This is a genomic window from Bordetella sp. 15P40C-2, from assembly GCF_009763235.1.
Classification (GTDB): domain Bacteria; phylum Pseudomonadota; class Gammaproteobacteria; order Burkholderiales; family Burkholderiaceae_B; genus Bordetella_A.
In genome coordinates this window covers 1-57,671 of sequence record NZ_WSJA01000004.1, presented here as the reverse complement: position 1 = coordinate 57,671, position 57,671 = coordinate 1, and the positions used below count along the sequence as shown (strand labels likewise).

Below are 57,671 nucleotides of genomic sequence, written 5' to 3'. Positions count from 1 at the left end.
GGAAGTTTCGGACGGGGCCGGTAGGTCATCTAGTCAATGTGGGATTTTCTGGGCTGCAGTCGCGCGTGAGGCAGGCCTGGGAAATGAGCGACGCTAGCCCGATTGATATTTACGATCCGCAGTCTTTCCCGCGCCCGGCCACGACGTTTACGGGCGGGGATATGGGCGATCCACATATCAGCAGCCGCACGAACCTGAGCAGTGTGGCGTTGTCTGATCAGCTGTCGTTCTGGGATGACCGGGTGTTTCTGACGCTGGGGGTGCGACGGCAGACGATTAAGGACAAGCTCTACAACACTGAGGGCGTGCACGATACGACCTATGATCGATCGGTATGGACGCCGGCCTATGGTTTGGTGATCCGACCGTGGGAACAGGTGTCGTTTTATGTGAACCATATCGAGGGGCTGACTCGAGGCGACTCGGCGCCGCTGGGCGCGGTGAATTATGGCGAGACGCTGGCGCCCTATCGCACTAAGCAGACTGAGGCGGGGGTGAAGGTCGATCTGGGAGATATCGGCGGCTATGTGGGCGTGTTTCAGATCGAGAAGCCGGAGGCTTATACGAACTCGGACGGCGTTTTTGGCGTGGCGGGATCGCAGCGTAACCGAGGCGTGGAGCTGAATGTTTATGGTGAGCCGGTCAAGGGTGTACGGCTGTTGGGCGGGGTGACACTCATGGATCCGGAGCTGCGCGGCACGGCGGGTGGACGTCAGGATGGCAATAATGCGATTGGCGTGCCGAGGTATCAGGCCGTGCTGGGCGCGGAATGGGATGTGCCGGAATTGACGGGGCTGACGCTGCAGGCTTATGTGCAGCGGCGCGGCTCGCAGTATGTCAATGCCGACAATACGGCGAAGATACCCGCATGGACGCGCTTGGATCTGGGTGCGCGGTATGCGACGAAGATCGACGGGCACGCGGTGGTCTGGCGCGCCGGGGTGGATAACGTCACGGATAAGCGTTACTGGGCGACGGTGGGCAACGATTTCGGGCAGCTCACGCAGGGTATGGGGCGCGTCTATAAGCTTTCGATGTCGGTGGATTTTTAAAACGCGACGTTGCTGCGCGCGTGTGACGGACCGGGGCGGGCAGTGGCTTGCTCGCTTTCTTGTAGGTGCGCTGCAGCGCAACAGACGCTACCAACCGCGCATACCGCTTAGAATTCGCCCATCCGCCGGATGAGGAATAGGCCATGACGCGCTGGCCGTTGGTATTGAGTTTGTTGCTGATATTGGGCGGGTGTGCAACCACCCCGCCATCGAACCCAGAAGATCTCTGCGAGATTTTTCGGGAGAAGCCGAGCTGGCGTAAGGCCGCGGTCAAGATGCGCGATAAATGGGGCGTGCCGGTGCAGGTGCCGTTCGCCATGATGTATCAGGAGTCAAGCTTTCGACATGATGCCCTCCCCCCACGCTATTACATCTTGGGTTTTATCCCGTGGGGTCGCGTCAGCACAGCTTACGGATACGCCCAGGCCAAGGATGAAACCTGGGCGGACTATAAGCGCGAAGCTGGCGGCTGGATGGCCAGCCGCGAGAATTTAGCGGATTCACTGGATTTCATGGGCTGGTATATCAGCAAGACCCAGCGCATCAATGGGGTGTCGAAGTGGGACGCGTACGGCCAGTATCTGAATTATCACGAAGGCTGGACGGGTTATCGCAATCGTAGCTACGACAAAAAAGCGTGGCTCAAGCGCGTGGCACAGCTTGTGCAGGCGCGCGCTGAACGGTTTGGCGCGCAGTATCGGAAATGTCCGGATGGCTGATCGACATCGGCGGCGGATGCTCGGGAACTTTGACGAGTGACCCAGGTCTTATATAAGATATAAGACATAAGACCGCGCCACGCCGCGCATTGTGTCAACATACCATGACAAACTCGCGAAAACGCCACAAAATGGTAGCTTTACGCGGTCCAACACCCACGGAGTTCCATCATGCCGCATAACACGTTCAATACTCTGAAGAATTTCAAGATCGGCAGTAAGACCTGTCAGCATTACTCGCTGCCCGCCCTGGGCAAGGCCCTGGGTGTGGATGTGCAGCGACTGCCGGTGTCGATCCGCATCGTGCTTGAGTCGGTGCTGCGCAACTGCGATGGCCAGAAGGTCACCGAGGAGCATATCCGGCAGCTGGCGAACTGGCAGCCGAATGCCAAGCGAGAGGATGAAATTCCCTTTGTAGTCGCGCGTGTGGTGCTGCAGGATTTCACGGGCGTGCCTTTGCTGGCCGATATCGCGGCCATGCGCTCGGTCGCCGAGAAGATGGGCAAGAATCCCAAGCAGATCGAGCCGCTAGTGCCGGTGGATCTGGTGGTGGATCACTCGGTCATGATCGACTATTTCGGCACGAAGGACGCGCTGGATCTGAACATGAAGCTGGAATTCAAGCGCAACCAGGAGCGCTACCAGTTCATGAAATGGGGCATGCAGGCCTTTGACACGTTTGGCGTGGTGCCCCCGGGCTTCGGGATCGTGCACCAGGTGAACTTGGAGTACCTGGCCCGCGGCGTGCACAAGAAGGACAATATTTACTACCCGGACTCGCTGGTCGGCACAGACAGCCATACCACCATGATCAACGGTATTGGCGTGGTGGGCTGGGGTGTTGGCGGTATCGAAGCCGAGGCCGGGATGCTGGGTCAGCCGGTCTACTTCCTGACGCCGGACGTGGTGGGTGTGGAGCTGAAGGGCCAGTTGCGCGGTGGTGTGACAGCGACCGATCTGGTGCTGACGATCACGGAAATGCTGCGCCGCGAGAAGGTTGTGGGCAAGTTCGTGGAATTCTGCGGACCGGGCACGGCGAGCCTGTCGGTGGCCGAGCGCGCCACGATCGGCAATATGGCGCCCGAATATGGCGCGACGATGGGCTTTTTCCCCGTCGACGATCGCACCATCGATTACTTCCGCGGCACGGGCCGCACGGACGAGGAAATCGCTGCGTTCCAGGCTTATTTCAAAGCGCAGAAGATGTATGGCGTGCCAGACGCGCGCGACATCAACTACACCAAGCTGCTGACGCTGGATCTGTCCACCGTGGCGCCCTCGCTCGCTGGTCCGAAACGTCCGCAGGACCGCATCGAAATCGGCTATGTGAAGAGCACGTTCAAGGATCTGTTCTCCAAGCCGACGGCGGAAAATGGCTTTAATCAGCCGGCGGAAAAACTGGATCAGACCTTTACCACCAGCGATGGCACGACGATCAAGAACGGCGACATTCTGATCGCGGCCATCACGTCTTGCACCAATACCTCTAACCCCAGCGTGTTGCTGGCTGCGGGCCTGTTGGCCAAGAAGGCAGTCGAAGCCGGGTTGACGGTGCCTAAACATATCAAGACGTCGCTGGCGCCTGGATCGCGGGTGGTGACGGAGTATCTGACCAAGACCGGTCTGCTGCCGTATCTGGAACAGCTGGGCTTTGATATCGCCGCTTATGGTTGCACGACGTGTATTGGTAACGCGGGCGATCTGGCGCCTGAGCTGAACGAAGCGATCATCAACAATGATCTGGTGTGCGCGGCGGTGTTGTCGGGCAACCGTAACTTCGAAGCGCGAATTCACCCGAATATCAAGGCGAACTTCCTGGCTTCTCCGCCGCTGGTGGTGGCTTATGCCTTGGCGGGCACGATTACGCGCGATCTGATGACCGAGCCGGTGGGTCAAGGCAAGAACGGCGACGTGTGGCTGGGTGACATCTGGCCGAGCACTGAAGAAGTCAATGCGCTGCTGAAGTTCGCGCTGGATCCGCAAGCGTTCCGCGACAACTACGGTCAGGTCAAGACGAACCCGGGCGATTTGTGGAAGAACATCAAGGGCGTGACGGGCGATACGTATAACTGGCCCGAATCCACCTACATCGCCAAGCCGCCATTCTTTGACGACTTCGGCATGGAGCCGGGTTCGATCCCGGTGATCCAGGGTGCGCGGGCGCTGGGCATTTTTGGCGACTCGGTGACAACGGACCATATTTCGCCGGCCGGCTCGATCAAGGAAACCTCGCCCGCAGGCAAATGGCTGAAGGAACACGGCGTGATGAAGGCCGATTTCAACAGCTACGGCTCGCGCCGCGGCAATCACGAGATCATGATGCGCGGCACCTTTGCCAACGTGCGCATCAAGAACCTGATGATTCCGCCGAAGGCCGATGGCAGCCGGTTCGAGGGTGGCGAAACGCTGTTCCAGCCCTCGGGCGAACAAATGTCCATCTATGACGCCGCCATGAAGTATGTGGCGCAGGGTACGCCCACGGTGGTGTTTGGCGGCGAAGAATACGGCACGGGTTCGTCGCGCGACTGGGCGGCCAAGGGCACGCAGCTGTTGGGCGTGAAGGCGGTCGTGGCGCGCAGCTTCGAACGTATTCACCGTAGCAACCTGGTGGGCATGGGCGTGCTGCCGCTGCAGTTCAAGGGCGACGATAGCGCGGCCACGCTGGGTATCACCGGCAACGAGACGTTTGACATCTCGGGCCTGGAAAACGGCATCAAGCCCATGATGGACGTGACCTTGACGATCCACCGCGCCGATGGGTCGCGTCAGGATGTCGAGGTGCTGCTGCGTATCGACACCCCGATCGAGGTGGATTACTACCTGCACGGCGGCATTCTGCCATTTGTGCTGCGTCAGCTGCTGGCGGCCTGATGGCTGGCTAGACGTGTGCAGCGAAGGCCTCCTCGGAGGCCTTCGCTGCATTGCGGCCGACACCTAGTATTTCAGCGCCCCACCCCGTCCAGGTCGCAATCGGACCAGGGTTAAACTAGCGGGTTCCAATCTCTCTTTGACGCCCTTTCATCACACATGGTCCGAGTCCGCAGCTCCGTTTCTACCCGCCTGAACCGTGACGCGACGCGTCTGGTCTCGCTCGCCCTGTCGTTAAGCCGTTCCGGCAGCCGGGTCGAGGATGTGTATTGGGAGAAACTGCTCGCCGATACGATCTCGAAGCTGTTGCGCAATACGCAGGACGCCACGCTGGAGGCAGCGCTGGAGCATCTGGCGCAGCAGGATATTGGCGCTTATGAAGTGTTGATCGAGCAGGCCGAGACATTGTCGGAATCGATGCAGATCGAGAAAGCGGGTCAGCTGCACGATGTGCTGTTGATTGTGATTCCTATCGCCGCGTGGACGCGATACACGATTCCCACTGGTCCGCTGCCCGAATCGGCAATTCAAACGCTGGCGGCGCATTTGCATGGGCATGTTCTGGCCGAGGGCACGCAGGTAGCGGTGATGCCGCAGTTGGTGAGCATCGACCAGATGCCCCGCACGTTTTCGGAAACATGGCAGTGGATGCAGCGACTGGGGCATCACGCCCTGGGTCTGGATGCACCCAAGCCCGCCATGAACAAAGCCGATGAGCCCACCAATATGCTGGCCGATACTCGCTATGTGGTCGCGTCGGTGACGACGCCGGCGGGCGCGCCGATTTTCCGCTGGCAAGAAGCGCCCGGCGTCGAGGAGAACAGCCGCGAGGCTTGCCTGGCACAATGGGTGGCGCAGGCGCAGCCGACAATCGCTACGTTGATGCCTGGGTGCGGCATTGAGTGCCTGTTGCCGGATGCCTACTACGTGAGCAACCGCGAGGCGGACCGGCGCGTGCGCCCGATGTCGCTGCGCGCGGCCGTGACCTGGCTGGAGGGCGCCCTGGATGCGTCCGCCTCGGAACTGCGTGCCGTCGTCGCAGGCTGCGGCGAGACGCGCATCGAGGAATACCGGGTTGGCTTTACGGTCCGCAATAACAACGATGTGGTGTATGGCTGCATTTGGCCCGTTTATGGCCGCGAGGACGACACGGGCGAAGATGACAGCCAGCCAGGCGTGGTGGATCAAATCGCAGCCCACTTGAAGGAATATGGCGTGCATGAGGTGCGTCATATTCCTGGCGTGCTGCTGCCGGAGTTTTGCGAAGACTGCGGCGCGCCGGCTTTCCCGAATCCGTTGGGCGAGCTCGTCCATGCGGAACTGCCGGAAGACGCGAACACCGCGCCAGCGAAGTTCCACTGATTGCCAATCCCGTGCGCGCCGATATTTTCTGCCGGGTCGTCGATAACTATGGCGATATCGGCGTGTGCTGGCGGCTGGCGCGACGGCTGGCGCACGGTCATGGTTGGCAGGTGCGGCTGTGGGTGGACGAACTACGGGCATTCGCGCGGATTCAGCCGGGGGTGTCGAGCGACCAGACGCGGCAGACGGTCGAGGGCGTCGACATTTTGCATTGGACGCAAGACGATGACTTAGCTGGGGTAATACCCGGCGACGTGGTGATCGAGGCGTTTGCCTGTGATCCGCCCGCCGCGTTTGTGCAAGCAATGCGGGCGCAGGTGCAATCGGGCGATCGGCAGCCCGTCTGGTTGAACCTGGAATATCTGAGCGCCGAGTCCTGGGTGGAAAGCTGCCACGGCCTGCCGTCGATGCAGGCCGACGGGCTGGTGAAGCACTTTTTCTTTCCCGGCTTCACCAAGGGCACGGGAGGGTTGCTGCGTGAGCCTGGGTTGAGCGCGCAGCGCGACGAGATGCAGGCTTCGCGGGAAGCGCAGGCCCGGTTTTTAAGCGAGACGTTGGCGGTAAAAGCCGATGCATTGGGCCATTGGCATGGCGGTGCGCGGCTCGTGTCGCTGTTTTGCTATCCCTATGCGCCGGTGAATGCGCTGGTGCGCGGATTATTGGACGATGAGCGGCCTTCGCTGCTGCTGGTGCCCGAAGGGGTTGCGCCGGGGCTTGAGGAAACGCTGTGGGCGGCCAGGACGGCTGGCCGTGCGCATGCAGGCGCGCATCTGCGAATCGCGCGCGTGCCGTTCGTCGCGCAGCCCGACTTCGACCGCCTGCTTTGGTGCGCGGACCTGAATTTCGTGCGCGGCGAGGACTCGTTCGTACGCGCGGCTTGGGCGGCGCGGCCGCTGGTGTGGCAAATCTATGCACAGGATGAAGACGCGCACCTGGACAAGCTGCAGGCGTGGCTAGCTCGCTATCCGGGGCCGCCCGCGGCGCAGGCGTTGATCCGTGCATGGAATCGGGCGCCGGGCGCTTTTGCTGGCGACGATGGCGTCGCGACGGCGTGGGATACGGCGCCGGATCGAGCGGATGCCTGTACTGCGGCCGACTCGGCTTTCAGCGCCACGTTACGCGCTGCATTGCGAGAACCTGCCTGGTCCGCCTGGCAGGCGGCGGCCCTTCGCTGGGATGCCGAGCAGGCCTCGCGCGCCGATCTGGCGGACAGTTTGGCCTTTTTTTGCGCAGAAAAGCTCAAGAAACGCTAGAATAGAGAGTTTTCCGAGTTCCTTTGCCTCGCGCACCAGCGCTATGCAGGTCTCATTTTGACAGCCTCCCGGGGCACGTAGGGTCCGCTAGACCGGACATTCTGCGCGCAAGCACGGCGAGTGCGCTTTAACACCCGGAGTTTTTAATCAATGAAAACCGCTCAGGAATTGCGAGTCGGCAACGTGGTCATGGTCGGCAAGGACCCCCTCGTTGTTCAAAAAGCTGAATACAACAAGTCTGGCCGTAACGCCGCCGTCGTCAAGCTGAAGTTCAAGAACCTCTTGACCGCCTCGGGCAGCGAATCGGTTTACAAGGCCGACGAAAAATTCGACGTGGTCGTGCTCGATCGCAAGGAATGCACGTATTCCTACTTCGCCGATCCGATGTACGTCTTCATGGACGAAGAGTACAACCAGTACGAAATCGAAGCCGAGAGCATGGGCGATGCCCTGCACTACCTGGAAGAAGGCATGCCGGTGGAAGTCGTCTTCTATGACGGCCGCGCGATTTCCGTCGAACTGCCCACCATCCTGGTTCGTGAAATCACCTACACCGAGCCGGCCGTTCGTGGCGACACCTCGGGCAAGGTGCTCAAGCCCGCCAAGATCAACACGGGCTTCGAGCTGAACGTGCCGCTGTTCTGCGCCATCGGCGACAAGATCGAGATCGACACGCGCACGCACGAGTACCGCAGCCGCGTCAACTAATTGACTCGCCCGGGCTGCCGCGATGTCGGCGGCAGTTCCAGGACGGCGCCTGCGGGCGCCGTTTTACTATCGGGCTAACCTTATCGTCATGGCACTCAAAGTATTCGACCTGCAGTGTGATCAAGGCCACCTTTTCGAGGGCTGGTTTAGTTCGCATGAAGACTATGACGCGCAGCAAGCGCGTGGGCTGCTCACGTGTCCGGTGTGCGATTCCGCCAATATCACCAAGAAATTGTCGGCGCCGCATTTGAACGTGTCCCACCTGCGTGAGCCCTCGTCGCAGGCCAATGCCGTTGCGGCCAATCCCCCTGCTGCCGCGCCTGCGCGCTCGACGGAAACTGCCGTCGCCAGCGCCGACCATGAGGCTATCGCGCGTATACAAGCAGCGGTATTGCAAGAGATGCGGCGCATTATCCGCAATACCGAAGATGTCGGCCCGGCGTTTGCCGAAGAGGCTCGGCGCATTCAGTCCGGCGAAGCCGACGAGCGTCCGATACGCGGGACGGCAACGGCCGAGGAGCGAGCGGCCTTGACCGAAGAAGGCATCGAGATCATGGCGTTGCCGGATTTTCTCAACGACGATCGGTTGCAGTAGCAGGGCGCGGCGGGCGTCATCCGGACGCCATGCCTGCCCTGGCTATCAGCCTCAGCGACGCAGTAGATCCGATTGCACTTCTTTCGCCAGATTCAGCTCCGCCTGTTGAGCGCGTAATACTTCGATTTGGCGCTGCATAACGGCCAGTTCCTTACGCAGCTGTTCCTCTTGCGCGGATAAGGCCGTCGCTTGTTGGCGAGCCTCTTCCTGACGGGCGGCGACTTGCTGGGCTTGTTGATCGCGCAAGGCCTGATCCGCGCGGAGTACAGCGAGCTCTTGATTGCGGATGGTCAAGAGACGTTCGGATTGAGCGTATTCGGCCTGCAGCTTGATGCGCGCAATCTCGACTTCTGCCAGTTCGGCGGACTGTTGGCTGAATGCACGGTACATCGCTTCCGCCTGGCTTTCCGACAGTGTCTGCACGACTCGCCAGAAATCCTTTTGCTGGAATAAGGCGACGTAGTAGACGAGATCCTCGGGCTTGAATAGCAGGCTCGCGCCATAGGTGCCGTTGTACGTGGTGCGCAGTTCGACGACCTGTCGGCTTTCGATGAGTGATCGCAGCGCATCGGCGGTAGAGCTGATGGATGCGGCCGGTGCGCTGGATGCCTCGAGCTGGGCAGGCGTTTGCACCGGAGTGCTTTGCTCGGCCACGGCCTGGCGGTCCGGCGGGGTGATGGCGGCGCATGCGGCCAGCGTAAACAATGCTGCGATCACCGTGGCGCTACGCGCGGCGCGATGAAGTTTACGAAGAGTCATGCAACCTCCCAAAAATGATGACGCGAGAATTTAACAGTTAATGACGAAGATGGCATGGTATTGAACTGTGCGGCTTGGCTTGGCGATCGGTGCCGAGAATAAAAGTGGCGATGGCGCGGTTCGTTCGACATGATGAACGTGATCAATACACGAGCCGAGGTTTGCCGCAATCAACGGATAGGAGCGATACGTCGGCCTCGCCCAGGTTCACGCCCAGCAGCGCGAGCAGCTTCTGCACGAGTAAGGAAAGTGGGTCAAGTAGCGGCTGCAGCAGCGCGAAGACAACGTTGAGCAGGCCGCTAAAGGCGTTGGTGCCCGTCAGACCCAGGGTTGTCACGCCGTTGATGCGGCAGTTGCGGATGTTGTCTGTGGTCATTCCCAACAGGCACACCGTGTCGGCGGTGACGCCGAGAACCGTGTCCAGTACGTTGCCCACGACGGTGAGCGTGCTGCCCAGGAAGCCCACTAAGCCACCATTCTTCACGCGCTCTCCCAGCCTGTTCATTTCCTGCGTAGACCAATTCAAGTTGTTGATGACATCGGAGATGGATCGGCCCAGCCCTTCACTGCCGACCAGACCTTTAGCAATGTCCTTCGCTTTGTCCTGAGGGATTTCCTCTTTTCGGCCGGTTAGATCACCCAATACGCCTGCGACTACCGCGTCTGCAACGTCTTTGCTTAATTCGGTCAGATCGATGTTCGTTGCAGCTACCGTGGCGGTTGAATCCTCCGATGGAGGTGCCGTTAACGTAACTGGCACGCCCTGCCCCTCGCGGAAAACTGGCAAAGCAATGTGACTCTTAATGGGAAGAATCCCGAGCACATTCAAAATTTCGAAGGGCTGAACCGAGGTGAAGGTTTCTTCGACACATGCATTGTCTGCCGAGAAAAAATCGTCAATGGATGACATGTTCTGGAACTTACCCAGGCATACATTGGCGACGGATGACTTCACCTTCAGCACGGCCTGTTGCGGGGCCAGCGGGGCTTCGCACACGCTGGTCAGTTTGGCCTCGGATTGCCCTATTTCCAGGATCAATGGCAGACGCACATGTGTCTTCATCGCGCCCAACACTTGGCCGAAAAAGGGAATGTTCCCAGTATCTGCGTACAGATATACACGGATGCCTGCGGTACTCGCCGACGTGCCCACGCCACCGATCCGAATCGCCGGCGGCTCGACCACGCGCACCTTGCTGGTTACGCCAAGCAGCGGTACATCGAGGCCTAAATCGATCAGGTTGTCTCCATTCGCAATCATCAAGCCGGTCTGGAGAATACTGGCGACTCCAATGTCGGCCAGCAATGCCGCTTGTGCGTCGGTTGCCAAATCCACATCGAATAGACCGCCGTCGCCAAACAGTTTGATATCCGCGTTCACGGGCGCGACTGCGAGCAGCACATTGACCATATCGGCGAGCAGTCCGACCTGTGCCTGGGCCGTTCCGCTGCCGCGCTCGACCAGCGCCAACGTGGCGTTAAGCAGCGCGCCGAGCTTCACCGATTCCAATGACGCCAACTGCTCGGGTGTGCCAACCCCTGCCAATGCCGACAAGGGCAGATTGAGCTCTTTCAGCAGACCTGATGGCGTGATGTTGAGGTTCAGCAGACCTGCGGAGTCCAATACGGTGAGTTGTTGCGGCGTCGCGCCCAGCGAGGCCAACAGTTTGCCGACAAGGCCGTTTGACCCCAAGCGCAGCAGGCGAGAGCCGACGGAGAACGCCGCAATGGGATCTGTGGAAGCGGCCGTGGCGACCACGCTGGCCTGCGCGCCTCCCATCCAGCCGGATATCACGCTAGGGAAAAGCGAGCTGAGTGATTTATCGATGCGGACCTGAACCGCGTTGACCCGTTCGCCCGTACTCGGCTCGAAGACATGTGAACCGTCGGCCTGAGTGCGTTTGGGATCCCACACCACGCATCGCACCGTCACGTCAGCGGGCGTGACTGCGTCCATAAATGATTGACCGTTCTCGCTCGCGCTCGCCCGCGCGGCCAAAAAAACGCTGGCCCCTGGCGCACAATCGGCGGCGGATCCGGTGGGCGCTAACACTTGCACCGCCGACAAGGCAGACAGATCGGCGGCCTTCTGGAGTTCGCGCTTCATGTAGTACAGATAGCCGATCTGGGCAGACATCAGGACCGCCAGGCAGATCAGAATCGCAAACACAGCCGATACCAGAATCGAGCCACGCTGCGATGGCTGCGCGAAGATAGGGTGCGGATACGGTTTCATGAGGATCCAGGAGGCAGCGCGCGTCGCGCCCAGCTCAATGACGAATGACCAAGGCCTATTGTTCGGTCTTTACCTTCTCGGCAAACCATTGCGGGATGGGCATGGAGAAGCTGCCCAGGTAGCGATTCCAGGACGCCGTGGAAACTGGCCCGAGCATGGGAAGTTCAGCGCCTGCCGCGCGACCTTCAGCCTGCATCGTGATCAGGTTCCGCGTCGCGTCGCCAAACCCCTGGCGCGTGGCGGATACTGCCGTGCTCGCGCTTGAAGCGGCCACGGCATCGGGCTGCGACCCTAAAACAGCGGCATTCTCGGCGGGAGCCGGAGATGGCGCGGCCGCCAGATCCACCACTGGAATGGCTCGGCGATTCACGTCGTTATCCACGAGTGGGGCATGCGTTTGCGCAGCCACGGGCCCGGCCAGCATGGAGATCAAGACCAGGAACAAACCAGATAAGGAGCGGGACATAGTGGGTGCTTTCGAGAGTTGAAGAATGATGACGCGGTCACCGGCTTTATTGCATCGACGATGAGGGCACCATGCGTTCCATGACGGGCTGCAGCATAGGCCCAGAGATATGGCCAGCATCGGAGCGGGTAACCTTCACCGACGCGACATTGGAGGCGCCAGCTGGAGACGTCGCGATCAGCGCGGCCTGCGCGCGTGTTTGTTGGTGGATCTGGGCGGCTTGCTCGAAGACCGCGGCACGCGCCGCCGAATCCAGCTGCGCCCTCTCCATCAACTGCTGCGCTTGACCGGTATTACCATCCAGCACCAAGAGCAACGCCATATTGGCCAGGACTTTTCCATTGGTGGGTTCGAGCTCGGCGGCCTTGCCAAGTGGCACGCGCGCACCCGCTGTGTCGGCCCCCAGCAGATACGCATAACCCAAGTCGCCCAACATTTGGGCGTTGGTCGGAGCCAATCGCGTGGCACGCTCCAGGTTCTGTACCGCCTGGACATAATCACCGCGCGCGCCGGCAAGCAAACCCAGCCCATGCCACGCCTGCGCAGCCTGTGCACTGGTGATCAGTCTGCGATATACCGCCTCGCTCTTCTCGATTTGTCCGGTACGCCTGAGCGAATCCGCTTGAAGGATGGCAAGCTCAGCCCCCGCACCGAATTGCTGCTCATAAGCATCGATATACGCGAGTGCGGCAAAGTCTTTGCCTTGACGCTGCGCCTCGCGGATGATGGACAAGGCAATCTGCGGCTCGGTGGGCTGACGCTTGGCGTGAGCGTCTTCCTCGGCCTGCTGCATGAGTGCCTGCTGCTCTTGCTGCGCTTTAATCAGCGACCACGCGGACTGCGTATTCGAGCTTTGACACCCTGCTAACACGGTCAAGCTCAACAGACACCACGCTGCCGCGCCACTACATGCTCGGATCATTAATTTCCCCCTGCCATACGCGATAGCCCTCTGATGACGGCCAGGAATCCCATACCGCCCGTCACAATCAACAATGCGGGCATAAGCGTGACGATCATGACGCCTGTCATCTTGACCGTCAGACGGCCGATGCGCTCTTTCAGCTCGAAGCGGCGCTTGTCTCTGATCCGTTGTGAGAACCGATTCAACGGCTCTTGTACGGCGCCACCATGTCGGTCCACTTGTTCAATCAATCGACAGATAGCCGCGATATCGTCATTACCGAAATCCTGAATCAGACGTGCGAACGATTGTTCACGCGTGCGTCCGCGGGCATAGATGGCACAGGCGGCGGAGAATTCATGCGACAGCACCGGCAACACACTGGCAAAGTCCTTGATGATGACTTGCAGGCTTTGATCGACCGATAAGCCCACCCCTTGTAGTAGGCGGAGCAAATCGATAAAAAGCGACAGTTCTTTGCCAGCCTGTTCCTTGCGCGCCTTGACCCGTCGGGTTAACAGCCATTTGGGCAAGAGGTAGCCGATCGCGAACCCCAGCACCAGCGTCGTGACAATGGCGAACCATGATGCCGCACCGAACCAGGTGACGCGCACTACCACGGCAGTCAAAGGCAGCAGTATCGCGAGTCCAAAGCGCAGTACGACGTAGCGGGCGCGGGCGATGCCAATATTGGGATAGCCGGCGAGCTCTAACAGTTTGTTGTCTTCGGCCGGCAGGAGCGATTCGGCCAGACTGCCTGACCCAAGCCGCTTACCCAATGCGTCCGTACCCTGCGCCAGTGAGCTCAGCGGGTTCGCCGGTTCTTTTGCATCGGGCTGCGCGGGTCCGCGCGCGGCGAGCGTGCGGTCCACGACGGCGACCGTGCGCGACTGGGCGCGCAAGCGAGTCATCATGTGCGCGCCGATGAGCACGCACGCGATGGCGATTAAAACCAAGGCGGCGGCCATCAGTTGTGCAGGGGTGAATGTGGTGAGCGAATCCATACTCGCTTCCTCAAATCGACTTGGTCATGCGATAGAGCCAGAACGAGCCGCCCGCCTGCAGGGCCGCCGCCATCATGAGCATCTTGAAACCGACCTCGTCGTTCCACATCCCCATGAACATCGCGTTATTGGTAATCATGATGTAGCAAGCAATGCCCAAGGGCATCAGCGCCAGCACCCATGCCGACAATCGGATTTCTGCCGAGGCCGCAACCAGTTCCGCACGCGCCTGAGCCAGATCGCGCATGAAGGCGGCGATGCGTTCCAGCACAACGTCGCTGCGGCCGCCGTATTTCTGCGCCACTCTGACGACGGAGGCAAGCAGGTGAAGCTCTTCGAAGTCATACAGCCGGGCCACGGTGGTTAGCGCGGCGTCGAGTTCTTGGGACGTGCGGCTAAGATGCGCGGCTCTCTCGACCACTTCCCGCAACGGCTCGGCAGTCGCCATGGCTGCGCTCTGGAATGCTGCTGACATGCTATGGCCGATGGTTATCATGCGGACCATGTTGTCGAGCATCTCTGGCAGTTGATCGAACATGCGCGCGCGGCGCTTGCTCGCTCGGAGCCAAATACCAAAGTACATCGTCACACTGATCAGTATCGCCGCGGCAATCGCGGATATGACACCGCCCAGAAGCAGCGCAATAGCGACGCCTCCGAATAACACCGCGCAGAGCGCCGTATAAAAGGCTGGTGTGGGCTTGATGCCCGCGCAGCGCAACTGGGTATCCCAACGCTCTACACCCGTACGTAAACCCGGCTGCGCAGACACGTTTCGCGTCCGTTCGTTATCCGCCGTTGGGACACGCTGTATGCGGCCGTTAAGGAAAGCCGCGCTATCTTGTCGACGTTGCTGGCGCTGCGCACGTTGCCATAGCAGCAGGGCGAACAGCACCAGAACGAGCGCAAGCGCGTACAGAATGCCTATCAACATGATCAGCGCCTCCTGCCCCAAAACCCACCGCTATAGTGAGCGTCGTCTTCGGTCACCGCCTTCGCCCGCATGGCTTCGCGCCATTTGCCTAATTTGGCGCTATGGGGATGCACGCCCGACCACACCCAGGCGTCCTGCTCTTGCCCATCCGCTGACACGACCTCCTCATGCCGGTAGAGCTCTTGAGTCGCGATGACGGTATCGCCCATACCAGTCACCTCGGTGACGGACAACACGCGTCGCTTGCCGTTGGGCAACCGGCCAACCTGGACGATGAAATCCAAGGCGCTGGCGATTTGCCGCCTGAGACTGTCTTCGCTGCCTTGAAAACCAGCGAATCCGGCTAGCATTTCGATCCGGTACAGACATTCACGCGGTGAGTTGGCATGGATGGTCGCCATCGATCCTTCGTGGCCGGTGTTCATCGCTTGCAACATGTCCATGACTTCCGCGCCACGCACTTCGCCTACAACCACGCGGTCGGGCCGCATGCGCAAGCTGTTGCGAATGAGGTCGCGTATCGTCACCTGTCCCGCGCCGTCGAATCCTCCCTGACGCGCCTCCAGCCGGACCACGTGGGGATGGTTAAGCGACAACTCCGCCGTGTCCTCGACGGTCACGACGCGCTCATGATGAGGAATAAAGTACGCCAGGGCATTGAGCAGGGAAGTCTTACCAGAGCTGGTGCCGCCTGACACGAGGATATTGCAGCGATTCTCCACCGCGGTTTGCAGCAACTGGTAGACATCGTCATTGAAGCTGCCTAGTGCAAGCAAATCAGAGGGCTTGAGCGGATCTTTGCGGAACTTCCGTATCGACACCATGGGGCCGTCGACAGCTAGCGGCTCGATGACGGCATTCAACCGCCCACCATCGGGCAGGCGGGCATCCACCATAGGGTTGGACTCGTCCAGCCGTCGCCCCATGGGTGCGAGAATGCGGCGGACAATGCGCAAGACGTGCTGATTATCGGAAAACTCCAAGACCTCGCGCGCCAGCCTGCCTCCGCGCGAGACGAACACATTGTCATAGCCGTTGATCAATATGTCTTCGACGCCCGGATCGGCCAGCAAGTCCTCTAGCGGCCCTAGACCCGCCAACTCCTTTGTCAACGCCGCGCCGATATGGCGCATCTCGCCTTCGTTGATGGCGACGCGACGTGTTCGCGCAAAGGAAGCAACCTCGGTTTGGACGAAGTCCTGAATGGTCTCTCTCGTCCAACGTCCGAACTCCGCACCCAGCTCTTCGATGCGCGAGAGCAGATGCTCATAGGCGTCGCTCTTTACCTCTTGGTAGCGTGCCGACCGGACAAAGCTTTGGTCCACCTCGGCGCTGAATTGAATCGGGGCCGTCATGATCATGTCAGGTCCTTTTCGATACGGTGGGCATGGGCATATCTCTGGGCTTACGTTGACGAATTACGCCGACGAAAGAGACCCGTAGCCCAATCTGCTAGCGGCGCCTTTGCGCGGGTCTGTGCTGTTGAACCGCCCGCCGTCAACTGAGTGGCGAGCGCCCTGACGCCGCGCACATACGGATCGCGCTCGGCATCCAGATGCAGCAGACGCCCTTGATTCATGCACTTCATCAACGCCAGGCTGCGATCAGGAAGCACGGTCTGCAGCGCGATGCCGAAACGATCGGCGATTTGCTGTGCGGTCATGCCGTAACGTTCGTCGTAGCGGTTGACGACCAGCTTCAACGCGTCGCGCGCGATGTGGTGGCGTTCCAGTTCTTCCAACAGCGTAGCCAGACTGACTAATGCACTCACGCTCTGATCGGTGACGATCCAGATGTGCTGGGTGGCTCGTGCCAAACTGGCGACGAATTCAAGGTTTGGAAAACCGCCAGCATCGGTGACGATCGTCTCGAAGTGCTGCTGCAAACGTTTGAAGACTCCCAGCGAATCCGTCTGGGACAGCGGATTCATTTGCATGGGGTCGGGCGGCAGGGCCATGACGCTGAGCCCATCACTCGTATGCGGCATGGCAGAGCTAAGCAAGGTCGCGTCCAAGCGCTGCAGATTGCGCACCGCTTCGGCGAAATCAAATCCGCCTGTCACGTTCACATAGAGTTGTGCGTCGCCGATCGGCCATCCCAGATCCAACAAAGCAGTGCTCGAATGCAGCGTCGTTGCGGCAGGCGGATCACCGGCTTGTGCTCCATCGCTCTTCAGCTTCCGGGATGCCTGCGTGTGGCTGGCTTGTACCAAGGCCGACAGATGCGCAGCCAGGGTGCTCACACCCACGCCCGGACGTGCGCCCAACAGCAGCACATCGCGGCAAGTCTTTCCTGCTCTGTCGGCAGAGGACGACGTTTTCAGCAAGCACTCAGCGGCGTCCCGGACTTCTTGCGGCGCGGCTAGCGGGTCAACAAAGTCCGCCACACCGGCACGCAATGCCGCGATGGCACCCTCGGGCCGAGACAATGAGCCAACGGCGATGCGAGGCACGTCGGGCGCGATCTGCGCGAGCGTACGCGCCAATTCGGCGGCCCGCGTCCATTTGTCAGTATCGCCCCGGTCGCAGGCGAAGTCCAAAAACAGGAGTCGTGGCCGCGATTGCGCGATCACGCGCGCCACATTCTCTGTGGACGGCGCCTCCCGAATCAAGGCCCCCAGGCCGTCCAGGGCCTGGGCAAGCGCGCGGGCAAGATCGCGGCTATCTGAGAAAAACAGAAGCCGGTCACCGTTTCCCGAGCCCGCGTCCGCTGGCGAATGCCGCTGCATGGGGTTTGTCGCGTCTAAGCCGTTGGTCATCACTATTTCGCCGCAAACTTAGCGCGAGAATCCTGGTGCCTGTTGGCCGCTAACGGGCCCCAGCATGTAATAGCCCCACGCGTTAGTCATCGTGTCCGGCCGCTCTTGCTGTTCGCCGGGCAATGGCAGATTGACGCCTCGCGCTATCGGTCTGACCAGACGCGGCGTGACCAGGATCACGAGCTCGCGCTCTTCTTGCGAATACTCCATGCCGCGGAAGAACGCGCCGATGATGGGCAGTTCCCCGAGGAAAGGCACCTTGTTTACCGCGGCCTTGGTTTGGCGAGATACCAATCCGCTGATGAGAAAGCTTTCCCCGTCGCCCAATTCGACCATCGTGTCGGCACGGCGCGTACGGATCGCGGGGATCAGCGTAGACCCCGAATCGTTCATGATCGCAATGCCGTTGCCATAGTCCAGTTCGCTGGCCTCAGGAGCCACTTTCAACGCAATGCGGTCTTTGGATAGCACAGTCGGCGTGACGCTCAGGCCTATCCCGAATGGCTTGAACTCCACGGTCTGGGTACCCAGGCCTGCTGCCACCGGGATAGGGATCTCGCCGCCAGCAAGAAAGCTCGCGCTCTGGCCGCTTAGGGCCACTAGGGTGGGCTCCGCTAGTACGCGCGCCATGCCGTTGTTTTGCAGTAGACGCAGCGACGAAGAAAAATGGTTGGAGTTGAACATGGCGCTGAAACCACTGCCGATACCGCTGGCTAACGATCCGGCGAGCGCCATATTATCCGGTGCAGTAGACGATCCCAGACTCCATCCCCCTGCCGTGCCCGACATGCTAAGACCGACCTGTTTCAACGCGGTGCGGGATACCTCGACGACTTTCACCTCGACCTGCACGACGCCGCCCGTACCTATTGTTGCCACGTCAACGACATTCGCATCGCCCACCGTGGCGCCGGCCGCCTTCACGGCGCGCTGATGATCCAAGGCGGACTCGGCATGCCCCGACACTAGCGCATGCTGGCCCGCAACGTCGATATGTGTATCCGTTGCCACCCCGCGCGTGGACATCGCGCTTTGCACGGCGCCGCCTACGCGTACGGTCCATTTCAAGGCCTCACGGCTATTGGCTGCCCATATTTGGACTTGCGTTGTACCGGGCTGTTTGCCGATCAACAAGACGGCTGCGGGACGGCCGGCCGAGGCGGGCAGGATTTTTACATCGGCCACACTAGGATCGGCCACGGCGATACGGGTGGGTCGTCCTTGCAAGGGCAGCAGATGCTGACCCTTTAAGGGCACCGCGATATCGTTAGATGCGGCGGCCACCGCCGTGGTCGTGGGTGAACTCTGCGCGTGCGCCGCGTCGGCAAAAAGAGTGCCTGCTGCACTTAGCATCGAACAAACTACCAAAAACTGCGCGCCGCGTTTCATTCGAATCAACCTGGAGATGGATATTGCAGAGAGTCGGAAGGGAAACTGATCAGTACCGCACATGCTGAGTGCTGTCGCCGCGCACGATTTCTATCGTTCGTCCCGTGCCACCGCTACGCGCCGCCTGGCGTTTCGCGGGTTCCTCAGCGGGGCGATCCAGCTGCGCCAGGCTTTCGCCGGCGTATGCGCGGTTCACACCGCTGTTTAGCTGGTCACGCTGCTCGGCTGTCAGACCTGCCACCGTAGGCATGACGGGTTGGCGGGCAACGAACAACTGGCGATCCGGAACCTCGTCGTCTACGGGGGATCGCAGCGCCAGCTGCAACTGGCCCGATTTACTGGCCAGCATCAGTTCATTGACGTCACTGACCGGTACGGCCAGGATCGCCGAGCGGGCCTGGGTTTGGGTTTGCGTCTGTGCGCCGCGCTGCTGCGACTTGGCATCCGTGGCGGGCGGGCCGTCCACAGTCTGCGCGCCATACGCCAGCACGCGCACACGGGACTGCAGTAAGCGAACTTGTGAGCCGGCTACCTCGTCGCTTTTCTTCAACGCAAAGAAGACGTCCACGAGATCGCCGGGCATCACGCGATTGCCCGCGCCGGAGACTTCGTCGACTGGCACGGCTACCGCGCGCTCTCCGGAACGCAGCTGCTTGGACAGACCCTGGGCCAACAACTGATTGGTCACGGGCTCGCCGGCGGCAATATCCAGCCTTGCGACTTCGCCGGCCAACGCTTCGGGCTGCGCATAACCTTGGGACAATGCTACGGGCCACTGTTCGACCTTTAACATATCCGGCTCCAGTCGTGTGCCGGCCTGGATGTCGGTGGCGGCCAATACGACGGGATACTTCGCTTGCGGTACGGGCGGCTCTACCGGAGCCGCTGCGGCCTGTGCCACGGGTGCCGGCGCGGCGACGGGAGGCGGCGCGGGACGACGCGCGAGGTAATAAGCCAGGGCTGCAAGGACAACACCTGCTATCAATAAAATTGCCGCAAAGATTCTGCTGACACCAGTCATAGGGGGTCCTGTTTAATTTGAATGATCGCGCGGGCGACTAGTCGAGAAGGAATCCATGATTCGGCGTGTTCACCGGCGGCGAACCTCAACAACTGCTTGAATGATTCCAGCATGGGCCACTGTGCGACGTCATAGCTCAACGCGACCGCGATGCACTCGGCCACCATGCCACCGGCACCAAGCCACTGACATGGCTGCGGCGTCGCCGTGCATTGAACCGCCGATGCTGTGCCGAAAACGTTGGCTGCCACCTCGCATGAAGCGGCCTGCACGTTGTCTCGGCCCGAATAGCTGGCATGCAGTCCGGCCCGCGCGCCCTCGCCTGCCGCTGCCGACAAATGCTGTTTTGCCCAGAAGAGCGCGCCATATCCTATGAGTGCCGTCACGATGAGGACGAGCGTGGTCACCACCAGGGCAAATTCCATGGCGGCCACGCCACGTTGGGACCGTCTACAGGGCCGATGCAAATACGAAGGCAAATGCTGCACCCTAGCTGGCCCCCAGGTCGCTCAAGCGCACCGGCACGCGTGCGGTCAGAGTAGCGGGGAGCAAAGCGTCGGCGATGAATGCCAGCTTTGGCGCCAAGGGGTGCGCGCCATATCGATAACGCACCAGAACCACCAGCTCATCGGAAGCTGGCGTCTCGCCACTGCACGTAAGGTCTCCGGCCGAACTCAGTCTGCCGTCTTTACCGCATACGACGACATCCAAAGGCGCGCCCGATACGTCGCGGATCCAGTCGGCGTGCGCCTGCACCGTTGCCAATGCCTCATTGGCACGCAACTGCATATGATTGGCACCGCCTTGCCACTGCAACGCCTTGCGCGCGCCATCGTGCGCGGCAAGGTTCAAGGACTGCTGCGCCATCATGATCAAGCCATAGGTCACGCCCAAATAGAGCACGAAGAACAACGCCATGAAGGTCAGAGCGAACTCAAGCACGTAGGCGCCACGCTCATGGCGCCGAGCGCCAGATAGGCGCCATACGGGATGTGCCGGAGTTTTTCGGGCAGAGTCCAAACACGGCTGATAGTGATAAATAGCACGCCGTGCAAGCCTGCGAGCAGGCTCCCCGCCGCGATGATCCATGCCAGACCGATGGGGCCAAACATCAGACCGTAGACGGCCATGAGCTTGATGTCGCCCGCGCCCATTACCCGGCGCGTCCATAGCGGCAGAAACAGGAATGCAGCCAACATCCCCAGCATGCTCATGGCCCAGCCGGGCCACAACGGTGGAAATCGCCAGCCGATATCGAGCATGGCGCTGCCGGCCCACAACAACTGCAAGCCTGCTGCCACCACGATCAAAGGATTTGGAATTTTTCGACGATGCCAATCGGAGAACGTGACTGAGAGATTCCACAGCACGAATAACAGCCACCACAACGAATCTCCTGCTGACAACACTGGACCTCTGTTGATTACCCTGACGATGTACCGCAATCTCGACATGAGCGCGGCGCACGCGCGACCGGCCACATGCCGGACGCGCGGCTTCTGCAGACAGCACCCAGCGCGTGCCGAGCGAACTGCAGACTAGAAGTAAGCGACTGCCGATTAAGAAACAGCGGTCGCCAGCCGACCAAAGAGGCCGGTTAAGGAATCTTCGAACGCGCCAATCGCGGTGACCACCCCGAGTACCAACACTGCAGCCAGAATGGCGTATTCCAACGTGGTCACGCCCTCTTCGTCATTCCAAAACTTCAGCAGTTGCTCTTTCATTTGCTATCTCCAATGCTCATGCACGCACAAACCCACAGACTGACACCGCCATAGGCACATCAGCCCGTACCCTCCCGGAATACCGGGGACTCACCAGCGCGTTGTCGCGAGACAACGCGTCGGATTCGTACACTTCGGCGTGCACAGAACCGTGCCCACCGAAGCACTCATTCGGCAGCGAATGACGCTGCCATATTCAAATCAAGCAAACACAACTCATCCCTGCGCCAGCAATGAACACCGCGGCGACCGGAAGCGACCTCTTACCTAGGACACGTTCGCCAACCACCGCCGCCAACCCTGTCCGACTGACCCTGGGATCCGCTAGAGAACAGCAGCCTCTATGGGAGAACTCGGTACGACCGCTCCCTTGAGCGCACCCGCATAACTCGGGCAAAAGGAGCTACCGCACCTGGCTTTAAATGTGTCCGAACGTGGTGAATTCTGCCGATGTTAACGTTAGTAAATTGTACACTTTTTTACTTTAGGTATAAAAGCTTCAACATTAAAAGTCTTTAATACTCGCTGCATATGCGCGACTAAACGCTATATACGTGGACATGCAACACCAAACGTTTCGTTAGCATATTTTCGCTACAAATACCGCGTGAATGTATTAACTAATATCGCAATAGATTCAACAATTAGTAAATACCATTAGGCGCGAAGATACACATAAATCCTGCGAAACATTTGAATTATTCGGCGAATTGTCCGAATATTCAGAGCCGCGGCACTGCCGCAAGCAATCGGCAAGTCATGTCATGCTGCGGCGCGTGCAGAACGGCATCCGCCGATCCCGATTCGACGATGCGACCGCCATGCATAATGGCAATCCGGTCGGCCAGATATTCGACTACGCCAAAATTGTGCGTGATAAACAGATACGCGATGCCCAGCTCGGCCTGCAATTCGCGTAAGAGGTCGAGAATCTGCGCTTGTACCGAAACATCGAGGGCCGATGTAGGCTCATCGCAAATCAGTACCTTGGGCTCCACCGCCAACGCACGCGCGATGGCGATGCGTTGCCGCTGCCCACCAGAGAACTCATGGGGGTAACGTTGATGAGCATTGGCGGGCAAGCCCACGCGTTGTAGCAACCGCTGCGTCCGTGCCGCCCGTGCCGCTGGCGACATATCGGGGCGCAGCGAGGCGATGCCTTCATCGAGAATTTCGCCTACGCGCATGCGTGGATTGAGCGAAGCGAATGGATCTTGAAAAACGATCTGTATGTCCTGCCGCAAACGCCGCAACTCACCCGGTCCAGCGCTCAGCAGGTCTTGTCCGTTAAGTAGCGCTCGTCCGGTGATCTTGGCGCCGCTGATGAGGCGCAGCAGTGCTTTGCCCGTGGTCGTCTTGCCGCAGCCTGATTCGCCCAAGAGTGCCAGCGTCTCGCCCGCACGCAGATCAAAGGTGACGCTATTGACGGCCTGAACCCAGGAGTCAATGCGCCGCAGCAATCCTTTGCGCACAGGATAATGGACGAGCAAGTCCTGCACTTCAAGGATGATTTCGCCAACGCCGTGGTCGCCGGCAGCGCGCGATGCAGTCGTATCCTGAGATATAGCGTCATTGTTCTGCTGCGTCGTCGCTACCACGGCAGCAGGGGTGACAGACACAGCCGACAACGGCCGCCCTCGCTTCTCGTACGTCGGTATCGCCGCGAAAAGCTCGCGGGCGTAGGGATGTTTGGGATTGGCAAAGAACTCATCGGCCGCCGCGCTTTCGACGATCTCGCCCGCGCGCATCAACGCAACGTGTTGAGCGACATGACGCACCACGGCCAGGTCGTGGGTGATCAACAGAATCGCCATGCCCATTTCGCGCTGTATCTCGGCCAGCAGATCCAGCACCTGCGCCTGTACGGTGACATCGAGCGCGGTGGTCGGCTCATCGGCAATCAACAACGCAGGCTCCGCCGCCAACGCGATAGCGATCATGATGCGCTGCTTTTGCCCGCCGGAGAACTGAAAGGGAAAATCGTCAATACGGCGTTCGGGTTCGGGGATGCCTACTCGACGCAACCACTCGATGGCTCGCGCGCGGGCCGCGTTACCGCGTAGCGGTGTATGCGCAAGCAGGGTCTCCATGATCTGATCGCCTACGCGCATCACGGGATTCAGGCTGGTCGAAGGCTCCTGGAAAATAATGCCAATACGCCCGCCACGCACGCCGCGCATCTGACTTTCTGGCAAACGATTCAGATCCAACCCTTCCAGCGCGACTTGACCGGCGACAATGCGGGCCGCGTCGGGCAACAAGCGCAACAAGGCCATGGCGGTCATGCTCTTGCCGCATCCCGACTCACCCACTAACGCAAAGGTCTCGCCCCGTTCGATGGCAAGCTGCAACCGTTTCACCGCATGCGTCAGCCCTTGTTCACCAGCGATGGCGACTTCCAGTCCGTCGATCGAGAGCAGTGATGGCGATGAGGCATTCATGCTGCCGCCCCTTTGTTGGAAGACGCCACCGCTTTCGTGGAGCCTAGTTTGACCCGATAACGCCGCGTGCGTGGGTCGAAAGCCTCGCGCACGGCATCGGCAAATAGATTGGCCGATAGCACCAGAGCCAGCATGAAGATGAACGCCGTCAACAGATTCCACCACACCATAGGATCGCGCGACATCTCGAAACGGGCACTGTCGATCATGGAACCGAACGAATTCATGCCAGGGTCCACGCCTATCCCCAGATACGACAGCACGGCCTCATACAGTACCAAGCCAGAAAATTCCAACGCCATGGTGATCAGCACCAGGTGCATCACATTCGGCAAGAGATGCCTGCGCATGATGCGCCAATGCGAGACGCCGAATGCGCGCGCGGCCTGCACGTATTCCAGCTCGCGCAGTTTTAATACCTCGGCGCGCAGCAGACGGCATAATCCCGACCAACCTGTGAGCCCCAGAATCATGCACAGCATGAACAATCGCAAATCCGCGCGCGCGGCGGAGGTATCGAAGAGGTCGGGATGCGTATCGATGTAGACCTGCATCATCAGCGCGCAGGCCGCCACCAGCAGCACGCCAGGAATCGAAGTCAGCGTGGTGTAGATGTACTGGATCGCATCGTCGACCTTGCCCTTGAAATAACCGGCCGCGAGCCCGAACCCGATCGCCGGCGGCAGCATCGCCACGGTGGTCAGGCTGCCGATCACGAGCGCCGTGCGTATGCTTTTCAAGGCTTGCCACAACACATCGTTGCCAGTGCGGTCGGTGCCGAATACGTGATATCCGCTAGCCAGGCCCACGACCGCGCCGCCCACGAGGCTTAACACCACAAAGGTGATGGCCATTGCCCGCCAGGGCAATTCGGTGCGAGCGCGAGCGATGGCGGTCAACGCGGCCGCCATGCCCCCGTGGCTTTTGCGCAGTGCGCTGACCAATAGGAGAACCCCGAGTACGGCGACGATGGCGCCACCCGCCAGGCCCCACGACAGTCGCAGCAACACATCAGCCGTGAGCTCGGTTTCGGGATCGCCCAGATGCGCGCCTCCGCTACGCAGGCGCGGATAGTCGCGCACGGGGTGGCCATCGATAAGCTCTGTCGCCTTGGTGAACTGACGCGCCGCCAATGGCGCAGAGTAGGTCCGCTCTGGCTTGGTAAGCACCGTATCGTCCAACAGACGATCGAGCAGGGATTTCACCGCAGGGGCGTACACGGGCGGAGCATCCGCGGGAGCTCCAGCCGCCGGCGGCAATTGCGGACGATAATGAATCGAATCGAGCAACCCCACCGCCACAAAGGCCAGCAGCACCACCGCCGCGCTCATCGCTGATGCGTCGCGCGCCACGCGCCCCCAGGTCGCGCGCAGGTTCACACTGCGACTGACGCGCCACGCATACCAAAGCACGGCGGCCACCAGCAAGAAGAGCGCAATATCCGTCCACAGAAATACAAGTTTAGGCATGTCGGTCACTCGAAACGCACGCGCGGGTCAGCCAAGGTGTAGGAAAGATCCGCCAGAATCAGCCCGACGATATAGAGGGCAGCGCCCAGAAACACCATCGCGCGCACGATAGAGAAGTCCTGTGCGTTGATGGCGTCGATGGTGTAGCTACCCAACCCCGGAATGCCAAAGAACGATTCGGCAATCAGGCTTCCCATGAACAGCAACGGAATGGCCGAGACCGTGCCGGTCAAAATCGGCAGCATGGCGTTGCGCAGCACGTGGCGCAGCAGCACCACGCGTTCGGTCAGGCCCTTGGCGCGCGCGGTACGCACATAGTCCTTGCCCACCTCTTCGAGAAACAGCGCCCGATAAAACCGCGCCTCCGGCCCCAGACGCGCAACAATGCCCACGAGCACCGGCAGGGCCAGGAACTTGACCATATCAATACCACTCACATAGCCCGAATACGGCACGAGACGCAGCATCTTCGCGAATAACCATTGTCCTGCGATGATGTAGAAAAGACTCGATATCGAAAGCAGTATCACGCATATCACCACGCCCCAGAAGTCGAGTTTCGTGGCGCGGAAGTACACCAGGGTCAGCGAAAATATGACGCTTGCAAAAAGGCCCAGCAGGAACGTCGGTATAGCCAAAGCGAGGCTCGGACCCATTCGCAGCTTGATCTCCCGACTGATATCGCGCCCCCCGTCGGATAAACCAAAGTCCATCGTCAATAGCGGCACCGAACGTTGATAGAACACCGTGTCCGTGACGCGATCCGTGCCCTCGGCCTTGGTGTTAAAGAACAGCGGCTTGTCATAACCATGTTCTGTTTTCCAGCGATCGATCGCCTCCTGACTGACACGTTGCCCACCGATCGCTAGGCGCGCCATATCGTCGGGCGTATTGACGGCAAAGAACAGGATGAAGGTCAATAGATTCACCCCGATCAAGATCAGGACGCCGTATAGCAGGCGGCGAATAACATAACCGATCATGATTGCGACTCCTGAGACGGCGAGGCACCCGGACTATCCACGCTCGTATCGAACGCGGTTTGCCGTTCGCGGCGCTTTAACGCCCGATATGACGGCCAGATCGCCAATGCAATGGCGAGCGCGACCAGCCACAGCGGCCACCAACGCGGGGTATTCCATTCCTTGATTTTTTCGACACGCAACTCGGGATCGAGCTTGATGTACTGCAGCGTGTTGCGCACCATCTGGGTAGGCTTGGCATTGCCTACCCATTGTTGATAGGCGCCACCCGACATAGGGAAATAGCCGAACATCCACGGCGCATCGTGTTGCACGATGGCCTGCATGCGATCGATCAGCGCGACTTTCTCTGGGCCATCGTCCAAGTATTTAAGTTGCTCGAACAACTGATTGAATTCGGGGCTGTTGTAGTTGGCGGCGTTCTCGCCACCGTGCTCGACCTTGCCGTTAGGCCCATACAGCAGGAACAAAAAGTTTTCCGCATCGGGATAGTCGGCCAACCAGCCCCACATGAACATCTGCGCCGCGCCGCGTCGCATCTTGTCTTGGAAACGGCCATAGTCGGTGGATCGCACATCCAGTTGGATGCCCAGCTGCGCCAACTGCCGACGCATCCAGTCGAATTGCGGATTGCTGCCCCCGCCCGTCATCGCGTCGTAGTGCAGCACCAGCGGCGCACCGGTCTTGGCATCGCGGCCATCGGGATAGCCTGCCTCGGCGAGCAGCTGTTTGGCGACCTCCAACGATTTACGCTTGGGTTTGCCATCGACGAGGTCGTAGACCTCAGGGTTGATGCCTTCGGGTGGCGGGCGATAGCCCAATACGCCAGGCGGCACCGGCCCATAGGCGGACACCGCCTGATCGTCCTGGAAGACGGCGATATATTCTTCCCAATTAAACGCGATACTGATGGCCAGACGCAGCTTGCGATTCTTTTCCTGCTGCTCGGGCGTATCGCCCTGCCCTACCACGGGGTCCAGCCAGTTAAAGCCGAGATACCAGATGGACGTCTCGACCGTCGTCGGCAACTGGATCCCGTGTTCGCGGTAGGTTTCTGCCTTTTCCGGCGAATCGCTGGCAGCCACGCGCATGGCCACGCCGAAGTCTCCGCGTTCGACTTGCGGGATATCGTAATAGCCCTGCATGAACTTGCCGCTTAAGGGGAACGCCTCTTTCTCGATGTTGAAGACGATGGTGTCCATGAACGGCGTGAGCTTGCCGCAATCGGCCAACAGACCCGCCGCGCGATCGCCGGGCTCGCCTTCGCAGGGATAGGGTTCGCCACGGAAATTGGGATTGCGCGCCAGCACATGTCGCCGATTCTGCAAGGACTCCACCAGCATGTAGGGCCCAGTGCCGGCCGGCCAGGTGTTGAGTGACAGATTGTGTGCCGCCATCCCGGGTTGGCTATAGAACCGATCGGCTTCCCATGGGATAGGCGCGGTAAACGTCATGGCAAGCCAGTATTTGAACTGCGGATACTTGCCACGAATACGAATGCGCAAGGTGTGGTCATCCAGGGCCTGGACGCCGTCGAATCCATCGGATTCACGTAGATCCAGCCAGGGGAGATCGCGCTCGCCGGCCGGCAAGCCTTTACGCAAGGCCTGATCGCGCGCTTTCAAGCGTTCGCCATATTCGCGCATCCCGACTATATATTCGGCCAACAGCGAATAAATCGGCGAGGCCACGCGCGGGCTGGCGAGGCGGCGGATCCCATATACATAATCGGCGGCCGTGAGCGCGCGCGTGCCTGTTTCCTTGAAGTCTGTCAGGTAGTACTTGCCATCGATGTCGCCGGGCTTGAGCGGATAGTAGGTATAGCCACCTTGTGCGTCGCGCGCGAAGGCGGGATGCGGCTGGAACAGAATATCTTTCTGGATCGGAATGTCGTAGACGCTTTGCGCGATTTGTTCGCCCGGTGCGTCCTCCGGCAAGACATTGCCTTGCGCATCCAGATAGCGCGGCGGGGCGATCTGCGCCGCCGCGCGAGGGATTAATTCGTAGGGCCGCTTGAGGTAGTGATACTGATACAGCGGCTCATAAATATTGTAGGTAAATGGTGTCTCGTCGCTGGAATATGAAAGCGCGGGATCGAGGTACTTAGGCGATTGCCTGACGAACGCCGTATACAAGGCGTTCTCGGACATCGCGCCAGTTTCATAGGGGCTATTGATGGGATCGCGGGAGCAGCCAGCCAGGGCTCCCAGCGCGACCAGCACGACGATCCACGTCCGTTTCAACCATTCGCCCATACAATGTTTCCGTGTAGTAACCGGTTTCAAGCTGGGCAAAGCATAGCAAAGCTACAACGATTAGGGGGCCCGATAGGGCCCCCTCGCTGTGAACCGCCGGGCGAAATCGATCAGGGATGCTCGCAACGCTGGTTGCGCCAGCAGTCGTAGCGCCATTTCCACGGCTCGGTCGGACCGCCTTGCGCCCACAGGCCGCGCCCCGCCTCGCGCGCTTGTTCTTGCAGACTGCGCAGCGCGGTGTCGCGCAAATATTCGCCCCGGCGCGCGGTATAGGCCCAGGCGAAGCCATTCGCGACCATCAAACGATTGACCGAGTCGCCATCTGGGAGCACCAGGGCACAGAGTTCACGGTTGTACTGATCCTTTTCATAGCACTGCGCCGTGATGCGCTTACCGCCAACCAGACCTTCGAGATAGCGCTGGGATGCCTCGGCATAGGGCTGCCCGGGTTCGGTTTCGCTGTGGCCGATTTCCGGCGCGTCAATACTGTCGAGCCGTATCCGGTGCGACTTGCCACTGACAGTCATGGTCACGGTGTCGCCATCGGCGACTTTGCTCACCACACCGTTTAGCGTGTACTTTCCCGCCGGCGAGGCACCCACGCGCAAGACGGCCGGCGACGGCGATGTCTGTGCCGCGGAGTCTTGCGGAGCCGCTGGTTGCTGCGTCGACCGCGCGATATCCGGTTCGCCGGTGGAGTGGAAGTCAGGGGCCTGTGTCCACCAGACCGCCAGCGCGGCAATGACCAGCCCTAGCCCGATTCTCAGATTGCGGCCGGGGCGACCGCGAGACGACCGTCTACGCAAAATCAACTTATTCCTTGAAAAACGCTGGCTTACAGTTTGCCACAACCCTATATATTACGGTCGATCGGCCAGCGATGGCCGAGCAAGCTGGTAGTAGACCTGCATGCGATTAGAAGCGCGCTCGACGGGACTCGGCGCAATCGGCTACAGCCAGCCCGCCTTTCGGAATCGCCAATACAGGCAACCACACACCGCGCCGATCCCTGCTAAGGTCAGCGGGAATCCCCAGGGGGTCTGCAGGCCCGGCATGAACTCGAAGTTCATGCCGTAAATCCCCGCCACCGCAGTAGGCACTGCTAGAATCGCAGCCCATGCCGCCAGCCTGCGCATGATGTCGTTTTGCTGGGTTTGCGCCATCATCAGGCTCGCCTCGAACGCAAAAGCCAGCGTTTCACGCAAGCCGCTGACCAATTCGTCCACCCGCTTGACCCGATCCGCCACGATCGAAAAATACGGACGCGCTTCAGCGTCGATATTGGCCATCTCCAGCGTAGCCAATCGACGACAGATCTCGGTCAAAGGCGAAATCACTGTGTGCACCCGCAGCAGGTCGCGCCGCTGGCGATAGATCGTGCGAATGTCCGCGTCCTTGGCGCCGCGAATCATCAGCTTTTGCTCGGCACCTTCGACCACGGCTTCCAGTTTGGCGGCCGCCTCGACATAACGGTCGACCAACAAATCCAGCAACTCAGACGCGACATAGTCGCTGCCCCGCCGCAACAGGTCTGGCGCCGACTCCAGTCGCTCGCGCAAGCCGCTGTGATTGGCGGTCGCCCCTCGCCGCACCGTGACCAGATAGCCGTCGCCAATCACGATCTGGGTTTCGCCAAAACTCGGTCTGCCTTGACCCACTTCTACAGTGATCCCGACGACCAGCACACAATGCCCGAAATCGATGACTTTGGGGCGACGATGCACCTCGAGCATTTCCTCGCGAGCCTTGGGCCGTATGCCGAGGTCTTTCAGCACACGCTCCAGCAGCGTGGCATTGGGATTGCGTAATCCGATCCACAGCAGATGCTCTTGCGCGATGGTGTGCGTCTTGATCTCGTCCAGCGGCACATCGCGGAAGCGTTGCCCGCGTACATAAGCCACCGATGCCACCAGCCCATCTGGAAAAGACGGGGAAATGGTCTCCTGCTGCGACATGCCACCTCCGCATTGACCCACCAGGATAGCAATCATGCCAACCTAGTAATGCTGAGCATCATAGCTTAGCTAAAAAGCTTGCGAACACGCTGGCCGACGTCGATGGACGGCTTGGATGCAGGCGCGGCCTGGCCACGGCCAAATGGCAAATCCGCCAAAGTGGGAGGCGGGGGCAATGCCTCGAATAACGGCAATAAGGGTTCCGGAATAAAGCGCGTGCGGTTGCCGTAGACATGACGGTCGCCCATGCCGCTCTGCTGATGCACATAGAACCGCTGCGGGACAATCAGGTGCAGGCGCTCTTTAGCGCGGGTCATCGCGACATACAGCAGGCGACGCTCTTCTTCGATTTCATCGGCCGTGCCGGTACTCATGTCCGAAGGAATACATCCATCCACCACATTGAGCACATAGACGGATTTCCATTCCTGACCCTTCGCGGAATGGATAGTGGACAGAATCATGTAGTCTTCATCGCGCAACGGCGGCCCGGCCTCGGCGCTGGTGGCATCGGGAGGGTCCAGCGTCAGTTCGGTGAGAAACCGTTCGCGACTCGCATAGCCCGCGCCGATGCGCGCCAGCTGGTCCAGGTCCGCGCGACGCACACGGGCATCGTCATAGAGACGCTCGAGTTGCGGCGCATACCAGCCAATGGCGATATCCAGATCCGCGGGCCAGCGCTGACCGGAATCGCGCAATGCCGTATAGGCGTCTATCAAGCCATTCCAATCCGACTTGGCGGCGTTGCCCGGCTTGAACGATTCGAGCACGCGCATCGGCTCGGCCGCGTCGGCAAGCGCATCCATCAAGCGGCCCGCGATCGCCGGCCCGACACCCGGCAAGAGCTGTGCGACCCGAAAACCCGCCAGTCGGCTGCGGGGATTCTCGGCCCACCGCAACAGCGAGAGCACGTCCTTGATATGCGCGGCCTCCAGAAATTTCAGTCCGCCGAATTTCACGAAGGGAATATTGCGCCGGGTCAGTTCGAGTTCGAGCGCAGCGCTATGGCTCGCCGCGCGAAAGAGCGCGGCCTGCGACTTTAGCGTTGCGCCCGTCTCACGTTGCGCCAGCACCTGATCGGCCACCCATCGCGCCTGCCCCGCCTCGTCACTGACCGTCACGAGCGCAGGGCGGATATCGGAGGCTCGGTCCGTCCAAAGATTCTTGGTGTAACGCTCGCGCGCCAGACCGATGACCGCATTGGAGGCGTCCAGGATGGGTTGCGTCGAGCGGTAGTTGCGTTCGAGCGTAATGATGTGTGCGGGTGGCGTGAACTGCGAAGGGAAGTCGAGAATATTGCGCACGGTGGCTGCGCGAAACGAATAAATCGATTGCGCGTCATCGCCCACGACGGTCAACCCGCGGCCATCGGGTTTCATGGCCAGCAAGATGGCGGATTGCAAGCGATTGGTATCCTGATACTCATCGACCAGCACATGATCAAAGCGTGCGCCGACATCGCGTGCAAGGTCGTCGTCTTGCATCATCTCTGACCAATAAAGCAGCAGGTCGTCGTAATCGAGAACCTGTTGATCCTGCTTTGCCTCTACATACGCGGCGAACAGGCGTTTGAGGGCGTCTTCCCATTGGGTGCACCACGGAAACGCGTGTTTGAGCACCTCGCCCACCGGGGACTGGCTATTGATGACGCGCGAGTAGATGGCCAGGCACGTGCCTTTCAGCGGAAAACGTTCCGCCGTGGCCGAGAATCCCAACTCATGGCGCACCATGCCCATCAGGTCTTCGGCATCGCCGCGATCGTGTATGGTGAAATTCTCAGACAGGCCGATGCGTCCCGCGCAGTCGCGCAGTAGCCGCGCACCGATGCTATGAAACGTACCCGCCCATGGCAAGGACGGCGCCTTCTGGCTGGAGTGCAGTTTCATCACGCGCTGCAAGACCTTGCCAACACGGCGTTCCATTTCTAGCGCGGCGCGACGCGAAAAGGTCAGCAGCAGCATCCGTTGCGGGTCTGCGCCGTTCAACACCAGATGCGCGACGCGGTGCGCCAGCGTGCTGGTTTTGCCCGAACCCGCGCCAGCAATCACGAGCAAGGCGGGCGCGTCGGGCGAGCCTGTGCCGTACGTCGCGGCTTCGCGCTGGGCCGGATTGAGGTCGGACAGGTAGTCGAGGTCGGCGGACATGCGGTAGAAATTGGAAGGATGAGCGAAACAGCGTGCCCGGCAATTCACCGAGCAGGCCTACGCGGCACAAGTCAAATTAACTGTATATTCATACAGATCATAACGGAACTGCTGGCCGCCTGCTCGCAGCGGCAGGCCGCCTTGTCACCATGCATATTCTGACCGGCACCGCTTCTTGGACAGATCCCACGCTGTTAGCCTGCGGCCGTTTCTACCCCCGAGACGTGCGCACGCCCGAAGCACGGCTGCGCTATTACGCCACGCAATTCCATTTGCTCGAGGTGGATGCCACCTATTATCGGTTGCTGGACGCGCGCGTCGCGCACGCATGGGCGCAACGTACGCCCGAGGACTTCGCATTCCACGTGAAAGCCCATCGCCTGTTTACCGGGCACCCCGCCCCGACCCAGGATCTGCCTGGCGATATACAGCAGGAGCTCGCTGGACAGACGAAGCTGTTCTATCACCAACTGCCTCGCGAGTTGCAGGAGGAGCTATGGCGACGATTCCTCATTGCGCTGGAACCGCTACGGCTGGCGGGCAAACTGCACGCTATTCACTTTCAATTCGCGCCATGGATTCAGCGCGGCGCGCGCGGCATGGCGTTGCTACGCGAGTGCCAGCGCTATATGGATGAACACGTGATGAGCGTGGAGTTTCGCCACCGCAGCTGGTTTTCGACAAAGACGGCATCGGCTTGGACGCTGGATGTTTTGCGTGAGGCCAACATGGTGCATACGGTGGTCGATGCCCCGCAAGGATTCGACAATACGGTGCCAGCCTTGTGGGACGCTACGCATCCAGACCTCGCCGTCGTACGATTGCACGGTCGCAATGCCGACGCTTGGGGGAACAACACCGGCGCTTCGTCCGGCCGGTTCCAATATGAGTATTCGCCCGAAGAGCTGGCCGAACTCGCACAAAGCATCAAACGGCTGGCTGAGCGCGTGCGCAATACTCATGTCGTGCTCAACACCAATTATCAAGACCAGGGCATGCGCAACGCGGCAGGGCTCGCCGCCGCGTTACGTAACACTCCCGCCCTGCCCTAGCATCGCGGCGCGGCGACGGCGATGCAAACAAGGCATCGCCGTTCACCGGAGCATCGCCCGATCAACGCACCACCATCGCCGAGAATGGCCACACATACGCCTGCAAGGTCACCAGGATGCCCATCAAGCAGGCCAGCGCGATGGAGTGGAAAAACACATAACGCAGAATGTCGCCCTCATGATTGAACCAGCGCGTCGCGGTCGAGGCCACGACAATGGATTGCGCATCGATCATCTTGCCCATCACACCGCCCGAGCTATTGGCCGCTCCCATCAAGTTCGGCGACAAGCCCAATTGATCCGCCGCGACTTTCTGCATGCCGCCAAACAGGACGTTAGACGCGGTATCCGAGCCGGTCAGCGCCACGCCCAGCCATCCCATCAAGGTACCAAAGAACGGATACAGTACGCCGGTATTGGCGAACGCCAGGCCCAGCGTGGTGTCGGTCCCGGAATAGCGCGTCAATGTGCCCAACGCCAACATCAACACGATGGTGAGCAGTGAGTACTTCACCAACCACACGGTCTTGAAGAACGTACGAACAATTGCCACAGGCCCATAGCGCATCACAAAGGCGCTGATCACGGCCGCCAACAAAATCGCCGTCCCCGTGGCCGACAAGAGATTCAGAGTATAGACCGCGGCCTCCGGATGCACGCTGGGCACCACGGGCGGCACCTTCATGACCAGATTGTGCAAGCCCGGCATGGGATAGGCCGGCGCAAACAAGCTGTTAAGCCATCCCTTGACCGGCGGCAGGCCCCAGATAAACACCACGACAGAAAGGATGACCCACGGCGTCCACGCGGCAATCAAGGCCTCGCGGCTATGGCGCACCGGCGGCTGGGCAGGCTTGGCTTCCTCGGCGCTCAAATCCTTGCCACGCAGCGAAGCCGAGGTCCAGATCCGCTTGGGCTGCCAGACTCGCAGAAACGCGACCAGGCAGGCCATCGACACCAGCGCGGCGATGATATCCACCAGTTCGGGGCCCATGAAGTTCGAGACCAAATACTGCGGAATGGCGAACGATGCGCCCGTGACCAGGATAGCGGGCCAGATTTCCCACATGCCTTTGCGCCCGGCGAACGCCCATATCAGCCAAAACGGCACGAGGACCGAGAAGAATGGCAACTGACGCCCGATCATCGCCGTGACGAGCTCCAGGTCGTAGCCATGCACCTTCGCCAAAGTAATGACCGGTGTACCCAACGCCCCGAACGCCACTGGTGCGGTATTGGCGATCAAAGACAAACCGGACGCGGCCAAGGGCGAGAACCCCAAGCCAATCAAGATCGCCGCCGTCACCGCCACAGGGGTCCCAAAGCCAGCCGCGCCCTCAAAGAACGCGCCGAAACTGAACGCGATCAACAACAGCTGAATGCGCCGGTCCTCGGTAATGCCAGAGAGCGAATCCTGCAAGACCCGGAAGCTGCCATTCTGCTCGGTCAGTTGATGCAGGAAAATAATATTGAGCACAATCCAGCCAATCGGCAGCAGACCGGTGAACCCACCGAACACCGCCGCGCGGCCGGCCATGTCGGCGGGCATCCCGTAGGCAAAGATCGCCACCAGTAACGCCGTGATCAAGCCCATGCCGGCGGCGATATGCGCTTTGATATGAAAAAACCCCAGCGCCGCCAACATCACCACGACGGGCAAGGCCGCCAGCGTGGTTGAAATCAGCATGTTGCTAAGCGGGTCGTAGATCTGCTGCCATGTCATGCTGTTGTCTCCGAATCGTTATCGCGCTGGCCTATAAAGACGGGCGCAAGATGGTTTTCAGAACACTGCTCATCACGGATCTAGCTCAGCCATCAAATCAGTGTTGCCTGACATCAACCTGAATCTTTACGCAGCATAGGGGGAAGCCCTGAGTCACAAAAACCTCACTTTCAAACGTGCTAGATTTCGGAATCAATAAGCAAAGTCCTCTATGAGCCGTTCCTTTACCCGAGAAGACATCCGCCGTATTGGCGCTATCCTGGCCGAAGCCGCGCAGGTCGAAGTCATGCCGCGCTTTCGCCGCCTGTCGGCCGAGGCGGTGCATACCAAAACATCGCCGCGCGATCTGGTCACAGACGCGGACGAAGCCGCCGAGCGCTTCATCATCTCGCGGCTGAGCAAGCTCTACCCCGGCGCCACCATGGTGGGCGAAGAGGCCACGGCCCGCAATCCGGCGCTGCTTAACATGCTGGTGGATGCCGATCTGGCATTCTTGATCGATCCTATCGATGGCACGCGCAACTTTGTCGCGGGCTTGCCGCTATTTGGCATGATGGTGGCGGTCTGTCATCGCGGCGATGTGCTGGCGGGCGTGATCTACGACCCGGTAGGCCACGATTGGGCCATGGCGGTACGCGGCGAAGGCGCGTGGCTGGAATCGGGCGACGGCACGCAATCGCCCTTGAAAGTCGGGCAGCCCGCGCCGCCCGAAGACATGGACGGCATGATCAGCACGGAGTTTTTGCCGCCCCCCTTGCGCGGCATCGTCAATGCGAATCTGGGGTCATTGGGCTCGACGGCGTCGCTACGCTGCGCCGCGCACGAATACCGGCTCGCGGCCAGCGGACATTGCCAAGTGCTGCTCTACAACAAGCTCGATCCCTGGGACCATGCGGCCGGGTGGCTGCTGCATCGCGAAGCTGGCGGATTCTCCGCGCACTTCGACGCCAGCCCGTATAAACCGACGCATCGTACGGGCGGCCTGCTGTACGCCCCGGATGTGGGCAGCTGGCATGCAACCCGGCGCGCATTGCTCGGAGAGGATTTCCCGGCAGTGTAGGCAAGGCCGGCGAGCCCTCAGGGTTATCCCCAGTTTCTGTGGACAACCCTCTGGAAAGCCTGGGGTCATTAGGAAAACCTTCAGCGATTTCAATGCTTTACAAATCCGCGATGCGAACTGCTCAGCACAACCATGCCGGGTCAACTCGCAGCCGCAGTTTCAAAAGGTCCATACAGTTGATCTAGTGCCTCGGCGCAGGGGGCGGTCACCTTCAGCTGGAACATGGCGTCCGCTCGCGTGCGGCCCAGATTGAGCGCCGCGATCGGCATGCCGTTCTCAAAGGCGCTACGCACGTAGCGGTAGCCCGAATGCACCATTAGTGACGAGCCAACCACCAGCATTGCATCAGCGTTTCGCAGGGCCTCGCGTGCGCGCTCGCCGCGTTCGGGGGGAATCACTTCCCCGAAAAACACCACGTCCGGCTTGACGATGCCGCCACAGACCGGACAATCCGGCACATCGAACTGTGAAAAGTCCACGCCTTCCAGATCGGCATCGCCATCGGGCGCATCCGCGGCGTCCAGCTCTATCCACGCCGGATTGCGCGCGTCCAGAGTGGCCTGCCACTCACCGCGCGACTGACGCCAGTCGCAACGCATACAACGCACCTCGTCTAAGCGTCCATGCAGATCGATGACCCGGCGGCTGCCGGCGGCCTGGTGCAGGCCGTCGACGTTTTGCGTCAACAACAGCTCCACCTTGCCCTGCTGTTCGAGCAATGCCAGCGCGCGATGTGCCGCGTTCGGATGCGCATAGCCAAAGCGGCGCCACCCCACCATACTGCGCGCCCAGTATCGCGCCCGCATCGACGCGTGACTCATAAAGGGCTGATAGTCGATGGGCGGGCTACGGGTCCAGTGACCGTTCTCATCGCGATAGGTCGGTATCCCCGACCCGATGCTGCAGCCAGCACCGGTCAGCACGAACAGCCGCTCGTGCCCGTCGATGAATTGCCCCAGCGCCTGCAGATCCGACGCGGCCGCTGTCACGGATTGCCGAGCCCGCAATTGGGCATGTTGTTGACCAGACTCGCCTGCGTGACATTGCTGCCAGGCGGCACACTGCGCGTGAGCCAGACATTGCCGCCGATTACCGAACCGTGGCCGATCGTCACGCGGCCCAGAATGGTGGCGCCAGAATAGATCACCACATCGTCTTCGATGATCGGGTGACGCGGCAGCCCTTTCTTCAGCTCGCCATTCTCGCCCGGCGGGAAGCGTTTCGCGCCCAAGGTCACCATCTGATAGAGCCGCACACGGTCGCCAATGATCGCCGTCTCGCCGATCACCACACCCGTGCCGTGGTCGATGAAAAAGCTCTTGCCGATGGTGGCGCCAGGGTGAATATCGATACCGGTATCCGCGTGCGCGATCTCGGCCACGATACGCGCGAGCATCGGCACGCCCAGCTTATACAGCACGCTGGCCAGACGATGATGAATCATCGCGCTCACGCCCGGGTAGCACAGCAGCACCTCGTCCACGCTTTGCGCGGCCGGGTCTCCCTGATAGGCCGCCATCACATCCAGATCCAACGCCCGCCGCACCGAAGGCAAGGCCGCGCCAAATTGCCGCACGATCTGCACGGCGCGCGTATGGAGCACCTCGTCCGGCTCAGCATCGCCTACCAGCCTGCCCATGTGGTGCAATTCGAGACAGACTTGGTGCAACAACGCATCCAAGGCGGCGCCTATCGTATGGCCAACGTAAAAGTCCTCGACCTCGGCGCGCAGATCGATCGGGCCCAGGCGCATCGGAAACAACGCGCCACACAATTGGCGCAAAATGGCTCGCAGACTTTCCTGTGAAGGGAATTCGCGATCGCCGGCATTCTCGCGCAGCCGTCCGCGCGGACCACGCCAATCCACGCGCGCGGCGCGTAATCCGGAGACGATCTGATCTAGATTCCAGTGGGCGGCGGGCGTATCGCTCATTGTGCCCGTCCTTTGGCAAGTGTTGCCGGTATGCGATCTAACATGGAAACCTCGGTATGAAACTGCGCCGGTCTTGATCCGACGCGATACCGGGCTACTGTAACGCCAAGCCGGAATCTTTACCCGGACGACCCAATTCCCAACGCGGTTTTAGGCAGCATTCCCGTGCCGCTATCCCACGTAAAGAGGCCGAGAGATTCCCCGCGACGGCCTTTTCACGCCATACGATCAGAGAACGTGGTGTAGGCATCCATTGTCGACGACGCCGTCAGAACCCGGGCATAAAAGTTAAACGCCTTATTCGCTTCGTAGTACGAGTGCATACCACTGCCCACAATGAACGCCGCCATGGCTCCACAGAATTTCTTGCCCTGCGGCGAAAATGGGTGCAGGTTCAACACATCGAGCACCTTGCACGTCAGATTGGCCATTCCCGACACACCCGCCACATAGGGCAGTTTCTTGTTCAACATCTTCCCCATTGTCTTGTTGCGGTAAAAAACGTTCATCCTCTTGTAGTCGATGTCTCTTACAAAAGGGAGAAATCTCTTGGTGGAAAACAATTCCGATTCAATGGTCTTGCTGTTCCCAAAGGCGTACTGGTTAAGTGGCCGCGACGCCTTCGCCTCATCCTGCCAGTAGTCCTTTGTCGGTGCGATCAAGTGAGCATATATGGCATCGATCATGGGCTCGCCATCTCCACCTTTACCCGCCATGAAAACCGGCCAGATCATCGATAGCAAGATTATGGGATCGTCGTGCGTTCTCAGCATGTCGACGAAGGCGTCAAACGAAGCTGGCCTTTCTATGGGAATGGGATAGCTGAACATCGAACTCTTTATGCTGTCCTTATACCTGTCAAAGAAAAGCTCGCGATCATCGCCAGAGAACATCTGTTCCAACCGGGTGGCCAGCAACTCTCCCACAAATTTGACTGTGGCTGCGGTCTCCTCGGATTGCAACACCGTCAACGCGTGCTGATCTTCCTCTATCAGCTTTTGCTTCTCGCTCAGCCCCTCGGCGCTATATTCGAACTCGAACTTATTGGCCAGATAGGACACAGTTCTCTCGGGAAGCTCCAGCGGCGGCGGCGCGCTCGCTTCCGGCGAAGGCAGCACATCTGTGGAGGCCGGAAGTGTGAAGTGCGTTTCCGGAGCCTGGCCCAATGCCACCCATCCTCGCCACTGCAACGCGCCAGCCGCCTCGCCCTGCTCTTGCGGCTCCGCCACATAGGTCGCGTAGTCTAAACGCACGTCTATATTTTTCAGGCCACCCTGATCAAGACGGTATGCAATCCCCTGGGTAAACGCATCCAGGAACCGCGAAAACAACGTGGGAGCCTTGAGCTTGGCCGCAAGCGCGTCACCTCGCAAGCCATGTGGATCGTCGAGGATAAATACGCCGGCCTGACTTACTCCCCCAGCCAGTTGGATGCGATCCGGATTGCTGTCATTGAGGCCGCAATTCATCGCCCACAGCGCTTTGAACTTCCCCAAGTCCGTGCCATCAGCGATCGCGTTGTCCCACTGAATGCTACGACGTATCTCGACGCGCCCCTCGCCAAACGCAATGATTTCCGTGGCATGCCGGGGCTCGCCCTGGACTTTGATGCCAGCGCGGGCGACGACATCGTCCAGCAGGTCGTAGAACGCGGGCGTGCCGATTTGCGCCGCCACCTCACGCGCTGCCATCACGACTGCCGGGTTCTGTATCTCTAAACTCTTATCCTTAATCAATGCCGTGGCTACATGCCAGCTTAGATAACCTAACAGAGTACGGCCTTGGTTTTCGAAGGATTCCCCGGGGTCTATCTCCAATGAAGGTGACGGCGGTTCATCAAAGCCGGAGAACGCGAGTTTCTCGCCATCCTGCAGAAAATGAGCGGCGAGGTTGACGCAGACGCGCTTCTCTCGCACTTCAGTCAGCCCGAAGGGCAAGGACGCGCCCTCGATCTGCCGGTGGTTGTTCTGAGTCAGGTTGGAAACTGAGAAAGGCATGGGATTTCTTTAGTGAAATTTGAGATAACACGCTAATGCTGAGTAACATCAACACACCGGCGGTTCCGGCAATCCTCGTCGCCGTGTGGCAGGGTATCGCCTCCCGTACGGGTGCTGGTCGCGAACGGTAGAATGGGCCAGGTGCAACCGGTGCCAGGCGACCCGGCAGCTCGCGCAGCGGTAGTAAACCTCGCCGCTGTTCCGCGCGCATGGTAGACGCACGCATGCGAGCGGCCCGCACCTGGCCGGACGCCGCAGATACAGGAGACCGCTTTGAACAACAGATTTATCGTCAAGCACGCCGCCGTCCTAGGAGCCGGTGTCATGGGCGCGCAGATCGCCGCCCATCTCGCCAACGCTGGCATCGCCGTCACCCTCTTCGACTTGACGGCCAAGGAAGGCGATCGCGACGGGATCGCCAAGAAAGCGTTGGCGGGCCTGAAGAAACTGGAGCCCGCCCCCCTCGCGAGCCCGTCGCGCCTGGCACTGATCACCCCGGCGAACTATGACGACCATCTGGATCAGTTGCGCCGCTGCGATCTGGTCATCGAGGCGATTGCCGAGCGCATGGACTGGAAGACCGCGCTCTACACCCGTATCGCGCCGCATGTGTCGCCGGATGCCATTCTGGCGTCCAATACCTCGGGCCTGTCCATCGGCGAGCTGGCCAAGTCGCTGCCGGAATCCTTGCGCGCGCGCTTTTGCGGCGTGCACTTCTTCAATCCGCCACGCTATATGCGTCTGGTCGAACTGATCGCGACCCCCTATACCGAGCCAGTCGTGCTGGATCATTTGGAAAGCTGGTTAACAAGCCGGCTGGGCAAAGGCGTCATCCGCGCGAAGGATACGCCGAACTTTATTGGCAACCGTATCGGCGTCTTTGCGATCCTGGCCGCCATGCATCACACCCAACGTCTGGGACTGGGTTTCGACGAGGTGGATGCCTTAACCGGCCCGAAAATCGGCCGCCCTAAAAGCGCGACGTATCGCACGGCCGACGTGGTGGGCTTGGACACGCTGGCACACGTGGTCTCGACCTTGCGTGACAATTTGCCCGATGACCCCTGGCACCGCTATTTTCAGCTGCCCGCGTGGTTGAACGCCCTGATCGAGAAAGGCGCTTTGGGGCAAAAGAGCGGGATCGGTGTCTATCGCAAGCAAGGCAAAGAAATTCAGGTGTTGGATCTCGGCGCGCGCGATTACCGGCCCGCCGCCGGCTCGGTCTCCGACGAAGTCGAGACCATCTTAAAGCAGCGCGATCCCGCTCAACGTTTTGCGGCCCTGCGCGCCAGCACCCATCCGCAGGCGCAGTTCCTGTGGAGCCTGTTTCGCGACATATTCCACTACAGCGCGACGCAGCTTGAACACATTGCTGATAACGCGCGCGATGTGGATCTCGCCATGCGTTGGGGATTCGGCTGGGCGCAAGGGCCATTCGAAACCTGGCAAGCGGCAGGATGGCAAAACATCGCGGATGCGATCGCCGAAGACATCGCAGCCGGCAAGGCAATGAGCGATGCGCCGCTTCCCGATTGGGTGCGGGCGGCTGATCGCTCCGGTGTACATGACGCGGCGGGATCGTATTCCGCACGCGACGGCAAACAGCATCCCCGCCCCTCTTTGGCCGTGTACCAGCGGCAGCTTTTCCCAGAACGCCTGTTCGGCGAGGCGGCGAGCGACCGTGGGGTCACGCTGTGGGAAAACGCCGGCGTACGACTGTGGCATCTACCCGAGGTAGACGCGGGCATAGGCATTCTTTCGTTCACATCGAAGATGCACACCATCGGCGACGAAGTGCTCGACGGTGTCATGCACGCGGTCGAGCATAGCGAACGCCATCTGGATGCGCTCGTCATCTGGCACGAGGCGCCCTTCGCGGTGGGTGCGAATCTGTCGCAGGTCGTACAAGCGTGCGCCGCCGGACAATTCGACGTCCTCGAAGCCACCGTCGCGAAATTCCAGCGGGCCTCGTTGTCCTTGCAGCGCGCGCGCGTGCCCACCGTCGCGGCCGTGCAAGGCATGGCGCTGGGCGGAGGTTGCGAATTTCTCATGCATTGCAGCCATCGCGTGCTGGCGCTGGAGAGTTATATCGGGCTGGTCGAGGCCGGCGTTGGCCTGGTGCCAGCAGGTGGTGGCAGCAAGGCCCTGGCCGCGCGCGCGGCGGAATTGGCGGCCCACACGGCGACGCCTGACGAGGTTTTCCCGTTCATACAGCCGGTATTCCAGCAAATCGCGACGGCGCAGGTTTCCAAGAGCGCCTTGCAAGCCATCGACATGGGCTACGCGCGAGCCCATGATCCGGTGGTGTTCCATCCCGATGAGCTGTTGTGGGTGGCACTCCGCCAGGCCCGCGCCGCTGCCGACGCCGGCTATGCGCCCCCATTGCCCGTCACCAACATTCCTGTCGCCGGCCGCACGGGCATCGCCAATCTGGAAATGATGCTCGTCAACATGCGCGAAGGCGGCATGATCAGCGCGCACGATTACCGAGTGGCGCGCAGCGCGGCGGTCGCATTGTGCGGCGGCGAAGTCGATGCCGGCACCCACGTGGACGAGGAATGGCTGCTCGCTGTGGAACGGCGGGAATTCGTCGCGCTGCTGCGTACCCCCGAGACACAGGCTCGGATCGAACACACCCTCAAAACGGGTAAACCGCTGCGTAACTAAGGCACAGCCCGTGACACGTCACGGCCATCGTCCGCCTTTGTTCAAGACAAGATTGGAGTCCGCTATGAGCCACGCAATTCAGGATGCTTTTATCGTCGCCGCCACGCGACTGCCCGTGGGCAAGCGCAACGGCGTCTACGCCACCACCCGCCCGGACGACATGCTGGCCGCCGCGCTACGCGCCGTGCTGGCGCAAGTCCCCGCCCTGGACCCTGCCCGGGTCGAAGACGTGATCGCCGGCTGCGCCATGCCCGAGGCCGAGCAAGGCATGAATGTCGCCCGCATGAGCTTGTTGTTAGCCGGCCTTCCCGACAATGTGCCCGGCGTCACCCTCAATCGTTTCTGCGCATCCGGCTTGCAAGCCGTAGCCGATGCCGCCGCGCGGATTCGACTGGGCATGGCAGACGTCATGATCGCCGCCGGCACCGAGTCCATGAGCGCCATGCCGCAAATCATGGGCAACAAGGTGGCGATCAACCCCGCGATCTTTGCCGATGATGCCAATCTGGGCATGGCCTATGGCATGGGCCTGACTGGTGAGAAAGTCGCCGCGCAATGGAAGGTCTCGCGCGACGACCAGGACGCGTTTGCGCTGGCCTCGCATAGAAAGGCCTGCGCCGCGATATCAGCCGGGTATTTCGATGCGGAAATCACCCCCTATCGGGTGGAGCACCGCCTGCCGGGTGAAAACGGCACCTTGCGCGTGATTGAACGCCTGGTCGATCGCGATGAAGGCCCACGCCCCGACACCAGCGCCGAAGCGCTGGCCAAGCTTCGGCCGGCATTTGCCGCGCGTGGCACGGTCACGGCGGGCAATAGCTCGCAGATGTCCGACGGCGCGGCGGCCATTGTGCTGGTGTCCGAGCGCATCGTACGCGAACTCAATCTCGCACCGCTGGCACGCTTCATAGGATTCTCGGTCGCGGGTGTCCCGCCGGAGATCATGGGAATAGGCCCCAAGTTCGCGATCCCCAAAGCCTTAGCCCAGAGCGGTATCTCGCAAGACGACCTGAGCTGGATCGAGCTGAACGAAGCTTTTGCCGCACAGTCGCTTGCCGTGATCCGCGACCTGGGACTAGACCCCGAAAAGGTCAACCCTCTTGGCGGTGCCATCGCGCTAGGGCACCCACTCGGCGCCAGCGGAGCCATACGCACCGCCACGCTAGTACATGGACTGCGACGCACCGGTGGCAAGTACGGCATGGTCACCATGTGCGTCGGCACAGGCATGGGAGCCGCTGGGGTGTTCGAGGCGCTGTAACCTTCCCGCGCCCACTACCGACCGTCCACCCGTACATGTGTCAAAATGCAATCACAATACGGTGGAGTGTGAGTAGCAAGGTGCAGCTATTACTAGGGGTAGTGGGCCTGGTCGTTCTGATTGGGTACCTGATTACGGTCGCGATTGCGGGCTACGAAGGGATCTCATACGAGTTCGGTAAAGGATGGGTTATCGGCGCAATCGTGCTGGCGTTGGGCCGGTTTGCCTTTCCCTTGGGCGTGGGCGCCTTTCTTGGCGCATGGAAAGTATGGGGATGGCATTGGTTCCCCGCATTGGCGTTGGGGGTGCCGGGCGTGCTGCTTTTTATCCCGGGAATCCTGATGATGATCGTGAGAGTTTTCCGTAAGAAAAACTAATTGTCCCCGTGCGCGGTCAACCCTGACCGCGCACGCACGACTATACCTTGCGCGTCCGCACCATCAACGGGGCAGCGCCGGTTTTCAAGGCTATAGCCCATGCCTCTCGCTCAGCTCGACACTCGGAAGATAGTGCCACGCCTCCCCATAGACTGCTCCATGTTCTAAAAGCCATTGTTCTACCTCTTCAGCGCCGGCATGCGTCGCATAGTCACATGCGGTCTGGCGGTCACTGGTATGTTGATTCAACAAAGCCCCTGCTGACCAAAGCCTCTGAACGATATTCAAGTGATTATTGCGGGCAGCTGCCATCAAGGCGTTAAACCCGCCGCTGGTCGATATATTGGGATCAGCGCGTGCGTCCAGCAGGCTGGCCACTATTCCGATGCTGCCGTTTTCCGCGCCATGCATGAGCGCTGTATATTGCCAGTGATTACGATGATTCACGTTGGCGCCCAGACAGAGCAAAAGGTTAACCAAGTCGCGTTCACCGTACCGGGCCGCGAGGATTAGCGCAGTATTCCCTTTTCTATCGGCAGCATTGACGTCCGCCCCGTTTTTACAGAAATCTTTTAATATCTCTTCCAGCATGAGATCACTGAAGCTTGCTTCCCTCCCAAGTAAGAGCAGTTCTTTTATCAGCAGCAACAATGGTGTATCGCCCAAGGAGTTCCTGGCGTCGATGTCCGCTCCCATACTCTGCAATTCTCCCACCATGCGTAGGCGACCTTTGCGTGCGGCCAGTACCAATGCCGTGTCACGGTCGCTATTTTCCATGTCCAGCCTGGCTCCGGCCAAACATAGTCGTCTCGACACGCCAGCATGGCCGTTTGCCGCGGACAGCATTAGAGCGGTGTACCCAGAGTTGCTGATAGCATCGACATCGGCACCCAATTCAAGCAGGAACGTTACCTCGGCGAAATGCCCGTTTTCCGCAGCGATCATGAGCGCCGTCTTTCCGTCATAGCGTGCCGCCGCCTCATCTGCCCCGGCAGGGCGATCTGCAATTACGTTCACTGCGCGAGCCTCGATATTCGCTCCTCTTTGCACCAAAATCTCCAGCGTCGCCCATTTCGACCGCTGTTCCGCCCGGCTTGCGGCATCGCTATCGGCAGCGTGCATCAACGCCGTATACCCGCGTGAGTCTTTACGGTGGATATACTCGGCCGGCGTTGGTGCCCTATCTAGTAAAGCCTCTATCACTCCTGGCCGATTATTTTGAGCGGCGTACATCAAGGCGGTGGCTTTGTGCGCATTGACGGCGAGAGGATCGGCACCCGCGCTGATCATCGCTGTAACCATCCGCGCGCTGGCTGCATACATCAGCACGGTATTGCCCGCGTGATCCGTGTCCTTAATATCGCAGTGATTTAAGAACTGGCGAGCGAGTTCGCACATATCCGCATCTGCGGCGAGCATCAAGGCATTTCTACCGTCAGGCAATCTGAAATCCGGCTTAGCGCCTGCCGCAAGCAAAGCATTCACCGCGAAGACACGGCGGGAGCGGATCGCCAAGGCCAATGGGGGATACCCTTTACTGTTAACCTCGTCGATGTCTACCGCCGCCTCTTGCAGCGCCTCGAGAACGCCCGGGTTACTATTTTCCGCGGCGCAGAGAATCGCCCTGCACATTCCGCCACGGGTACTCACGCCCATTCTGACAAGCGTTTTAATCATTTCGACGTGCCCCCCCTGGGCGGCGAACTCGAGCATTTGAGGTCCGTCACGAACGACGCGATTAAAGTCGGCCCCGAGTTCGCACAATGTCTTCACGAGATCGGCGCGGCCGCGCTTGATGGCGGACTTTAATGGACAGCGCTTCTTTCTGTGGGCCCCAGGATTCAGTTCGACGCCGAGTGCTATCAAGGCTCGCAGATCATTATCAGTGGCGTGCTCGACGAAGTCGTTTATCAAGTAGCTCGCAGGGCGGTATGACATATTAGGATCCGCGCCGGTCGCAACTAAAGTCAAGACTATCCCCAAATGCCCTGCCCGTAAGGCGAGGGAAACGGCGGTTTTGCCATTGTCATGCTGGTTGATGGCTTTCCAGCGCTCGATGTCCGATTGCCCGGGGCGCGCATAGGCCTCGATGAGCGCCTGCACTGTCGGTAGATCGCCACTCTCGGCCGCAAATACTAGAGCAGACTGTTTGTTATGAAGGTCCAGCGCTTCGACATCGGCGCCCAAGGCAAGCAGGCTCCGGACCGCGCTCTCATTGCCCATCGCGGCAGCGACATGCAGCAGCGTCTGGCCCTGTCCATTCACCGAACGCAGATCGAGGTCAGATTGCTGTAACAGGCGCTGAAACTGCGACATATCATTGTCGCGCAAGGCGTTGAAGGCCGATTCGGTGTCGTCCCCATCTGATGAAGATGAGGGTGCCACGGCAGAGGCATAAGGAGCAGGATAGGTGGAGGCGGGAGTCTGTCGAATCAGTCTCATAGGGGGCTTGTGATAGGAGTGGGATGACGAGCCCGCAACGAAGCGTGCGGGAGCAGCTCCCTCAGTAACCTCTAATTTCTCCCGGTTCCGACTGGCACAGTCGGACACGCCCGAAACGTGTTAAACAGGACTGAATGAAGTATGGTGCTTCATGCGCCGTGTCGGGTGTCTTTCCTCCCGCCCAGAAGCAAGTGATTTTGACGATCCCACAGGACCATCTTATAGACGCGAGAGACGGCAACAGTGGATCAGGCAGCGGCAGAGAACGCCGGATGCTCGGCGGCAGGAATGGGGCGCGGCATCCTTCCTCACCGGAATAAGCCGATTCCGCGAGATTCTCGTTGCTCTAAATGGCAAAAAAAAGGCACTTCCGAAGAAGTGCCTTTTTCCGCAAAACAGGGTGGCGCGCCCGGCAGGATTCGAACCCACGACCCCTTGGTTCGTAGCCAAGTACTCTATCCAACTGAGCTACGGGCGCGCTGATGAAGAGGCGAAATTATAACTGATTTTTTTAACTTGTCCAGCGGCGGTGTTTCAGGCGGCTTTTTTCTTCTTTCCTTCGATATCGGGCAGCCAGAACGCAACCAGCCCCAGCAGCGGCAGATAAGCACACACCTGATAGACGTAGCCGATGCTGGTCGCGTCAGCCAGTCTGCCCAACGCGGCGGCGCCTAGTCCGCCCATCCCGAAGGCAAAGCCAAAGAAGAGCCCCGCGATCATTCCAACCTTTCCCGGCACAAGTTCCTGGGCGTAGACCATGATGGCGGAAAATGCGGAGGCCAGGATGACGCCGATGATGACCACAAGCACGCCCGTCCAAAACAGATTTGCATGCGGCAACATCAACGTGAACGGCGTCACACCCAGAATAGATACCCAAATTACGATCTTGCGACCGATGCGATCGCCCACAGGGCCGCCGGCCAGCGTGCCGACCGCGACAGCCGCCAGGAACAGAAACAGGTACAGCTGCGCCGAACGCATGGACAGATCGAACTTGTCCATCAAATAAAACGTGAAATAGCTGTTCAAGCTGGCGAGGTAAAAGTATTTCGAGAAAATCAACAGCGCCAGCACACCTAACGCGCCCAGGACCTTGTTGCGGCTCAATGTAACGACATGGCGGCCAGTAAGGGCCCAAGCGCGGAGCCGACATTTCCACCCACCTGAAATAGTGACTGTGCCAGCCCATGACGCCCGCCCGAGGCCATGCGGGCCACGCGGGACGATTCGGGATGAAAGATCGAGGAACCGGTTCCGACCAGCGCCGCTGCCGTCAGCAGACACGGAAATGACGGCGCATAGGCGAGAAGCAGCAAACCCACCAGCGTGAAACCCATACCCACCGCCAGAGAATAGGGAATGGGCCGTTTGTCCGTGTACAAGCCAATGCCAGGCTGCAACAACGACGCGGCGAGCTGATACGTCAACGTCAGCATCCCGATTTCGGCGAAGCTGAGATTGAACGAGTCCTTTAGCATCGGATAGATCGCCAACAGGATCGACTGGATCATATCGTTCATCATGTGCGCGACACTGATCGCACCCAGGACCTTGAACGACGTCGCAGGCATCGCCTGCGGCACACTCGCCGCCGAAGCGTCCATTGCCAGACCGCCGGAGCGTGCCGGCACGCACGCCTCAGATACGACGGAGTTAGTGGAGCCTGACCGCGCGACGCCAGCAACGGCGGGAATCATCGCAGCATCAGCACCGGTCGGAGCAGAAGGAATAGTGGTCATGGCTAGCTAAACAGGCGCACGGGGGCGTGGGTCGAGGCCGGCAACCCATCTCGCAAACGGATGAGTGAAACAGGTGGCCGGTGTGGGAACTAACGAACAGTGTATAAAGTCTCTCTGAAACTGATATGCCAATTTCTATCGCATAAGTGACATAGTGATGCCGCCTGCCAGCCCACCCGAGGCGCCACCTCCCTGGGTTCATATCGAGCCCGCGTCCGCAGTCTTGCGCCCGGTCACCGCCCTGGCGAAAGCGTTCTCGCCTAGTCAGACGACCGGCGCACACCAGCACGAGGAAGGCCAACTGATCTATGCCATCGAGGGGGTCATGCGTGTCACCACGCCGGACGGCGTCTGGACCCTGCCACCTTTGCGCGCGTTATGGGTGCCGCCCGGCGTCACGCACGGGATTGCGATGATGGGGGCTGTGCAGATGCGCAGCCTCTACCTGCATGGCGCAGCCCCGGCGACGTTGTGGCGTCATTGCCAGGTAATCGAGGTATCGGGACTATTGCGAGAGCTGATTCTCGCGCTGGCGGCTCAGCCGCAGGAATATGTCGTAGAGGGCCGCGGGGGGCAGATCGCGTCGCTGTTGCTGACCGAACTGCGCGACGCCCCGCTCATCCCCATTCGCATACCGTGGCCGCGCGACCGTCGGCTGCAGACCGTCTGCCGAACCATTCTGGAGCAACCTGATCTGAATCGCACCGTTCATGAATGGGGCGAAGAAGTCGGCGCGAGCGGACGCACGCTGATCCGTCTGTTTCAGTCGGAATTGGGCTTAAATTTTCGGCAGTGGGTGCAGCAAGTGAGACTGGCCGATGCGGTGAACCGCCTTTCTCTCGGACAAGCTGTCGCGCGGGTAGCGGCAGAACTGGGCTATCGCAGTCCCAGCGCCTTCACCGCGATGTTTCGCCGCGCGCTCGGAAAACCCCCGCAGGCTTTCCTGCGAACACCCGGCGCATGAAAAAAGGGGTCCCCTAATGGAGACCCCTTTTTAATTTTTGGCGCGCCCGGCAGGATTCGAACCCACGACCCCTTGGTTCGTAGCCAAGTACTCTATCCAACTGAGCTACGGGCGCTGCAAGAAAAAAACTATAACACACATTTCTTTGTGTATGCAAATCGGCGCTTACGCGGCGGGATCGCCAGCAGTAATGTCGATGCCTCAGTCCAGTCCTATTTTTTCAACTTTCGAACTTGGTCGGCGCGAATACTTGGCAACGGGTGTATTGCAACTGCAAGCGCGTAACACGGGCACAAATCCTGTCCGTCGCGTGCGCAGCCCATCCCATCCACCCATTCAATGCGATATGCCTAGATGATCCCTAACGTACTTGCATCCGCCGGCAACCTGCTCTCCAGCCTGTGGCCCGACAGCGAACCCCTCCGACAGCAGGCCGCGATTCAGAAACTGCTGGCTTACATCGTGGAGGACGACGTGACCGCCCTCACGGCTCTGCTTACCGACAGCAGAGAACGCGCGCGCATCGTGGCAGCCCTTCCAGACGCCGACCCCTCACCGCTGCATTACGCCGCCGAACATGGCAAGTACAAAGCATTGGAGGCGTGCGTCGACAATTTACCCTTCGAGGTCTGGAACCTGCGCACACGCGATACGGGCCGCACACCGTTGATGTTAGCCATGGAGAAAGATCACGCCGCCATCCTCCCCATGCTGAAGTGCCGGCTCACCGCATGGCTGGACAGCCTGGAGTACCTGTCTGCGGACGAGGCCAGCGATGCGCTGATCGATATGAAAATCGCATACGATTGCGACTTTGATCGACAAGACGCACTGGACACGCTGTGGCACAGGGTCGTGAACGCGCGGGACCATGAAGGCAACACCCCGATGCTGCTGGCCATGAAAAACAAGCACTATGAATGCTGCAGGGCGCTCCTATTTCGTGACGCGGACGTGGATATCCGAAATGATCACAATGAGTCGGCGCGTTTACTGGCGCTTGATGTGCCGGACGAAAACGTGCGCTGCCTGCTATACAACGCACCGCCAGCCTGAGGGACAACGCCGGGGAAGCCCCACGTCAGTGCGCCAAAATCTCGTTGAATTCCAGCACATTCAAATCCGGGTCGCGAATAAAGCATACGTTGCGCCGGCCATGTCCCATGACTAACGGGCCTTCGCTGATCGGGATGTTCTCTCGGGCGAGCCACTCCACCAGCTCGTTCATGCTTTGTACGATGAAGGCGGCATGCGTGTAGCCCGGACGTTTGACCGCGGCATCCAGCAACACATTGCCCTCCTGAGCGCGGATGCCGTTGAAAATTAAATGGATGCGCAAACCAGTGGGATGCACAAGGCCACAGGCATGCGCTTGCGGAGCATATTCGGCGGGATCGCGTGTAAACCCGAGCTTTGCATAAAACGCTTCCGCTCTCGCCAGATCCGTGACACGGATACCGAAATGATCTAGACGTAAAGAATCAAAGTTCATGGGGACTTCCTCGAGGAGTGTGGATTCGTCATCAAGCTTCGAGGCCAGCGCGGGTGCGCTGAAAAGGCAGAAACCCTGGCAAGGCTTCTACCTGACGTAACCAACGCCGCACATTGGGGTAGGCCGACAGATCAATATTTCCTTCGGGTGCGCGGTCGGTATAGCTATAAAGGGCGATGTCCGCGATCGTAGGCGCCGAGTCGCCCGCGAGCCAGCGCTGTGCCGCCAGCGTGGTCTCCATGACCGCCAGCGTGGCATGCGCGCGCGCGATGACTTCTTCCGCGTTAAATGACGCGCCAAACACGGTGATTAGTCTGGCCGCGCAGGCTCCATAAGCAATTTTGCCCGCCGCGACCGATAACCATCGCTGTACATGCGCCTCGGCGACCGGGTCCGTGGGCAGCCAATGCGCAGAACCGAATTTGCGCGCGAGATAAACCAATATCGCCAGCGAGTCCGCGATGATGACACCATCGTCATCGAGCACGGGCACTTCGCCAAAGGCGTTGATGGCGAGATAGTCAGCACGCTTATGCTCGCCCGCGGCCAGATCCACGGGGATCAGCGTGTGAGGAACACTCAACAGCGACAAGAACAGAGCCGCGCGGTGGGCGTGCCCGGATAGAGGATGGAAGTAGAGTTTCACGACAGTCTGCTCCGGTTGAAGAGGAATCCATTCTGAACTTAGCGTGAAACTGGCACAATCAGGCAAGAACGCATTTCACTATTGCGATATTTGCTATCAATCATCCCGGACGTTCACCCCATGGATCGACTGCGTACCTTGCGGCTTTTTGTCAGTGTGGCGGAGCACGCCAGCTTTGCCGAGGCCGGCCGGCAGATGCACCTGTCGCCTACGACCGTGTCGCGCACTATCGCAGCGCTGGAGGGACGTCTGGGCGTGCAGTTGCTACGACGCACCACCCGCAGCGTGCGTCTGACCGAAGAAGGCACCTTGTTTCTGGAAAGGTGTCGGGCGGGTATCGCGGAGATCGATCGCGCCTTTGATGTCGTGCGCGGGCGTGCCACGGCACCGAGCGGCCTGTTAACAGTGACCGCGCCCGTGCTGTTCGGCAGGCGGCACATTCAGCCTATCGTGGTGGAACTGCTGGAACGGTATCCGGACCTGCGGATCAGACTGTTATTACTGGATCGGGTGGTCAATCTGGTCGATGAGGGCATCGATATCGCGGTGCGGATCGCGCACCTGCCCGATAGCTCGATGCATACACTGCCCGTGGCGGAAGTGCGGCGCGTCTTTGCCGCCAGCCCCAACTATCTGCTGCGTCATGGCCGGCCGCGAACAGTTAACGAGTTGAGCACGCACGCACTGATATGGACCGAGGACGAATATGGACTCAATCACGGCTGGGCGTTGGACGATGCTCGTCGCCTGGGCCCGACAGCGCGACTGTCCGTCAATAATGTGGAGGCCGCGATCGCTGCCGCGGAGGCGGGACTCGGTGTCGTGCGGGCGCTCTCGTATCAGATTGTCGATGAAGTGCAATCAGGCGCCCTGCGGCACCTGATCACCGATCCGGGGCCTGCGATACCGGTGTCTTTGCTGTTCCAGGGCGGACGCCAGGACCATCCAAACGTGCGGGCGTTTATCGAAGCCGCGAAAGCGCGTTTCAGTGCGGGGAATTCGACAGATTGGCCGACTGGGCGCGGGCCGTGATTTCACGCTGACTGATTCGATTGATGATCGTCGTGATGTATGCGGTAAAGATGGGAAATATCGTCATCCCCAGCATCGCCAATATGGTGGTGATGATCTTTCCCGCAACGGTCACCGGTTGGATAGTGGAGCCTACCGTCGTCACGGTCATCGCCGCCCACCAAAGCGAATCTGCATAAGTCTTGATCTCGCCATTCACGCCCCGCTCGACGACGTAAAAGATGAGCGTGATGAAATAGACAACGGAGATAAGAAAGATCAAATACGAGATAAACAGCGCCGTCGTATTGTGCCGCACGATGATCGAAACGATAAGCACCAGCGCAGCGGCCCCTCGCGCCAACGGGACCAATCGCAGAATATAGATTTGCTCGGCGCTCAAATGAAAATACGCGTCACCGATGAGCGACAGGTACGGAATCGACAGCAGCAATATGACAAAGTAGCGTCTGAAAAAGCGCCACCTGCGTTGCGCGAGTAAAAGCTGTAGAAAAAAATCGACGATGAAGTAGAGGCAGATCCAGAACTCCACGTCGAAATACACCGTTCTCGCGGTGAACGGCTGATCGCTGAACGCTTCCAGCGAAACGCTCACCACAAGGCATACAGACGCGATCACTGCCAGCACGTTTAACGCGTTGATTATTTTCCGGGCATGCGCCGGATTCAGACGTTTCATACGCTGGGGTACCGCAAACTTGTGATTGGTATTTCGAGAAAATGCTTTCAGCAGAAGCCGCTAAGAGCTGACCTGGAATATAGGACAGGGCTGTGCCGGAAGTCCTGTCCCACGTCGCTATTTTTTCACAACATCGAACATAGCGGCGTCGGCTGCCAGGCCATCGATCACACCTTTCAGATCCTCGAGCGTGACCTGCTGTTCTGAGTTGTCGACTTGCTTTCCTTGCCCCTTGCGTACGACCTTCAAGACAGGCTTTTTCGTAACGCCGTCAAGCAACTCGCCTTCGAAATAGAGATTGGTGTCCTTGGGCCGCATGCCCGCGGCGGCACGGGTTCCGGCAATCACCAATGCGACCGGGATCAACTCACGCGGCTTTAAATCGCGATCACTGGTATTGACCGCTGTGATCGCCCCACGAAAGATCAACACGCCCTCCCCCGGTGAGTTGACCAGAGGCAGCCGTTTTGCCGCCGCCTCGCGTAGTTGTGCATTGGTATAGGTCAACAGTCCATCCAAGGCCTGCTGACTGACCTGGCCGTTGGGCTCGGGCCGAGGGTAAAACCGCACGGGCTCATACACCAAAGCTTTGTATTTCCGTGGATCAAAACCCGGCTCTACCCACCGTAACACCGGCGCGCCCGATGCCGATACGGTCTGGTGCAGATCCGTATAGTCGCCCAGAAAGCCAGAGTATTGATTTGCGGTAGGCACCTTTGATGCGCAGCCTGCCAGCACGAACGTGCCCGCCAATACCACCGAAGCCATCACTCGCTTTAACCCCATTATTCTCTCCTGACTATGGTTCTTGATCGCGACAGTGAGGCGACGATAAACCAGCTAAGAGAAAACCTCCACGACTTTTATTCGTTGGACCTCTGGATGTTGACGTGTGAGTCGATGGGCAGATTGACGAAACACTCTGAGCGATAAGCGCTTGATCGCTGTGCACTGGCCCGAGGGAAAAGTTCGATGAGCTGGTAAAGCCCCACCCTCGTCTAGGACTGTGAGGCAGTAGCTGACGAAAATAAAAAAGCCCTTGATATTCAAGGGCTTTTTTCTACTCTGGCGGAGACGGAGGGATTCGAACCCTCGATGCAGTTTTAAGCCGCATGCTCCCTTAGCAGGGGAGTACCTTCAACCACTCGGCCACGTCTCCGCAGAACTTGCAATTCTAGCACTATTTTTTGTGGCGTAGTTCACTGCACCACAAATTTTTATGCAGAATTTAAGCTTTTTCAGCAGGCGCCTGATCCAGGCCAAAAGCCTTGTGCAGCGAGCGCACTGCCAGTTCCATGTACTTGTCTTCGATCACGACCGAAGTCTTGATCTCGCTGGTGCTGATCATCTGGATGTTGATGCCCTCTTGCGACAGCGTTTGGAACATCAAGCTGGCCACGCCCACATGCGAGCGCATGCCAATGCCAACGATCGACACCTTGGCAACCTTGTCGTCGGTAACCAGTTCGCGCGCCTTGACGGCGGGCACGACTTCGCGGCGCAGCAGTTCGATGGTACGCTGGAATTCGTTGCGGTTGACCGTGAACGAGAAGTCGGTCGTGCCAGCCACGGACTGGTTCTGCACGATCATGTCGACGTCGATATTGGCGGCGGCCACGGGGCCGAGAATCGAGTAGGCAACCCCCGGGGTGTCGGGCACGGCCAGCAAGGTGATCTTGGCTTCGTCGCGGCTGAAGGCGATGCCGGAGACAACGGCGGCTTCCATTTTTTCGTCTTCCTCAAAAGTAATCAGCGTGCCCGAAGACATTTCTTCTTCGAGCGGAATGAGCGGGTCGGTCAGCGAGGACAGCACACGCGTGGGGACACGGTATTTGCCTGCGAATTCGACCGAGCGAATCTGCAGCACCTTGGAGCCCAGCGAGGCCATTTCGAGCATTTCTTCGAACGACACGACCGACATGCGGCGCGCTTGCGGCACCACGCGGGGGTCGGTGGTGTAGACGCCATCGACGTCGGTATAAATCAAGCACTCGTCGGCTTTGAGCGCCGCGGCAACGGCGACGGCGGAGGTGTCGGAACCACCACGACCAAGCGTCGTGATGTGACCGTCGGGATCGATACCCTGGAAACCAGTCACGATGACGACGCGACCGGCGTCGAGGTCGGCGCGGATGCGAGCATCGTCGATAGACGTGATACGTGCCTTGGTAAAGGCCGAATCCGTGCGCACCGGCACCTGCCAACCGGCATAACTGCGAGCAGCCACGCCTTCGGCCTGCAGGGCCAGGGCCAACAGACCGCTACTGGCCTGCTCGCCCGTCGCCGCGATCATGTCCAGTTCGCGCGGATCGGGCTGGGTTGAAATCTCGCGGGCCAAGCCCAACAGACGGTTGGTTTCGCCGGCCATGGCCGACGGCACAACAACGACTTGATGGCCAGCGGCATGCCATTTCGCGACACGACGCGCGACATTGCGGATGCGCTCGACCGAGCCCATCGAAGTACCGCCATATTTGTGAACGATAAGGGACATCTCGTACTCTGGCTGGAAACCCGCCCCGGCTGGGCAGGCAAAGCTGAGTATTTTAGCGCGTGGTGAAGATTTGCGCAGGCGAGGTCCGCTAGGTCAGGGTAAAGTTGCCGAACGGACAGGGCGGACACGGCGGACAAGGGGCCGATGGCGCACGCTCGGTAGGCGACACATGGATAAGGCCGATGGTCATGCCCAACAAGGCCGCCATTGCCAACCGCGCTGCAACGTTATCGTCCACAAAGGAAATCCCGATATCGACAATCATCGCCATAAGCGTGCTTGCCGGGGCCAAACTTATCATTTCCTCGGCGTTGTACCGCCGAGCCATGTGAGCCCCGACCGCATAGGCCACCGCACTCGTCGCACCCCCAAATGCTGCCGCCGCGACATGAACGCCTAGGCCGCCGCCACCCACGACAGTGCGGATCTCCAAAAGATTGATTACTCGCATACAGCTCCAATAATGGTTCTTGAAACAGTGAAGTGGTGGTTCACCACGGCAGTCGAGGTGCTCACGGCAAAGCGGCCGCCAACGTTGACAATCCGGTTGCGGATACTGCCTAACATGACGGGTAAGCTGACGGCCCTGCCCTAATCCGATCTGGAAACATTCGAGTTGGAGGGGGACGCCAGCATGCCCCAGATGACACCGATGATGGCTGCGAGTCCCACGCGTTCTTCCGACATGTCGCCGCGATAAGCGGCGAACGCATCCACAGCCACCGGCAGCGTCCATCCGCTTAGACCCACACCGACCGCTTTTTCATAGCTATATGTCCCAAGCAATGCGGTCCGGGCGGCATAACCAAGAACCGAACTCGCGGCGCCGACGACCGCCGCCATCACACTCAAGGTAAATCCACCGCCAATCAAGGACATCTGTTGCAGGCTAAGCTCGCGCATCACTGACTCCGGTGCTCAAGGCTGACAAGGAGATTCATCGAAGGGGCTCTACCGACCACAAGGCGCGGCGCGAGGCCAATCAATGGGAGGAGCAGCGAGATTAACGGCGTGAAGCGGCAAGCGATCCCCACCCAAGTAGTTCTTGTCAAATATCGGACAACTGCCCAGATGCCGGAGACCGCACACTAGCGCTGGCCCGCCCTACTCC

Annotated in this window: 48 protein-coding genes, 3 tRNA genes and 1 pseudogene (1 of these 52 running past the window's edge); 15 read left to right on the top strand and 37 right to left on the bottom strand. The window is 59.9% G+C overall.

The genetic code is table 11. The annotated features are described in order from the left end of the window. The 7 genes from GOQ25_RS03485 to GOQ25_RS03455 all read left to right on the top strand — a co-directional run. The coding region annotated (locus tag GOQ25_RS03485) for a TonB-dependent siderophore receptor (protein ID WP_236844474.1) crosses the window boundary (this coding region is incomplete at its 5' end): on the top strand, positions 1-1,052 show 1,052 of its 1,942 nt. 890 nt of the annotated region lie to the left of the window's left edge. 143 nt (positions 1,053-1,195) lie between these two features. Further along, complete coding sequence (locus GOQ25_RS03480) at positions 1,196-1,771, top strand: hypothetical protein (RefSeq protein WP_160349059.1); 576 nt, start codon at positions 1,196-1,198, stop codon at positions 1,769-1,771. A 171-nt stretch (positions 1,772-1,942) separates the two neighbouring features. After that, on the top strand, positions 1,943-4,642 hold the full coding sequence (acnA, locus tag GOQ25_RS03475; RefSeq protein ID WP_160349058.1) for an aconitate hydratase AcnA: 2,700 nt from the start codon (positions 1,943-1,945) through the stop codon (positions 4,640-4,642). 156 nt (positions 4,643-4,798) lie between these two features. Continuing rightward, the gene (locus tag GOQ25_RS03470) at positions 4,799-6,001 is read left to right on the top strand and encodes a DUF2863 family protein (protein WP_160349057.1); all 1,203 of its coding nucleotides are present in this window, start codon (positions 4,799-4,801) and stop codon (positions 5,999-6,001) included. A gap of 11 nt (positions 6,002-6,012) precedes the next feature. After that, positions 6,013-7,254, top strand: coding sequence for an elongation factor P maturation arginine rhamnosyltransferase EarP (gene earP, locus GOQ25_RS03465; RefSeq protein ID WP_160349056.1), 1,242 nt, complete (start codon positions 6,013-6,015; stop codon positions 7,252-7,254). A 150-nt stretch (positions 7,255-7,404) separates the two neighbouring features. Then, positions 7,405-7,962, top strand: a complete 558-nt coding sequence (efp, locus tag GOQ25_RS03460) for an elongation factor P (protein ID WP_160349055.1) — start codon at positions 7,405-7,407, stop codon at positions 7,960-7,962. An 88-nt stretch (positions 7,963-8,050) separates the two neighbouring features. Beyond that, positions 8,051-8,557 (top strand): DUF1178 family protein, encoded by a 507-nt coding sequence (locus GOQ25_RS03455; RefSeq protein WP_160349054.1) that lies wholly within the window; start codon positions 8,051-8,053, stop codon positions 8,555-8,557. A 51-nt stretch (positions 8,558-8,608) separates the two neighbouring features. Here GOQ25_RS03455 and GOQ25_RS03450 read toward each other — a convergent pair whose 3' ends face one another. From GOQ25_RS03450 to GOQ25_RS03350, 21 genes are all read right to left on the bottom strand, one after another. Further along, complete coding sequence (locus tag GOQ25_RS03450) at positions 8,609-9,316, bottom strand: DUF2968 domain-containing protein (protein WP_160349053.1); 708 nt, start codon at positions 9,314-9,316, stop codon at positions 8,609-8,611. Between the two features lie 142 nt (positions 9,317-9,458). After that, entirely contained in the window at positions 9,459-11,552 is a 2,094-nt protein-coding gene (locus GOQ25_RS03445) for a pilus assembly protein TadG-related protein (protein ID WP_160349052.1), read from the bottom strand. A gap of 55 nt (positions 11,553-11,607) precedes the next feature. Continuing rightward, positions 11,608-12,018 (bottom strand): DUF3613 domain-containing protein, encoded by a 411-nt coding sequence (locus GOQ25_RS03440; RefSeq protein ID WP_160349051.1) that lies wholly within the window; start codon positions 12,016-12,018, stop codon positions 11,608-11,610. A 46-nt stretch (positions 12,019-12,064) separates the two neighbouring features. Continuing rightward, a complete protein-coding gene (locus tag GOQ25_RS03435; RefSeq protein WP_160349050.1) occupies positions 12,065-12,940 on the bottom strand; it encodes a tetratricopeptide repeat protein in 876 nt (291 codons plus the stop codon). Further along, the gene (locus GOQ25_RS03430) at positions 12,940-13,926 is read right to left on the bottom strand and encodes a type II secretion system F family protein (RefSeq protein ID WP_160349049.1); all 987 of its coding nucleotides are present in this window, start codon (positions 13,924-13,926) and stop codon (positions 12,940-12,942) included. Before GOQ25_RS03430 ends, GOQ25_RS03435 begins: the two co-directional genes overlap by 1 nt. Positions 13,927-13,936: 10 nt before the next feature. Further along, a complete protein-coding gene (locus GOQ25_RS03425; protein ID WP_160349048.1) occupies positions 13,937-14,860 on the bottom strand; it encodes a type II secretion system F family protein in 924 nt (307 codons plus the stop codon). Between the two features lie 2 nt (positions 14,861-14,862). Next, positions 14,863-16,221, bottom strand: a complete 1,359-nt coding sequence (locus GOQ25_RS03420) for a CpaF family protein (protein ID WP_160349047.1) — start codon at positions 16,219-16,221, stop codon at positions 14,863-14,865. 44 nt (positions 16,222-16,265) lie between these two features. Next, entirely contained in the window at positions 16,266-17,618 is a 1,353-nt protein-coding gene (locus GOQ25_RS03415; RefSeq protein ID WP_236844473.1) for a pilus assembly protein CpaE, read from the bottom strand. An 18-nt stretch (positions 17,619-17,636) separates the two neighbouring features. Beyond that, the gene (locus tag GOQ25_RS03410) at positions 17,637-18,971 is read right to left on the bottom strand and encodes a type II and III secretion system protein family protein (RefSeq protein ID WP_236844472.1); all 1,335 of its coding nucleotides are present in this window, start codon (positions 18,969-18,971) and stop codon (positions 17,637-17,639) included. Between the two features lie 85 nt (positions 18,972-19,056). Next, positions 19,057-19,992 carry a Flp pilus assembly protein CpaB gene (cpaB, locus tag GOQ25_RS03405; RefSeq protein WP_236844471.1) on the bottom strand — a complete coding sequence of 312 codons (936 nt, stop codon included), beginning with the start codon at positions 19,990-19,992 and terminating at the stop codon, positions 19,057-19,059. Positions 19,993-20,024: 32 nt separating this feature from the next. Then, positions 20,025-20,453 carry a TadE/TadG family type IV pilus assembly protein gene (locus GOQ25_RS03400; RefSeq protein ID WP_160349044.1) on the bottom strand — a complete coding sequence of 143 codons (429 nt, stop codon included), beginning with the start codon at positions 20,451-20,453 and terminating at the stop codon, positions 20,025-20,027. 64 nt (positions 20,454-20,517) lie between these two features. Beyond that, a complete protein-coding gene (locus tag GOQ25_RS03395) occupies positions 20,518-20,970 on the bottom strand; it encodes a TadE family protein (RefSeq protein WP_336603773.1) in 453 nt (150 codons plus the stop codon). Beyond that, the gene (locus tag GOQ25_RS03390; protein WP_160349042.1) at positions 20,952-21,416 is read right to left on the bottom strand and encodes a prepilin peptidase; all 465 of its coding nucleotides are present in this window, start codon (positions 21,414-21,416) and stop codon (positions 20,952-20,954) included. The genes GOQ25_RS03395 and GOQ25_RS03390 overlap by 19 nt, the downstream gene beginning before the upstream one ends. A 171-nt stretch (positions 21,417-21,587) precedes the next feature. Beyond that, positions 21,588-21,752: a Flp family type IVb pilin gene (locus GOQ25_RS03385; protein ID WP_160349041.1), complete on the bottom strand. Its 165-nt coding sequence runs from the start codon at positions 21,750-21,752 to the stop codon at positions 21,588-21,590. Between the two features lie 722 nt (positions 21,753-22,474). Then, positions 22,475-24,193: an ABC transporter ATP-binding protein gene (locus GOQ25_RS03380; protein ID WP_160349040.1), complete on the bottom strand. Its 1,719-nt coding sequence runs from the start codon at positions 24,191-24,193 to the stop codon at positions 22,475-22,477. After that, positions 24,190-25,662 carry an ABC transporter permease gene (locus tag GOQ25_RS03375; RefSeq protein ID WP_160349039.1) on the bottom strand — a complete coding sequence of 491 codons (1,473 nt, stop codon included), beginning with the start codon at positions 25,660-25,662 and terminating at the stop codon, positions 24,190-24,192. Before GOQ25_RS03375 ends, GOQ25_RS03380 begins: the two co-directional genes overlap by 4 nt. 5 nt (positions 25,663-25,667) lie before the next feature. Next, entirely contained in the window at positions 25,668-26,645 is a 978-nt protein-coding gene (locus GOQ25_RS03370; protein ID WP_160349038.1) for an ABC transporter permease, read from the bottom strand. Beyond that, positions 26,642-28,900 carry an ABC transporter substrate-binding protein gene (locus GOQ25_RS03365; protein WP_160349037.1) on the bottom strand — a complete coding sequence of 753 codons (2,259 nt, stop codon included), beginning with the start codon at positions 28,898-28,900 and terminating at the stop codon, positions 26,642-26,644. The genes GOQ25_RS03370 and GOQ25_RS03365 overlap by 4 nt, the downstream gene beginning before the upstream one ends. 110 nt (positions 28,901-29,010) lie before the next feature. Further along, positions 29,011-29,706 carry a thermonuclease family protein gene (locus GOQ25_RS19470; protein WP_236844470.1) on the bottom strand — a complete coding sequence of 232 codons (696 nt, stop codon included), beginning with the start codon at positions 29,704-29,706 and terminating at the stop codon, positions 29,011-29,013. Between the two features lie 144 nt (positions 29,707-29,850). After that, positions 29,851-30,855 carry a magnesium and cobalt transport protein CorA gene (locus GOQ25_RS03355; protein WP_160349036.1) on the bottom strand — a complete coding sequence of 335 codons (1,005 nt, stop codon included), beginning with the start codon at positions 30,853-30,855 and terminating at the stop codon, positions 29,851-29,853. Positions 30,856-30,920: 65 nt separating this feature from the next. Next, complete coding sequence (locus GOQ25_RS03350; RefSeq protein ID WP_160349035.1) at positions 30,921-32,999, bottom strand: ATP-dependent helicase; 2,079 nt, start codon at positions 32,997-32,999, stop codon at positions 30,921-30,923. A 149-nt stretch (positions 33,000-33,148) separates the two neighbouring features. On the opposite strand from GOQ25_RS03350, the gene GOQ25_RS03345 reads away from it, so the two are divergent. Further along, complete coding sequence (locus tag GOQ25_RS03345) at positions 33,149-34,051, top strand: DUF72 domain-containing protein (RefSeq protein WP_160349034.1); 903 nt, start codon at positions 33,149-33,151, stop codon at positions 34,049-34,051. A gap of 61 nt (positions 34,052-34,112) precedes the next feature. On the opposite strand, the gene GOQ25_RS03340 is transcribed toward GOQ25_RS03345, so the two are convergent. Then, positions 34,113-35,774, bottom strand: coding sequence for an L-lactate permease (locus GOQ25_RS03340; protein WP_160349033.1), 1,662 nt, complete (start codon positions 35,772-35,774; stop codon positions 34,113-34,115). A gap of 211 nt (positions 35,775-35,985) precedes the next feature. On the opposite strand from GOQ25_RS03340, the gene GOQ25_RS03335 reads away from it, so the two are divergent. Then, on the top strand, positions 35,986-36,834 hold the full coding sequence (locus tag GOQ25_RS03335; protein WP_160349032.1) for an inositol monophosphatase family protein: 849 nt from the start codon (positions 35,986-35,988) through the stop codon (positions 36,832-36,834). Between the two features lie 140 nt (positions 36,835-36,974). Here GOQ25_RS03335 and GOQ25_RS03330 read toward each other — a convergent pair whose 3' ends face one another. The 3 genes from GOQ25_RS03330 to GOQ25_RS03320 form a co-directional block, all read right to left on the bottom strand. Further along, entirely contained in the window at positions 36,975-37,823 is an 849-nt protein-coding gene (locus tag GOQ25_RS03330) for an NAD-dependent protein deacetylase (RefSeq protein WP_160349031.1), read from the bottom strand. Further along, positions 37,820-38,767 (bottom strand): serine O-acetyltransferase EpsC, encoded by a 948-nt coding sequence (gene epsC, locus GOQ25_RS03325; protein ID WP_160349030.1) that lies wholly within the window; start codon positions 38,765-38,767, stop codon positions 37,820-37,822. Before epsC ends, GOQ25_RS03330 begins: the two co-directional genes overlap by 4 nt. Before the next feature lie 215 nt (positions 38,768-38,982). Then, a complete protein-coding gene (locus tag GOQ25_RS03320) occupies positions 38,983-40,764 on the bottom strand; it encodes a hypothetical protein (protein ID WP_160349029.1) in 1,782 nt (593 codons plus the stop codon). Between the two features lie 273 nt (positions 40,765-41,037). Here GOQ25_RS03320 and GOQ25_RS03315 point away from each other — a divergent pair, with 273 nt between their 5' ends. The 3 genes from GOQ25_RS03315 to GOQ25_RS03305 all read left to right on the top strand — a co-directional run bounded on the left by GOQ25_RS03315 (position 41,038) and on the right by GOQ25_RS03305 (position 45,069). Beyond that, the gene (locus GOQ25_RS03315; protein ID WP_160349028.1) at positions 41,038-43,431 is read left to right on the top strand and encodes a 3-hydroxyacyl-CoA dehydrogenase/enoyl-CoA hydratase family protein; all 2,394 of its coding nucleotides are present in this window, start codon (positions 41,038-41,040) and stop codon (positions 43,429-43,431) included. Between the two features lie 64 nt (positions 43,432-43,495). Beyond that, positions 43,496-44,692: an acetyl-CoA C-acyltransferase gene (locus GOQ25_RS03310; protein WP_160349027.1), complete on the top strand. Its 1,197-nt coding sequence runs from the start codon at positions 43,496-43,498 to the stop codon at positions 44,690-44,692. Between the two features lie 68 nt (positions 44,693-44,760). Continuing rightward, entirely contained in the window at positions 44,761-45,069 is a 309-nt protein-coding gene (locus GOQ25_RS03305; protein ID WP_160349026.1) for a hypothetical protein, read from the top strand. 90 nt (positions 45,070-45,159) lie between these two features. Here GOQ25_RS03305 and GOQ25_RS03300 read toward each other — a convergent pair whose 3' ends face one another. The 3 genes and pseudogenes from GOQ25_RS03300 to GOQ25_RS03290 all read right to left on the bottom strand — a co-directional run bounded on the left by GOQ25_RS03300 (position 45,160) and on the right by GOQ25_RS03290 (position 49,118). Further along, the gene (locus GOQ25_RS03300; protein ID WP_160349025.1) at positions 45,160-47,511 is read right to left on the bottom strand and encodes an ankyrin repeat domain-containing protein; all 2,352 of its coding nucleotides are present in this window, start codon (positions 47,509-47,511) and stop codon (positions 45,160-45,162) included. Positions 47,512-47,912: 401 nt separating this feature from the next. Next, positions 47,913-47,989: transfer RNA gene (locus GOQ25_RS03295), tRNA-Arg, on the bottom strand. A gap of 56 nt (positions 47,990-48,045) precedes the next feature. Beyond that, positions 48,046-49,118: pseudogene (locus GOQ25_RS03290) on the bottom strand (MFS transporter). Between the two features lie 292 nt (positions 49,119-49,410). Between GOQ25_RS03290 and GOQ25_RS03285 the strand changes: the two are divergent. Continuing rightward, on the top strand, positions 49,411-50,217 hold the full coding sequence (locus GOQ25_RS03285) for a helix-turn-helix domain-containing protein (RefSeq protein ID WP_160349024.1): 807 nt from the start codon (positions 49,411-49,413) through the stop codon (positions 50,215-50,217). Positions 50,218-50,255: 38 nt separating this feature from the next. Here GOQ25_RS03285 and GOQ25_RS03280 read toward each other — a convergent pair. Next, positions 50,256-50,332 (bottom strand) — tRNA-Arg (locus GOQ25_RS03280). Between the two features lie 239 nt (positions 50,333-50,571). Here GOQ25_RS03280 and GOQ25_RS03275 point away from each other — a divergent pair. Next, positions 50,572-51,273: an ankyrin repeat domain-containing protein gene (locus tag GOQ25_RS03275; RefSeq protein WP_160349023.1), complete on the top strand. Its 702-nt coding sequence runs from the start codon at positions 50,572-50,574 to the stop codon at positions 51,271-51,273. Positions 51,274-51,298: 25 nt separating this feature from the next. Here the strand turns inward: GOQ25_RS03275 and GOQ25_RS03270 are convergent, their stop codons facing one another. Next, positions 51,299-51,709 carry a VOC family protein gene (locus GOQ25_RS03270; RefSeq protein WP_160349022.1) on the bottom strand — a complete coding sequence of 137 codons (411 nt, stop codon included), beginning with the start codon at positions 51,707-51,709 and terminating at the stop codon, positions 51,299-51,301. A gap of 31 nt (positions 51,710-51,740) precedes the next feature. Next, positions 51,741-52,355: a glutathione S-transferase gene (locus tag GOQ25_RS03265; RefSeq protein ID WP_160349021.1), complete on the bottom strand. Its 615-nt coding sequence runs from the start codon at positions 52,353-52,355 to the stop codon at positions 51,741-51,743. A gap of 120 nt (positions 52,356-52,475) precedes the next feature. On the opposite strand from GOQ25_RS03265, the gene GOQ25_RS03260 reads away from it, so the two are divergent. Beyond that, positions 52,476-53,387, top strand: coding sequence for a LysR family transcriptional regulator (locus tag GOQ25_RS03260; protein WP_160349020.1), 912 nt, complete (start codon positions 52,476-52,478; stop codon positions 53,385-53,387). Here the strand turns inward: GOQ25_RS03260 and GOQ25_RS03255 are convergent. The 6 genes from GOQ25_RS03255 to GOQ25_RS03230 form a co-directional block, all read right to left on the bottom strand. Beyond that, positions 53,341-54,066: a potassium channel family protein gene (locus GOQ25_RS03255; protein WP_202109309.1), complete on the bottom strand. Its 726-nt coding sequence runs from the start codon at positions 54,064-54,066 to the stop codon at positions 53,341-53,343. The two genes, GOQ25_RS03260 and GOQ25_RS03255, sit on opposite strands and share 47 nt — an antisense overlap. A 117-nt stretch (positions 54,067-54,183) precedes the next feature. Further along, the gene (locus tag GOQ25_RS03250) at positions 54,184-54,852 is read right to left on the bottom strand and encodes a DUF3313 domain-containing protein (RefSeq protein ID WP_160349019.1); all 669 of its coding nucleotides are present in this window, start codon (positions 54,850-54,852) and stop codon (positions 54,184-54,186) included. A 280-nt stretch (positions 54,853-55,132) separates the two neighbouring features. Next, positions 55,133-55,225: transfer RNA gene (locus GOQ25_RS03245), tRNA-Ser, on the bottom strand. A gap of 69 nt (positions 55,226-55,294) precedes the next feature. Then, positions 55,295-56,560 (bottom strand): aspartate kinase, encoded by a 1,266-nt coding sequence (locus tag GOQ25_RS03240; RefSeq protein WP_160349018.1) that lies wholly within the window; start codon positions 56,558-56,560, stop codon positions 55,295-55,297. An 88-nt stretch (positions 56,561-56,648) separates the two neighbouring features. Further along, positions 56,649-57,011 (bottom strand): hypothetical protein, encoded by a 363-nt coding sequence (locus GOQ25_RS03235; RefSeq protein WP_160349017.1) that lies wholly within the window; start codon positions 57,009-57,011, stop codon positions 56,649-56,651. Between the two features lie 140 nt (positions 57,012-57,151). Continuing rightward, positions 57,152-57,463, bottom strand: a complete 312-nt coding sequence (locus GOQ25_RS03230; protein WP_160349016.1) for a hypothetical protein — start codon at positions 57,461-57,463, stop codon at positions 57,152-57,154. Positions 57,464-57,671: the final 208 nt, after the last annotated feature.

Coding starts and splice junctions, on each gene's coding strand:
- GOQ25_RS03480 (WP_160349059.1), top strand. CDS start 1,196: ATGACGCGCTGGCCGTTGGTATTGAGTTTGTTGCTGATATTGGGCGGG.
- acnA (WP_160349058.1), top strand. CDS start 1,943: ATGCCGCATAACACGTTCAATACTCTGAAGAATTTCAAGATCGGCAGT.
- GOQ25_RS03470 (WP_160349057.1), top strand. CDS start 4,799: ATGGTCCGAGTCCGCAGCTCCGTTTCTACCCGCCTGAACCGTGACGCG.
- efp (WP_160349055.1), top strand. CDS start 7,405: ATGAAAACCGCTCAGGAATTGCGAGTCGGCAACGTGGTCATGGTCGGC.
- GOQ25_RS03455 (WP_160349054.1), top strand. CDS start 8,051: ATGGCACTCAAAGTATTCGACCTGCAGTGTGATCAAGGCCACCTTTTC.
- GOQ25_RS03450 (WP_160349053.1), bottom strand. CDS start 9,316: ATGACTCTTCGTAAACTTCATCGCGCCGCGCGTAGCGCCACGGTGATC.
- GOQ25_RS03445 (WP_160349052.1), bottom strand. CDS start 11,552: ATGAAACCGTATCCGCACCCTATCTTCGCGCAGCCATCGCAGCGTGGC.
- GOQ25_RS03440 (WP_160349051.1), bottom strand. CDS start 12,018: ATGTCCCGCTCCTTATCTGGTTTGTTCCTGGTCTTGATCTCCATGCTG.
- GOQ25_RS03435 (WP_160349050.1), bottom strand. CDS start 12,940: ATGATCCGAGCATGTAGTGGCGCGGCAGCGTGGTGTCTGTTGAGCTTG.
- GOQ25_RS03430 (WP_160349049.1), bottom strand. CDS start 13,926: ATGGATTCGCTCACCACATTCACCCCTGCACAACTGATGGCCGCCGCC.
- GOQ25_RS03425 (WP_160349048.1), bottom strand. CDS start 14,860: ATGTTGATAGGCATTCTGTACGCGCTTGCGCTCGTTCTGGTGCTGTTC.
- GOQ25_RS03420 (WP_160349047.1), bottom strand. CDS start 16,221: ATGATCATGACGGCCCCGATTCAATTCAGCGCCGAGGTGGACCAAAGC.
- GOQ25_RS03415 (WP_236844473.1), bottom strand. CDS start 17,618: ATGACCAACGGCTTAGACGCGACAAACCCCATGCAGCGGCATTCGCCA.
- GOQ25_RS03410 (WP_236844472.1), bottom strand. CDS start 18,971: ATGCTAAGTGCAGCAGGCACTCTTTTTGCCGACGCGGCGCACGCGCAG.
- GOQ25_RS03400 (WP_160349044.1), bottom strand. CDS start 20,453: ATGGAATTTGCCCTGGTGGTGACCACGCTCGTCCTCATCGTGACGGCA.
- GOQ25_RS03385 (WP_160349041.1), bottom strand. CDS start 21,752: ATGAAAGAGCAACTGCTGAAGTTTTGGAATGACGAAGAGGGCGTGACC.
- GOQ25_RS03380 (WP_160349040.1), bottom strand. CDS start 24,193: ATGAATGCCTCATCGCCATCACTGCTCTCGATCGACGGACTGGAAGTC.
- GOQ25_RS03375 (WP_160349039.1), bottom strand. CDS start 25,662: ATGCCTAAACTTGTATTTCTGTGGACGGATATTGCGCTCTTCTTGCTG.
- GOQ25_RS03370 (WP_160349038.1), bottom strand. CDS start 26,645: ATGATCGGTTATGTTATTCGCCGCCTGCTATACGGCGTCCTGATCTTG.
- GOQ25_RS03365 (WP_160349037.1), bottom strand. CDS start 28,900: ATGGGCGAATGGTTGAAACGGACGTGGATCGTCGTGCTGGTCGCGCTG.
- GOQ25_RS03355 (WP_160349036.1), bottom strand. CDS start 30,855: ATGTCGCAGCAGGAGACCATTTCCCCGTCTTTTCCAGATGGGCTGGTG.
- GOQ25_RS03350 (WP_160349035.1), bottom strand. CDS start 32,999: ATGTCCGCCGACCTCGACTACCTGTCCGACCTCAATCCGGCCCAGCGC.
- GOQ25_RS03345 (WP_160349034.1), top strand. CDS start 33,149: ATGCATATTCTGACCGGCACCGCTTCTTGGACAGATCCCACGCTGTTA.
- GOQ25_RS03340 (WP_160349033.1), bottom strand. CDS start 35,774: ATGACATGGCAGCAGATCTACGACCCGCTTAGCAACATGCTGATTTCA.
- GOQ25_RS03335 (WP_160349032.1), top strand. CDS start 35,986: ATGAGCCGTTCCTTTACCCGAGAAGACATCCGCCGTATTGGCGCTATC.
- epsC (WP_160349030.1), bottom strand. CDS start 38,767: ATGAGCGATACGCCCGCCGCCCACTGGAATCTAGATCAGATCGTCTCC.
- GOQ25_RS03320 (WP_160349029.1), bottom strand. CDS start 40,764: ATGCCTTTCTCAGTTTCCAACCTGACTCAGAACAACCACCGGCAGATC.
- GOQ25_RS03310 (WP_160349027.1), top strand. CDS start 43,496: ATGAGCCACGCAATTCAGGATGCTTTTATCGTCGCCGCCACGCGACTG.
- GOQ25_RS03300 (WP_160349025.1), bottom strand. CDS start 47,511: ATGAGACTGATTCGACAGACTCCCGCCTCCACCTATCCTGCTCCTTAT.
- GOQ25_RS03285 (WP_160349024.1), top strand. CDS start 49,411: ATGCCGCCTGCCAGCCCACCCGAGGCGCCACCTCCCTGGGTTCATATC.
- GOQ25_RS03275 (WP_160349023.1), top strand. CDS start 50,572: ATGATCCCTAACGTACTTGCATCCGCCGGCAACCTGCTCTCCAGCCTG.
- GOQ25_RS03270 (WP_160349022.1), bottom strand. CDS start 51,709: ATGAACTTTGATTCTTTACGTCTAGATCATTTCGGTATCCGTGTCACG.
- GOQ25_RS03260 (WP_160349020.1), top strand. CDS start 52,476: ATGGATCGACTGCGTACCTTGCGGCTTTTTGTCAGTGTGGCGGAGCAC.
- GOQ25_RS03255 (WP_202109309.1), bottom strand. CDS start 54,066: ATGAAACGTCTGAATCCGGCGCATGCCCGGAAAATAATCAACGCGTTA.
- GOQ25_RS03250 (WP_160349019.1), bottom strand. CDS start 54,852: ATGGGGTTAAAGCGAGTGATGGCTTCGGTGGTATTGGCGGGCACGTTC.
- GOQ25_RS03240 (WP_160349018.1), bottom strand. CDS start 56,560: ATGTCCCTTATCGTTCACAAATATGGCGGTACTTCGATGGGCTCGGTC.
- GOQ25_RS03235 (WP_160349017.1), bottom strand. CDS start 57,011: ATGCGAGTAATCAATCTTTTGGAGATCCGCACTGTCGTGGGTGGCGGC.
- GOQ25_RS03230 (WP_160349016.1), bottom strand. CDS start 57,463: ATGCGCGAGCTTAGCCTGCAACAGATGTCCTTGATTGGCGGTGGATTT.